We start from the raw sequence: 57,671 nt of genomic DNA, 5'->3' as shown, positions 1-57,671 counted from the left end.
TATAACCTCTTTGTCGTCAAACCAATACCGCCATTGTCCTTCTGGCAAATGGATTTCATTTTCTAATTCATCTTTGTAAATCGGTGCAACAAACAGATTGTCGCCGAATAGGTAGTGATATTTTCCCTCAATTGGTCGCTGAAGTCGAGTGCCGCCCCGATGCGCCGAGACTACGTAGCTGTACATGTAGGGTATCAATTCAGTATGCAGCCATGAAAAACGACGAATGATTTCGAGTTCTTGGGGGCTTCTTTTCCAAAGCGCTCGTTCACCATGCCCACCATTGAGAAACAACCCACAAAAGGTGGAAAATTGCGCCCATCGAATGTACAAACGGGGGGGGATAGAATCTCCCGAAAAGCCCGCCACGTCGGACCCAATAACACTGTAGCCTAATTTGGCACTTTTTAAAATACTTTCAATTGCCGATTCAAAACCTTGTACTCCTTCCAACGCAATGTCTTTTTGAGCTTCGCCCTGGGCGGGTGTTTGACTTTTACTTTGCCAATAATGTTTTTGGTCGCCTACCCAATTGACGGGCGAAGCATCAATGGGGGCAAATCCTTCGGGATGAAAACCCCGATCCATGGCACGGGCCAAGGTCACAAATTCAGGGTTGGTTCGTAGGCCGTTGGCGTATTCTTCGCGGTAGTACAAATCCATGTACTGGCGCGTAGTCAGCCAACCAGAATGGGCTTTTTGGTATAGAAAAGGAATGGGGCCGAGTTGTTTCCGAAAGAGGGTAGCGGTGCCGTCCAATTTCCAACCGTCGATACCGTATTTTAGGACTTTTTGTTGCATGTTTTGCCACCATAGTTTAGCCTCAGGGTGGGTGTAATCAATAAACCCGCCTTTGCCTTTCCACCATTTGATTTCATTGCCATTTTCCACCAAGTAGCCCTTCTCTTTAGCCAGTCGGTAAAATTCGCCTGATTCTTGATTTTTAGTGTCTTTGCTGTAACTGTCGACCATTGAGGTCATCCATAACACCACTCGATAGCCTTGGTCTTGCAAGCCCATGAACCATTTTTCATGATTTGGATAACGGCTTGTGTCGGTTTCAAAATCATTGTATCGGAGGCTCCAAGGGCTATCAATCAACAAGGTACGGACTGGAATATCGTATTTGCGGTAGCCCGCAAGTAGCGAATCAGCGTAGGCGGCCGTGTTTTGGTCATCCTCCCACAACCAACATTCCAACGCCCATGCGGGTGTCAGAGGTGAATTGCTGTGCCTTTGTGCATTGAAAGGTATTCCCCAAAAAGGGAGAATAAAATAGAAATATCCAAATACCGCTAAAAAGACCAACGTATAGACCGAAATTTTGGCAACTTTTTTTAGTGTTCGTCTCATTATTTATTAGTTGTCATGCAAAGGCGCAAATAGACTAGCAACACCGCGTCTTCGCCCCTTTGCTTCCTGCATGAATTATAATATTTAAATATGAAAAAGGAATTCTGAAGAATTGACCAGAGCATGTACCAACGCCGCATAAAAGACGCTGTTGGTTTTCATGTAGGTATACCCGTAAGCCCAACCGGCGATGCTGGCCAAGCCCACGAAAAGCAGAGATCCCGAATGAAAATGAACTAAGCCAAAAAAGATACTCGTAATGGCCAATGCAGTATAAAAGCCTTGAATACCAGTTTGTTGCTTCTCAATAAAATACGCTGGTATAAAAACTAACACCGTTATAAGTACGGGAAACCAAGCCATTTTGAGTTGAACAAAATAGCCCGTTACCAACGACAATACAATAAAAATGGCAAATCCCCACATCCAGTAAACGGGCCATTTTCCACTTTGAGTTATCTTTTTCGAAAGGATATTTTGAAGTAAACCACGCAGAAACAATTCTTCAAACAACGCCGTACCCACAAAAATACGCACGAAATCTTTGACCCATTCGTAAGCAAATTCTGTGGAGAGAATGTTGTGCCCATCGAGATTTAGGAAATTTCCAAAATATCCCAAGAGCGCGACCAACCCCACAAAAGCCAACCATACCCAAAGTGCCGTAAAGAGAGATTGCCAACGGAAGCTCGGATAAAAGCCCACATCGGGGAGGTTTCGGATGTAATTGAAACTATACACGGTCGAAATCATAATCACTAAACGCATGGCATTGCTGAACCCCGAGCCATTGAAAGGCAACGATGTCCCCACCCCAAAGGACATACTTGTGGCGGGGATAACAATCAACAATACAAATACAATGTCGGACCATGTAACGGGCAGGGCTGTTTTTTGGAAAGCTAAAAACCCCAGCGCTGGAAACAATAAATAGAAAATGAACAAACCCGCCGAACCTTTAAAAGGAGTATGCCCATGAACCATTAAATAAGTGTAGAGCACCCCGATTAAAATTAGCGGAAAAATAACCGCCTTTTCTGGATTGCCTTTGAGCGATTCTTTCCAGTGCGCTACAACATTCGGCTCGCCTACGGTAAAAAGGAGAAAATAAATGACCAAAAAATAGGGACTCGACAGCATTAGTTCCCTCACAGGAAGTTGCCAATTGGTCAATAAATAAAGTCCGAAAAGCAGCAAAGTTAAGGCAGCACTGCGCAAGAGGGCTTTGGAGTAGGAAGTAGAGGTTTCTTTCATGAATTGATTTTCAGATAGTACTAGTACTACTGGAAAATCAATTGGGCTATTGGTTGAGTAAAATTTCTCACCTTTAGCTGATTGCTATTTTGAAGATACCCGTTTCGAGCGTTAGCCCTGGCCCAAAAGCACAGCTGAAAATGTGTTTGTCTTTATCTTTTGGGGTGCGTTCTTGAAGCAATTTTTGCAAAACGAATAAAACCGTACACGACGACATATTGCCGTAATCGCTCAACACCTCGTATGCATAGCGATTGTCTTCTGGGGTGAGGCCGAGCTGGTTTTCGGCGGCTTCCAGGATGGCCCGCCCCCCTGGATGAATAGCGTAAAAATCAAAGGCGGGTAATGTGGTATTTTGTTGCAGGTGACTCATAAGTTCCCCAAGTCCTCCTTTGACCAAACGCGGTATGTACGAACTCAGCACCATTTCAAACCCAAAATCACCAACGTGCCAAGCCATGTCGTTGCGGCCTTCAAATAGTAAATCACAATGGAAAGACTGCATCTCAAGCGACAGCCGTTTAGGCTGCCCTTCAATGATAACCGCGGCGGCCCCGTCGGCAAATAGGGCATTGGAAAGCAGGTAGTTATCGTCGGTTTTTTTCTGAAAATGCAGCGTACACAATTCAATACAGACCAATAAAACTTTGGCTTGCGGGTCGGCCTGTACAATGGTGTTGGCCATTTTGAGCCCGTTAAATGCACCGTAGCAACCCATGAAATTGATGGATGTTCGTTGGACTTGCCGAGATAATCCCAACGCTTCAACCAATTCGATGTCTAATCCCGGAGCGTATAACCCTGTGCAACTGACGGTAATGAGATGTGTAAAATTAGGGATTTTTGAAACGTCGTTGTTGTGAGTTAAAGCGGCTTTTACGGCATTTAGCGCCAGAGGAAGGGCGTGTTGTCGATAGGCCAACATTCGTTGAGATACACTCGGAAATGGCTCTAAATCAACGGTATTGGCGTAAAAGTCAAAGTTCTCTGTTTTGCCATAGTCGTTCAATACGGAATAGCGTTTCCTGATTTTAGTGCTTCGATACAGTACCCGGAGTTTACGTGCCTCATTTGCATTTAACTGCGAAGCCCGAACCATAAAGTCGGCAATAGAAGATTGTTCGATGCAGTTTTCAGGGACAGCTGTTCCGATTGATGTGATGTATGATGGCATTCGTAAAAGTGATAATTGTACAAATAAAAAGCAATAATTCCGTTCCAAAAGTCAGCTGACCGACCGTTAGATAACTTTTCAGTAGAACACGTAGTTTTACGCTAAAGAATGTAAAAAAAAGGTAGCTCCTTTGCAGTGCAAAACCCCAAAAAAACCATTCCACAGGTTATGAAAACTCAGAAAATCTACCGCATGCCCTCTAATGAGAGGAGAACTCCATTATTTCGGGACCAGAGTCTTTGGTTAGCCGCTTTAACGCTACTTGTCATGGTGTACATCGTATTTTACTTTATTTATCCAATGTTCAGCAAAGGACTTTTGTTCTAACTTACTAACAGCCGTGAAACTATTCTTAAGAGAGCAGGTGTAAGCCTGCTCTTTTTTATGATTGAATTTTTATTTGTAAATAAAAGAAGGTGTTAGAATCGTTTCGAAAACATAATAAACGACTCAAACACCCCAAAAGATTTTTGTAACCTATCAATAAAACCACCGAACGGCTTTATTGTTCTAATTTCGTTCCTTCATCAACCGTAATAATGTACGGGATTCCTCCTTCCCGTCGTATGGCATCGGCTACTTCTTCGGCACAATTGGGAGCGTACATAAACATGCAGCCACCACCACCAGAGCCGTTTATTTTTCCTCCCAAGGCACCAGCTTTTATGGAGGCTTCTACCATGCGATTTATTTTTTCGGTAGAGGTGCGTTTGTGGTCACGGAGGTTTTGGAAATGACGGTAAAGTAATTGACCAAAAACTACATCAATATCGTTGGTTTCTTGGGTAGAAGTGGCCGATTTTTGGAGTAATTTTTTTCCTTCAACCAACAGGTCACGGTCTTCCAAGTTGGCTTTCAACAGCCCAAGTTCATCCATTGACAGCAAAGAAGCGTAGTCGGTAGCCTGAGCGAAAGGCGTATGGAAAATCGAAAAAGACGGGTCGTATTCCGTTACTTTTTTGATGATTGCTTCCATCCCAAATCGACAGCGGGCCAAAATGCCGAGGGTATCTTTGGGTTGCTGTGAGTCTCCCAAAACGAAGGTGCCCAACGTAGGGTTCAATGCTTCTACGTAAATTTTTGGCGTAGATTCGAGGTAAATCACATGACCTATGGCCGTTGAATAATGGTCCATCATGCCGCCGGGTTCCCCAAATTCCAAGACTTCGGCTTCGTTGGCGATTTCTCCAAGTTCTTTGGAGGAAATAACGGCGGGATTGTCGGCGTTTCGACTTAAGAAATTGGCCCATGAAACGATGAGCGCCGACGAACTCGATGTACCCGAATTGATGGGGATATTGCCGTGAACTTCACATTCTAGCCCTCGACTGAACACAAATCCGCGTCGACGCAATACATTGAATGTACTTCGAAAATAATCCCGGTCTTTGACGTATGTGGATGCGTTGGAGAGCGTAAAAATTTCTTGCCCATTGATGTCTGGCAAGTGAATAATGATTTGCTCATCTGCACGATGACTCCCTTCGATGCTGATTCGGCGCGAAATAGCGGCGGCTACCGTTGGCAATCCTAAATAATCTTGATGTTCGCCAAACAAACATATTCGGCCGGGTGTACTGATTTTCATATCTAAAAAAATTCCCTCTCCTTTTGGGAAAGAGAGGGCGGCAAAAGGCCTGTTTAAATGAAATTACCAACTGCGTTTTTTGTAGCCAATAAAAGCATAATAGAGGATAAATAAATAAAGAGGCATCATTATCCAATAGGCTTGTTGGGTGCTGTGGATGGAATCGGCTATGTTACCATAAATCAATGGTAAAACGGCGCCTCCTGAAATCCCCATAATAAGCAAAGCCGAGCCAATTTTGGTGAATTTGCCTAGCCCGTCCAAAGCCAAAGGCCACATCGCAGGCCACACAAGGGCGTTGGCGAAGCCTAAAAAAGCAATAAACAAAACGGAGGTAAAACCACCAGTGGTAACGGCAATGACCGTGCCCACAATACCAAGAATGGCAGAAACACGCAAACATGTAACTTGAGAAACATATTTAGGAATAAGGACGATACCTAAGCCGTAGGCGGCGAGCATTGACCATAGAGTGTAGGTGCCAAAGGTACTGGCTTCACTTTCGGGAAAACCTAAAGAGACGCCATAACTGATAATTGTATCTCCTGCAATCACCTCAACTCCTACGTAACAAAACAACGCAATGACGCCCAATACTAAGTTTGGAAAAGAAAAAACGCTGTTACGGGTCACTTTGACCGCGTTTCCAGGCACTTCTTCTTGTTCTTCGCTTACCTCAGGTAGCCCTTTTGAGAACCAAATTACGCCCGCTAATACGACCAAGATTGCCGTTAAAATCAAATAAGGTGTTTCTACTTTTTGAAGTTCTTCTTGGGGCGTAGTGGCGGCACCACCTGCCAATAAAAGCCCACCGAAGAGGCGTTGGCTGAATATCCCCGCTAATTTGTTGGCAATTCCTAAAAAGCTAATCCGTTGGGCGGCGCTTTCGCGGGGGCCAAGGATGGTTGCGTAGGGATTGGAAGCCGTTTGCAGCAGGGTTAAACCAATACCAATGGTAAAAAGACCGACCAAAAACAAAGGATACGAAGCGATTTGTGCGGCAGGGATAAAAATCAGCGTTCCAACGGCCATAATTCCCAGTCCAAGTGACATTCCTCGCTTAAAACCTGTACGTTTTAGCACTTCTGAGGAAGGAATGGCCATGACCGTATATGAGATAAAAAAGGCAAACGTAACGAGGTATGAGCTGGTGTTGTCTAGGTTAAAGGCTTTCTTGAAAAAAGTAATGAGCGTGCCGTTTACCCACGTGACAAATCCGAATACGAAAAATAATAAACCAATGATAATCAATGGTCCAACGTAGCTTTGTTTAGGTTTTGACATGGTTAGTGTTAGGAGTTAGTAGGTCATTTAGAAGCCGAAAAAATGAATTTTTTTTCGCACTTGAAAGTTTTGGGGCGTATTTTTTAAATTTTTTTAAAATTAGCTTAAAATCCATAAACGGCAAAACCGCCATCGACGGTTACAATGTTACCTGTAATGTAGCTGGCAGCGGGCAAACAAAGAAAGGCGATGGCCGACGCGACCTCTTCTGGCTGCCCGACGCGTTTCATGGGCGTACGCGATAGGATGTAATCGAGGCTTTCTTTGTTGGAAAGAACTGACTCGGTCAAAGGAGTCTCGATGTACCACGGCGCTACGGCGTTGACACGAATACCGTCGGCGGCCCATTCACAGGCCAAATTGCGGGTCAATTGATTGAGAGCGGCCTTGGTCATGCCGTAAATAGAGCCGCTTTTAAGGGATGTTAATCCCGCTACCGAGGTAACGTTGACAATGCATCCCTGGGCATTTTTTAACAACGGATACAATGCCTGCGACAATGAAAATGCCGAGGTTAAGTTGGTGGATATGATTAAATTAAATTCTTCAGCTGTGTAACTTGTGGTAGGTTTTCGGATGTTAGTCCCTACATTATTGACCAAAATGTCTAATTTCCCCCAACGTAGGCTAATGTGTTTGACGAGTTCAGGAATGGTCTCATGGTTGCTCAAATCGGCCACAAAACCCGTTGCTTTCAAACCCTGAGCTTCATAATTGGCAAGTTGACGCTCAATCTCACCTTCATTGCGGGCAACGATGATTACTTCGGCACCCAGTTGAAGTAATGTTTGGGTTGTGGCCTGTCCAATTCCTTTGGTTCCCCCCGTCACCAGCGCAACTTTACCCGCTAAATCCCACTTTGGAAGCATATTTTTGATAATTAAAACTATACAATAAAAGAATACGTTAATATAAGCACAAAACAAGCATAACCTAACAAAGATGAATCGCCGTATTTTCATTCGCTCACTTGGAGGAGTAGTATTGGCCGGACTGCCGGCGCTGGCCCAACAGCAAAGCCAGGAATTGAAACGGGTTGTAAAAACGGACGCCGAGTGGAAAAAACTACTGACTCCGATGCAATACTACGTGACCCGTCAGAAGGGAACAGAACGCGCTTTTACGGGACCTTACTGGAACAACAAAGAGAAGGGAACGTATAAATGTGTATGTTGCAACACTCCGCTTTTTAGTTCCGATACAAAATTTGAATCGGGTACTGGCTGGCCGAGTTTTTACGCTCCGCTCAATAAAAAAGTCTTGAAAGACGAAAAAGACAAAAGCTTTGGCATGGAACGCGATGAGGTTATTTGCGCCGTTTGCGACGCCCATTTGGGCCACGTATTTGACGATGGCCCGCGCCCTACGGGCTTAAGGTACTGCATGAACGGTGCGGCTTTGGCTTTTGAAAAAAAATAAAGTAAGAAAGGACAACCAACCTAAATCAATTGGTTGCCCTTTCTTGAAAAGAATTCTATCCAATATCCATCGGGGTCTTGGAGAAATATCTGCCGTACACCATCGGGCCGAAATTTGGGAGGGCGGTAAGTTGTATTTGTTGCTTTAAAATGCGCCTCCCATGCATCCAAATCACTTACTTCCAGCGCAAAATGATTGCTTCGAGAGCCTGATACAACAGGCTCGGTGCGTATGCCTATGATGTGCAACTCTTGTGCGTCTCCGATTTTAAACCAGGCGCCCGGAAAGTCAAATGCTGGCCGGGCCAAGGGAGTTAATCTTACAATTTTTTCGTAAAATTCAACACTTTGGGCTACATCTGCTACATAGATGGCTACGTGGTTAATTCCAATGATTGATAACATTTTTTTACAAAAGATTACAACTAATAAAAATAAGACTGCGTCTTGTCATTGTTGACAGACACGGTGTTTGTCGGATAAAAGTATTATTTATTCTTGCCATGAAAAAAGTAATCTTATTTGCATTTCTAACAGCCATGGGTTGCCAGTCTGAAAAAATTGACGCTGAGCAACAAAAAAACAACGAAAAAGCGGGAGTAAAGGAAGAAATCAGCCTAAGAATCAAACAAAATACGCAAGTGGAGGGCATTAAACTTTCATTTGACGCAGTCGCTGATAGTCGTTGTCCTGCCAACGCGATTTGTATCCGTGCCGGGGAGGTAGTCGTTGATTTGTCCGTAAACGATACCCAAAAAATTCAAATGTGTTTGGGAGATTGTCAACAAGTACAACCTACCAAATACAAAAGCCCTGTGAGCCAGGACTCTCTGGAAGTGACGGTGAAAAACGAGAAATATCTGTTTGTTTTGAAGCAGGTATCGCCTTACCCAGGTACTGTGGCAGATGCAGATGCCCAAAAGAACTACGAAGTAAAAATGGAAGTAGTAAAGAAGTAAACAAATGGTGTTGTTGAAACCTGACAGGAATTCCTGTCAGGTTTTTTTGTTGTTAAAACGGTAAATCATCGTCGCCACTACCGCCAAGATCTGACGAAATGGGCTCGGCGGGTTTGGGAGCAGGTGCGGGGCGGCTTGCTTGGGTTGCGGTAGCAGGTTGTGCGTGTTGTTCGTTGCTATCGCCTCCACTGTTTCTGCCTCCTACCAACTGCATCGTATTGGCCCGTACGGTTTTTCCTTCACGCTGTTTTCCTTCTTTATCCGTCCAAGTTTCGGTGCGCAGTTTTCCTTCAATATAGACGGTATTGCCTTTGCGAAGGTATTGCTCGGCGATTTTGGCCAAATTGTCCCAAAGTTCAATTCGGTGCCACTCCGTTTGCTCTACACGTTCTCCACTGCGGTTGGTGTAGGCTTCTGAAGTTGCAATGTTGAAGCGTGCCACCGCCGAACCATTTTCGAGATGGCGTACTTCTGGGTCGCTGCCCAAATTGCCCAATAGAATTACTTTGTTTACTCCTGCCATTGTATTATTTAGATGTTTAAAGTTACGAAGTTTGAATAAGCACCTGGCTAAAATCGGGTAATGACGCTAACGAAAAATGAGCATTTTAATTCCCGATTTTTGGCGTTTTTTGCAGTATTTTCAATTACAAAAATACTTAAAAAAAATGCTCTTTCCAATAAGACGTAACCAGCACGGGTTTGGGTACATTTTCTATTTCTTCTTCCGTTAAAAAAGTCAGTTCAGGGGGTAAATTCAACGTAATTTGGCGGGGAGCTTCAAGTACCCAAAACTGCGCCTGAATACGTTGATGGGTGAGGATATGCGTAAAAATTCGGCTTGGGGGGCTAATTGTTGTTTGAGAGAAAATGGTATTAATTGTTTGATTATCAGCGAATTCGTCTATACTTTGGACGATTGCCTCAGTTTCAATCAGGTAAAAGTCAAACAACTTTTGCCAGACATCTTTGTCGGTTCGTTGTCGCATGGCGATCCGTCCATTTTGAACAATGACAAAATAGTTGAAAAATCGCTCTCGCACCTTGGTTTTCTTGACTTTGACGGGCAATAAATCAATCCTGCCAGTGGCAAAAGCAACACAATGGGGCTGTACAGGACACAACAGGCAGTCGGGGGATGATGGAGTGCATTGAACGGCCCCAAACTCCATGATGGCCTGATTGTAGGTGGCGGGTTGCTCGCGAGAAATCAGTTCATTGGCCAAATTGGCAAATTGCCGTTGTCCTTCGCCGCTGGTAATATCAGTATCAATCCCAAATACCCTCGACAGTACCCGGTATACGTTGCCATCTACTACCGCTACGGGTTCATCGTAAGCAAAAGACGCAATGGCGGCAGCAGTGTAAGGGCCGATTCCTTTTAGTTTAAGCAATCCTGCATAGGTGGTCGGAAATGCACCGTTGAGCTCTTCTACAATGTATTTGGCCGTTTGGTGCAGGTTTCGTGCGCGAGAATAGTAACCTAAGCCCTGCCAGAGTCGAATGACCTCTTGCTCAGGAGCATTGGCTAAATCAAGGACGGTGGGATAGGCTTCTATAAAACGTTCATAATAAGGTAATCCCTGCGCTATACGGGTTTGTTGAAGAATAATTTCTGAGAGCCATATATAGTAGGCGTTGCGGGTGCGTCGCCAGGGTAAATCACGGTGATGATACTCATACCATTTAATGAGCTCGTTGGCAAAAAACTTGTTATTCAATGGTTTTCGAATGTTTGTTTTGAAATTAAGGCGTAAAAGATTTTCGCATTTTGTCGAAATTATACTACTTTTGTGCGCTCAAAATAAGCCGATTGTAAAATAGATTGGCTCCGCAGGATTTTGAAACTAATATTACAAAGAATAACAGTTTTATAACCTTAAAGTTTAAAAAAGTGACGAAAGCAGACTTAATTGCAGCAGTTGCCGATCAAACCGGCATCGAAAAAGCACACGTTTCTGAAACAGTTGAAGCGTTTTTCACAGTAGTAAAAGACTCATTGGCCAAAGGTGAGAACATTTATGTTCGTGGTTTTGGTAGTTTTGTTAACAAAAAACGCGCTAAAAAAGTAGCTCGTAACATTTCTAAGAACACTGCTATCGTCATTGACGAGCATTATGTTCCAAGTTTTAAGCCTGCTAAAGTGTTTGTTGAGCAAGTAAAAGGCTCAGAAAAGTAATTTCAACGGCACGAAGGAGCTGCCTGAAAATGTTATGAACCGTTCAATCCTGATTGTTATTTTATTGGCTACTGTACTCATTGGTGGGCTTTATAGTTTGCCAAAAGTTGTTGTTAAAAGTCAAGATCGAGAACTTTCGAAGGGTAAAGACAGCACTCAGGCACCTGTATCGGGCCAAACCGAAACAACTTCGACCGCTGCGGAAACGCATATTGAGCCATTAACTGCTGAACAGCAAAATTCGGTCGCGGCGCTATCTCAGCAGTTGGTTTCTGCCCGGGATTCAAAGCAAAAAGGAGGAGCGGCTCTGAAGCTTTCTGATTTTTATCTGAATATCAGAAAATTTGACAGCGCCGCAAAGTATGCAGAAACGCTTGCTTTGTTGGAGCCTGCCGAGCCTAACTTGCTTCGTGCTGGCGACCGTTATTATGATGCATTTAGTTTTGCTGTTGACACCAAAAAGTCTTCAGCATTAGGTGCTAAGGCGAGAGAATGGTACCAGAAAGCGCTTGATAAGAACCCTGCTCTTCTCAACGCCAAAGCCAACATGGCGATGACCTATGTTTCTACGGAAACACCCATGCAGGGAATCTTGTTGTTGAGAGAAGTTTTGGCAAATGACCCAACCAATGAAGTAGCTTTGTTTAATTTGGGACTTCTATCGATGCGTTCAAACCAGTACGAAAAAGCGGTGGAACGTTTTCGTCAATTGTTGAAAGGAAACCCCATGAATTCAAAAGCTCGTTTTTATTTGGGCGTTTCATTGGCTCAAACGGGTAAGAATAAAGAGGCGCTGGAAGAACTATCGGTCGTGAAAGGTCAGGAGAAAGACCCTACCATTCAAGCGGCGATTGCGGAGTTGGAAAAAGACTTAAAATAAAACCGTTATTCGCGGTACTCACAAACGAATAACAAGCGGTACATGGCCGCTGTAACATACTAATTAACTTAAAAATTGTAAAGCTATGCCTTGCGGAAAGAAAAGAAAAAGACACAAAATCGCTACTCACAAACGGAAAAAGCGCCTCAGAAAAAATCGTCATAAGAAGAAGTAATTTATCCCAAAACCAAGGTGCTTTTCAACCTTGGTTTTGGGTTTTATATACTTCGTCAAATGCCTTTTTGACTATGTAGTTGTTTTGAGCCATTCGTGAGGTTTACGGAATGGTTTTCACCTTAGATCCTTACAAAACATTGAGTAGCGAATTAATCATCAGTGCCTCACAAAAAGGGACACGCATAGCGCTTTTGCAACAAAAGCGCCTTGTGGAGTACCATGTGGAGGAGTCGGAAAACAGTTTTACGGTCGGTGATATTTATTTAGGAACTGTTCGGAAACTTGTTACTGGTTTGAACGCTGCTTTTGTTGACATCGGATACGAAAAAGATGCTTTTCTACATTACCATGATTTAGGTCCAAATGTCCAGTCGCTTAACAAACTAACCAAAGAGGTCATTGCGAAGCGAATGAATTCCGGCAAATTGAATAACTTCAAAATGGAGCCGGAAATTGATAAACTTGGAAAAATTGACAAAGTGTTGGGCAAAAATCAGCCCATACTGGTCCAGGTTGTCAAAGAACCTATTTCTACCAAAGGCCCCCGTCTATCCTGCGACATTTCTATTGCAGGTCGCTACGCGGTGTTAGTTCCCTTTTCTAATTCAGTCAATATCTCTAAAAAAATTACGGATAAGGCTGAACGTACCCGTTTACACCGATTAATGACATCGGTGAAACCCGCAAATTTCGGAATTATTGTCCGCACCGTAGCGGCCAATAAGGAAGTGGAAGAGTTGGATAGAGATATTCAAAACTCCATTCAAAAGTGGGAAAACGGAATGAAAATGCTCACCGAAGCAAAACCCCGTGACCGAATCATCGGGGAGATGAATCGGGCGTCGTCCATTATGCGAGATTTACTGAACGATACTTTTGATAGTATCACGGTGGATACCAAAGATATGTACGACGACATTAAAGGGTTTATTCACACGATTGCGCCTGACAAAGAGAAAATTCTCAAACTATACAGCGGCAAAAATAAGCTGTTTGAGCAGGTAGGCCTTGAAAAGCAAATTAAATCATTGTTTGGACGCTCGGTAAGCCTTCCGGGAGGTGGGTATCTCATCGTAGAACACACCGAAGCACTCCACGTGATTGATGTCAACAGTGGCAACAAGTCCAATAACGAGGAAAATCAGGAAGACACGGCACTGCACACCAACATCGAAGCGGCGAAAGAAATTGCCCGCCAATTGCGCTTGCGCGATATGGGCGGAATCATTGTGGTAGACTTCATTGATATGAAGAAAGCCGAGCACAAAAAGCAGCTTTACGACGAAATGAAAGCCGAAATGAAGGCCGACCGTTCGAAGTTTACGTTGCTCCCGCTGACAAAGTTTGGGTTGATGCAGATTACGCGCCAACGGGTTCGTCCAGAAATTAACATTGTGACCCGCGAAGTGTGTCCAACGTGTAATGGAACTGGTACGATTCAGCCCAGTATCCTGATTTCGGATATTATTGAAAATAACCTTGAATATCTCCTTACCCGTCAAAATGAACAAAAGGTGTCGGTAGCCCTTCACCCGTACTTGCACGCGTACTTTACGGCGGGATTCCCGTCGCCCCGACTCAAGTGGTTGTTTAGATATAAATCGTGGGTTAAACTTTTGAAAGACAGCTCATTGGCTGTAACTGAGTTTAAATTCTATGATAAATACGGTGAAGAAATAGAAATCGCAGCAACTTGATTTCTTTAAAACATTGATAAAGGGTTAAGAGTTAAAAGTTAGGGGTTAATGCCAACCTTTAATTTCTGACTTTTAACCCTTAACTTTTTAACTATGAAATTTACAACTTTAGCCATCCGCACGTGGCGTTTTTTTTCAATGATTGCGGTGTTTGGTACATCTATTTACAGTTATAGTCTTTTTAGTGCCGATGTCGGTGTACACTTTGACGCTTTCGGCAAAGCCGACGAATTCATTGGGAAATCAGATGTTTTCTATATTCTGGTCGCTTTGATTGTGGCCAACAATGTTCTTTTTCCCGCTTTGGGTCGTCAACTTATTAAATTACCTAGTCATCTTCTGCCCATTCCGAACCAAACCGAATGGACCGCCCAACGCGATGACCTCAACGAGCATATTCAAAACTGGATTTTTAGCTTGGTGGCCATGATTAATACCATTATTGCCATGACAGTATTTGTTCTTGCTACGGTAAACAACGAATTTACCTTTAAAATCGGCGATTTTGAAGGGTTATTCTATCTGATCGTGATTTTGTTGTTAATCATCGTTTTGGCATTGCCCATTCGGTTGATGATAAAACCAAAAGTAGAGGAGCTTTAGTGAGTTGAGTCCTTGTTATGAAAAATCTTCCTGAAATACCACTCGCTGATTATCATTACGACTTACCCGATGAGCGTATTGCCCGCTTTCCTGTTGAACCTCGCGATACTTCAAAACTGCTTATTTTTGACAACGGTCAAATCCAGCACGAGCATTTTTATGATTTATCACAGTTTTTGCCGCAAAATGCTTTTCTGGTTTTTAACAATACGAAAGTAATTCCTGCGCGGGTATTTTTTCAGAAAGCAACGGGCGCAACCATCGAAATCTTTTTACTGCACCCAGAAGCTCCTTCCCGCATTATTAATGACATCATGCAACAGACCCAGTTTTGCGTTTGGAGTTGTATGATTGGAAACAAGAAACGTTGGAAAACGGGAGAAAAACTCAGTATTGAGTGTGAGGTGCAAGGAACAAAGTGCAGCGTAGAGGCCGAGCTGATTGATAACGAACGAAATTGGGTTCAATTCAGTTGGTCGGGGGGCTTGTATTTTGTCGACGTGATTCGGGCATTAGGCGAAATTCCGTTGCCGCCTTATTTGGGGCGTCATGCCGATGCGCATGACTCGGATACGTATCAAACCGTGTATTCAAAAGTAGAGGGGGCGGTGGCGGCCCCCACGGCTGGGCTTCATTTTACGGAAAATGTATTTCAGCAACTTTCCGATAAAGGCATCCACCACGATTTTGTAACCCTGCACGTGGGGGCGGGTACTTTCCAACCCGTAAAGGTTCAGAATGCGGTGGAGCATACCATGCACTCCGAGCAGGTGGTTTTTAAGAAATCCTTTATTGAAAATCTTCTTCTGAACATTGAGCAAGTGGTTGCCGTTGGCACCACATCCATGCGCTCTTTAGAAAGTTTATACTGGATTGGGGTAAAACTACTGACTTCTTCTTTAGACCAAAGAAATGACGGTGAGCATTTTTTTATTGAAAAGCTGACTCCTTATTTGGATTATTCCTTCGAACCCACACCTCAAGCGTCTTTAAAGGCTATTTTGGCTTATATGGCGGATGCTCAGCTAGAAGAATTGGTGGGGGAGACAGAGATAATGATTTTTCCAGGCTATCGTTTCAAAATATGTAAAGGACTGATTACGAATTATCACCAGCCTGGCTCAACGTTGATGTTGTTAGTGGCGGCTTTTTTGGGTCCACAGTGGCGTAGCGTTTATCAAGCAGCTTTGGCCAACGATTATCGCTTTTTGAGCTATGGAGATTCTTCGCTGTTGTGGAGAGTCGATTAGAAAATTCAAATTTGTTTATACACACAAAAGGGTTGAAAGTCTGACTTTCAACCCTTTTGTGTGTGAGTGAGTTATACAAGAGTTTATTTGCCGCAAGCTTTCAACACGTTGGTATGGTTTAGAATGTAGGCCCCATCATTGGCTTTTTTTGCCAGTTCTAAGCCTTTTTGGGCATCGGCAATGGCTACGTCGCATTTTCCGATTTTAGCGGCAATTTTCCCCCGCAGGTAGTAGGTCCAGTATTCTTTTTCTTTCTCGACCACTTTATTGGCCCATTCGTAGGCTTTGTTCAAATCGCGGTTGGTGTCGTAGTAATAATTTGCGGCATCTGAGTACGTACCTTCAGTGACCGTAGGCGCGTTTATTTTTTGTTGAATCTCCGCCATGATTTGCGCATCTGGGTCGTGCGAAATGCTGAATTTGGCCTGTAAATTCTCCCAACGAATGGCGATTTTGGCCGAATTGGGCGTAAAGTCGGTAAATTCAATCGTGAAATACTCTTCCGTTTTCGCCGTTTTTTCGGCTTTTACCTTAAACCTGAGGAGGTCGTCGGTTTGTTTATAATCGTACGCCCCCCATTGATTAGGGTTTTTGCTCAGAATAATCGTCCATTCGGTCTCGGTCGGGATGGTAAATAGCCCATACGTTCCCGCAGGTACTTTTTGCCCTTCGAGGATCATTTCTTGGGATAAAATCAGGTTGGGCACTTTGTTGGCGCCCGTTCTCCAAACTTGACCGTAAGGGGCCAAAGGGGTGCCGAATAATTTACGGCCTTTCAACGCTGGGCGGCTGTATTCTACGGTTACTTTGGCCAAACCGATGCTTTGTACCGCCGTGGCGGCGGGGCTGGCGGCGGGGGTTTTGATTTGGGCGTGCGCTATTCCTAGGCTTAGACAAAGGAGGAGCGTGCTTGCGGAGGAGAAAAGTTTCATTGCAAATCGTGTTTTTGAGTTGTTAAAGAGACTGTAAAACAACAAAAACCTTTTCCGTAGAACAACTCCTTCCGACTGAATCGTCAAAAAAACGGCCTGAAAGGTTAATTCCAGCGCGGTTTGGTAATAATTATCATGAGCATAAATAAGGCATACAATAGTCCGGGTACGGCCAAAATACCCAGAACGATCTTGGCTATACGGAGATAGTCATTTGATTTTAGCCACAGACTTCCCAGCATAATGGCGCCGATACCCAGTAAAATCATGACCCATAAGCCCATATTGAAGGAAGAAACGGAGCCGTCTACTAAGCCAATGAAGAAAAAATACAGCACCACCAGCGATATCACAGCGTCGATGCCCCAAAGAACCCAAAAAAGTGTCATTGTGTATATTGTCTAGCGGTTTAATATCAATGTGCTGTTTGCGTCGTTATTATATTTTATAGCTAACGGTTTGGTGCATTCGGCTTTTTACATTTATACAATTTTAATAACTTCCATTAGCGTCTCATTTAAGTGGTCGAAATCACTGTCAGTAGTTATCAATGGAATATCAAGTGAGTAGGCAGTTGCGGCAATCCAAAGGTCATTTTTGCCCATTTTTTTTGCAGAACCTTTAAGAAGGTTGCCATTCTTATCTTTGGTTTTCCGCTTTGAAAAAGAGTCAATTTCGATATACGAGTCAAGCAATAATTGGTCAGCATTTGAAATGTCTATATAGGTTATTGCTTCAAGTATTTTGTTGAGCTTCTCGATTTTAGGCTTACCCCAATTGTTTTGGGCAATAAATGATTCCAATTCAGCCTTGGTAACAACGGAAATTATAACATTGGCTGTTGTATCATATTTTTCAATCTGATCAAGGCACTTTTTTCCTGTGATTGTATCTCTTATTATGTGAATGAATACACAGGTGTCAATAACAATGTTTTTCATCTGTGTATGTCTTTAAGCATTTCTTGAAATTGTTCTTCGCCAATTTCATCTCTCAGCAAGCCCGAAATACTTTTTAGGGCTGAAAGTGAACTTGACTTTTTAGATTGTTTGGCCTGAAATAGTAATTGTTGGTGGGCTGTCATAGCTGTTGGCTTTTTTGAGAAAAATTTATCTCTTGCACCGGGTTTGCTATATTCTTCAATCTCTACAAAACTCAATTGTCCATTAGGTTTGTAATGTGCCATTCCCGAAATGGTTACTTCCTTACCCATAAAGCCAACAATGTTTTCTAAGATGGTTTTGTCATTGGCAAACACATTCACAAAACCTTGTTCTGTTTTCAAGCCAAGCTTTCCTTTGGAAACTTTCATTTCATCCAACTGACCGTGTACAATTACCTTTTTAGGCTCAGGTATGCTGTCTTCTAATCGCCCAATTTTTTGGAAATCATCTTTGGTCAACCGAACTTCTGCAATCGTTCCCCGATTTGCCATATAGAAAATTTCATTATCGCTTATAAAATTCTTTTTGAAACTCATCAATGATTTCAAAAGCGGTTTGTCCAAATCGGCATCTTCACTATCATCATTCAAGGCGGATTGAAAAGATTTTATCACTAAAGCCATTGGGGTCAATTGCAAAACTTCTTCTTGAGGCTTGAACATATCCATTTGAACCCCTTTGATGGTTTCCGAAAAGTGTATGCAGTCAATGGTTAGTGAAGTGCCGTCATGTCCGCTACCAGAAATACTTTGCAATCGCATCGCTAAAGCCTTTTTTAGGTGTTTATCGGGAGTAATATCACTAAATCCTCTTAACCTAAACATTAAAGCTTTGGTAGCAATGTCTTTGGTAGATTTTGTCAATAAGTTCAGTCGGTCAAATTCCAACAGCCCATTGTCTTCGTCCTCACCCAATATTTTTATATCGTAATTCATTGTTTAGTGCTGTTTTGAATTGAAAAATTCTTCCTAGCAAAGTTACTAATTCTGCCTGTTTGTTGTAGATTGTTTTGTTTTTTAGGGTCAGGCATAGCATCTGTATACGCGACACTTAATCCTTTATTCCATTTCGTCAGGCATTTGAAGCTTTTTGAGTCAAGCCACTCCGTTATGGTTAACGAATTAGCTTGACTCAAAAGTAATGAATAGAAATCGCTACTTAACTTTGCCAAAATCAGCGGCAATCTGATTGATTTTGTCCTCCGATAATGTCTCAGATGCAATCACGGTGCGGTAACGGAAAGTGGTTGACTCGCCATTTTTGAGTTGGAGGTTCATTTCTTCTTTTCCTTGGCTGAATACCTTCATTCCGAGGGGGTTGGCTGCAAAAAGCCCGTAACCCCGGGCGTGCCAGTAGGTAGGATAACCCGCGTTCTTGGGGTGGTCGAGGATTACAAGGTTAACGGTTTCGTTCCCCATTGTTCCGCGCAAATTACACCAACGGGCGCGTTTGCTCCATACATCTTCACCTTCAATGCCTTCGCTGTTTCGATAGCTGCCCGATACGCCAGTATTGTCCATCACGGGTATTTTTGTAGCCACTCCCGACGCATCCGTAAATACCTCGGGGCTTTTGGAGGGATGTTCCAATTGGCGGGCCACCCGAATCGCAAACATCCCATCTTTCACGTCTTTGAAAGTGACAAGATCAGTTTTGGCCGTGAGGGTGGTGATGCGATCCACGGTGCGGGTGGTGGCGTCGCCGCTGAATACGTAGGTGGTGACTTCGGTCAGCATTAGGCCACCGTTTTTGTCGAGCCAGTCGGCCGTTACGGTCAATTCGCCCTGTTTTTTGCCGCTTTTTAGGCTTTTGATGCCCGTGTGAACAATCGTGCCGTAGGTGCCTTTTGAGCTGGGCGGGGTCAGAGAGTTGTTCCAGAAATCGTGCCCGTTGACGGCCTCATAGTTGAGCCACATTCCTACGTGGTGAGGGTGGTCAACGCGCTCACCCGGACGCGGGTCAAGGGGCCATCCGCGGGTAATGTTGGTGCCTTTGGCCGTAAGAAGAGGATACAACACGGCTTTTTTGAGGACGGAAGGGCCGGGGTAAAAATAATTGGTGAACGGTTTGCCATCAATGGTGACTTCCACTTTTTTATCCGCAGATTTGTCCGTCAGTACGACTCCCTTTTGGGCATAAGCGCCAAGGGATAAAAAAGCTAATGCAGTACAGAAAATAGATTTCATGTAGGTTGTGCAGTGGTTAATTTTCTTTCGTTTGGTAGTATGGTGTACGAACGAACACTAAGAATAGACTACGATTAAAAGCCCGTATTCGCTTTTTTTACCCGCACTTTTGTAAGTTTGTGGCATGGCAAAAAAACAAAAATATTATGTCGTGTGGGAAGGGCGTAAACGAGGTGTGTTTACGGACTGGACCGATTGTGAGGCCCAAATCAAGGGTTTTCCTGAAGCAAAATTTAAGTCATTTGACACCATTAAGGAGGCAGAAGAAGCCCTGAAAGAAAATTATTGGGCTTTTATTTCTCCCAAAACGGCCAAAGCGCCCCTCAAAGAAGCACCCGCTAAGATTGGCAATCCCAACCTAGAAAGTATTGCGGTTGATGCCGCTTGGAACACCGCAACGGGCGATGTAGAATACCAAGGAGTGTACCTCCGTACGGGACAAAAAATATTTCATCAAGGCCCGTTTCGGGATGGGACGAACAACATCGGGGAGTTTTTGGCGATTGTCCACGGGTTGGCGTATCTACAAAAACACCAAAGTAATTTACCGATTTATTCGGATTCTCGCACCGCCATCAGTTGGATAAAACGTAAACATGCCAACACTAAACTTGAAGTAACCCCCGCCAACAAGCAAATCTTTGAACTGCTCCAACGCGCCGAAGAATGGCTCTCCAAAAATAAATTTACCAATCAAATTTTGAAATGGGAAACGGAATATTGGGGAGAGAATCCGGCAGATTTTGGGCGCAAGTAACCGCCTAATCACCCATGCCAAGAACTCCTGCCCCTTATTTTCGATTTAAACAGTTCACCGTGATGCACGACCGCAGTGCGTTGAAGGTCTGCACCGAAGCCTGTATTTTGGGCGCATACGTAAAGGTAACGGGTGCGACACGCGCTTTGGACATCGGAACTGGAACTGGGCTGCTGGCGTTGATGGCGGCGCAGCGAAATCCCTTGATGCGTATTGACGCAGTAGAAATCGAAGAACAAAACTTCCTGCAAGCCGTTGATAATGTGGCGAAAAGCCCTTTTGCGGATGGAATTGCAGTGCATCATACGGCGATTCAGGATTGGCCGAGGAATAATGAAAATCTGGCTTCAAACTTTCACGACTACGACCTGATTATCAGCAATCCTCCTTTTTTTGCCAATCATCTACGGTCGCCGTCGGCAGCGCGAAATCGGGCGTTGCATACCGATACGCTTTCTTTAGAGGAGTTAGTGGATTCGGTGGCGCGGTTATTGGCAGTAGAGGGACGCTTTGTGGTACTTTTACCCGCGTATGAAACCCAATTGTTGACGGAGATTGCCGCGGGTGCAGGGCTATTGCCGACCCATCAACTGCAGGTTTTTCAACGGCCCGATAAGCCGCTTTTTCGAATGATTACTACTTTTGAGCGTCATCATACCGAATCTATTCTCGAATCTCTCTATATTCACCACCTTGATGGGAGCTATTCTGACGAGTTTCGAACTTTATTGAAAGAATACTACTTGATTTTTTAGGAGTTAATCTAAACCACCCCAATACTACAATTCATGCGCGATACGATTGCCACTTACTTTCAACAGTTACAAGATACGATTTGTCAAGCCCTCGAAACCGCCGATGGCCTGGGGAAATTCAAAGAAGATAAATGGGAACACCACAGCGGCGGTGGCGGCCGCTCTCGGGTGCTCGAAAATGGAAACATCATCGAAAAAGGAGGGGTTAACTTTTCGGCCGTGCAGGGCCAAACTTCCGAGGCACTCATGCGCCAGATGAATCTGACCGAGCAGGCCGATTACTTTGCCACGGGCGTTTCGATTGTGATGCACCCAAACAGTCCGAAAGTGCCGATTATTCACATGAACGTGCGCTATTTTGAAATGTCAAACGGGGTGAGTTGGTTTGGCGGAGGCATTGACCTGACGCCGCATTACGTGGTGGAAGAAGATGCCCGTTGGTTTCACCAACAATTGAAAGCCACTTGCGATAAACACGACCCTGATTACTATCCTCGATTTAAAAAATGGGCGGATGATTATTTCTACATCCCCCACCGTCAGGAAACGCGTGGCGTGGGAGGTATCTTTTTTGATTATCAGAAGTCAGAAGACAAAGAGAGCCTTTTTCGTTTTGTGCAGGCGGTGGGAGAGACCTTTGCCCCGACGTATACGCACTTGATGTTAAAAAATAAAGATATCCCTTTTACCGAAGCCGAAAAAGAATGGCAGTTGGTGCGTCGGGGAAGATATGCCGAATTTAATCTGGCATGGGACCGAGGTACAAAATTTGGACTCGAAACAGGCGGTCGTACGGAATCTATTTTGATGAGTTTGCCGCCCTTGGCGCGTTGGATTTACGATTATCACCCACTGCCAGATACACCCGAGGGGCAAACAATTTTATTGCTTAAAAAGGGGATTGAGTGGGCCTAAATTCAAATTTTAACGCCTTTTTTTTGTATATTTACGTTTTAAATTTTTGTGATTTGCGGGCAATTCCGTGGGGAGAGCGGAAACTAAGAAGCCATTTTTTGCAAAACCGAAAACCCCGAATCACGCAGTAAAAGACAATGAGCGAAATCAACGAAACCTTACCTGAAGACAAACGCCCTAAGAAAGATGCCCTCCATACTCAGTCGGATGTGGGGGATATGTACCAAAACTGGTTTTTGGATTATGCCTCCTACGTAATTCTGGAGCGGGCAGTGCCTGCAATTGAAGATGGCCTTAAACCAGTTCAGCGGAGAATTTTGCACGCTTTGCGTGAAATGGACGACGGGCGCTTTAATAAAGTGGCCAACGTCATCGGAGCCACCATGCAATACCACCCGCACGGCGATGCCTCCATCAACGAGGCCATCGTGAACATGGGTCAAAAAGAATTGATTTTTGACACGCAGGGAAACTGGGGGGATATTCGTACGGGCGACAGTGCCGCCGCCCCTCGTTACATTGAAGTAAGGCTTTCGAAGTTTGGTAATGATGTTATATTTAACGATGACACGACCGAATGGCAGTTGAGCTACGACGGTCGTAAGCGCGAACCCGTCACGTTGCCCGTTAAGTTTCCGTTGCTTTTGGCAACGGGGGTGGAAGGAATCGCGGTAGGACTTTCGACCAAGATTTTACCCCACAACTTTATTGAATTGGTAGAAGCGTCGATTGCGTTGCTTAAGGGCCAACCGATTCAGTTATACCCCGATTTTCCAACGGGTGGGCAAATTGACATTACGAATTACAACGACGGTTTGCGCGGCGGTAAAGTGCGGGTGCGGGCCAAGATTGAAGAGCTGGATAAGAAAACGCTAATTATTCGCGAAATTCCGTTTAGTACGACCACGACATCCATCAAGGACTCCATCATTAAAGCCAATGATGAAGGGAAGATAAAGATACGGAAAGTAGAAGATTTGACATCGAAAGACGTTGAAGTATTGGTGCATTTGGCCCCCAACGTCTCGCCCGATATTACCATTGATGCCCTGTACGCATTTACGGAGTGTGAAGTAAGTATTTCACCCAACGCCTGTATCATTATCGCAGATCGGCCGCATTTTGTGACGGTATCCGAAATATTAAGCGTATGTAATGATCAGACCGTAAATCTGCTCAAAAGGGAGCTGGAAATCAGGCGATTTGAGTTGAAAGAAAAGCTGCTTTACAGCTCGCTGGAGAAAATATTCATTGAAAACCGAATTTATCGTGACATTGAAGAATGTGAGACTTTTGAGGCCGTTATTCAAACCATCGACGCTGGCCTGACGCCGTTTAAAGCTGATTTTTACCGTGAAATAACCGAAGAAGATATTTTACGCCTGACCGAACTGCGCATCAAGCGGATTTCGAAATATGATGGCTTCAAAGCAGAAGAAGCCATGCGGAAGCTGGAAGATGAACTGAATGAAGTAGAGGATAATCTGGCTAATTTGACGCGTTTTGCCATTGCCTATTACAAAGACTTACTGAAGAAACACAGCAAAAATCGCCAACGCCGTACCGAAATCCGTTCGTTCAATACCATTGCCGCTACCGTTGTGGCGGCGGCCAACCAGAAGTTATACGTAAATCGCGAAGAAGGGTTTGTGGGCTATGGCTTGAAGAAAGATGAATATGTGATGGATTGCTCCGACATCGACGATGTGATTATCTTCCGTCGCGATGGAAAATACAAGGTCGTACGTATTACGGAGAAAGTGTTTGTTGGAAAAGACATTATTTACGTGGCGGTGTTCAAGAAAAATGATGAGCGCAAAGTATACAATGTCACTTATTTGGACGGCAAATCGGGGGCCAGCTACGCCAAACGTTTTGTGGTGACGGGAATCACCCGTGACAAAGAATACGACGTGACCCTCGGAACGCCCAAATCTAAGATTACCTATTTTACGGCCAATGACAACGGCGAAGCAGAGGTGATTACGGTTAGCCTGACGGCGCAAAGTACGGCGCGTATCAAACTTTTTGATTTTAATTTTTCCCAATTGGCGATTAAAAACCGCTCGGCCATGGGAAATGTGTTGACAAAGTACCCCGTGCGTAAAATAGTCTTTAAATCGGCGGGAGCTTCAACCCTCGGTGGCGTTGATTTATGGTACGACAGTGTGTTGGGACGCCTGAACCGCGACGACCGAGGGCGGTATTTGGGCAATTTTGACAACGGAGATTTGATTTTGGTTTTATACAAGGAAGGGACGTACGAATTGACGACCTACGACCTGACCAACCGATACGAACCCAAAGACATTCTCCAAATTGAGAAGTTTTTACCAGACCGTCCCATCACGGCGGTTTATTTTGAAGCAACCCAAAAAAGCTATTTTGCCAAAAGGTTTAAAATTGAAACGAGTACCGTTGACAAGAAGTTTTCTTTTATTGGAGATACCAAGGGCTCGAAGCTTATTTTTGTTTCGCTCGATGCCCATCCACGGATGGAACTGCTGATTGAAAAAAGCAAAACCGAAACCCAAAAGGAGATTGTGGTACTTGATGCCTTTGTGGACGTGAGGGGTTGGAAAGCACTGGGCAACAAAGTGTCGGGCTTAAAAGTAAAAGAAATAAAACAGATCGACTCGTTGCCCGAAGTTGAAAAAGCAACCAATAATACGATTTTAGAACCTAAGAATGAGCTTGAAGAAGAAACTGATGCCCCTGACGAGGCATCTTCGACCGCCGAAAATGGACAGTTAGGTTTATTTTAACCAATCAAATGAAAGAAGGATTGCTGCATATTAACGCGATACGACGCTCCAAAAAGCTGCAAGTCTCCCTGGTGAAACAACTCATCAAGGGGGGCTTCTGGAGCGTGTTTTCTGTCGTTGTGTTAGTATTGTTATGCAATTGGATTGTGGTAGATACGACGCGTTCGAAAGTCTTTTTTGATATAAATACACTTCCATCCAATGATGTAGGTTTGGTACTCGGAACAAGCAAGTACGTAGCCCGGGGCAAAGAAAATCTGTTTTTTCGGTATCGTATGGAGGCTTCGGCGCGGTTATTTAAAGAGGGGAAAGTAAAATACCTGATTTTGAGCGGCAACAAAGAGGCCGAAACCTACGACGAGCCCAAAGCCATGAAACAGGCCTTGACTAAACTTGGGGTGCCCGAAGATGCCATGCTGTTGGATACGGCTGGGTATCGTACCTATGATTCGGTGATTCGTTGTCGGGAAGTGTATGGACAAGAACGCGTAACGGTTATCTCGCAAAACTTCCACAATGCCCGTGCTCTTTACCTCGCCGATCATGAAGGATTGAATGCCGTCGGATTTGCCGCGCAGGATGTGCCCAATGGCTATTCGATTAAGACGTTAATCCGTGAATACCTGGCGCGTCCAAAAGCTATGTTGGACGTATACATTTTGAAACCAGAAGCAGGGGTCAGAGAAGGGGCTTCCCAAAAAGAATGAATGGCAATTCGTTTTTGAAGTTGAATGGATAAATACCCAAAAGCGCGAAAAGGACAATCCTCTTCGCGCTTTTCTCTTTTAGCAATAAGTCCTTAGATGGAAAGTTTCTTCATCCATTCGGCATCTACTTTCATGCTTTCGATGGAGGAAACGGGATATTCTTCCTGCTCTACGATATAATACTTGATACCTGCCTTTTTAGCGGCTTTCAGGATGGTTGGATAATCAACGGAGCCTTTACCGAAATCTTTTTGAACTACTTTGCCACCTTCTTTGACCATGTCTTTGATGTGAACGAGTTCATAGCGATTTGCATACTTATTGAGGTGAGCAACGGCATCTTGGCCCGAAGCGATAACCCAGCACAAATCCAACTCAAACATCACTTTTTTAGGATCGGTGTTGGCGAGTAAAACTTCGTGAGGAATTTGTCCTTCGAGGGGTTTAAATGAATAATCGTGGTTGTGGTAGCCAAATTTCATGCCTGATTTGGTGACTTTTTCGCCTACTTCGTTGAACAAGTCGGCTTTTTTCTTCCAAGCATCGATGGTTTTTTGCGCACCGATATACGGGCAAAGCATGTATTTGAGTCCCGCCTCGGCACCCCGCTCAATATTTTTGTCCAAATCTTTGTTGATGTCAAAGTGAGTACTGATCATTTTGACCCCCAAGTCGCCCAAATAGGTTTTGCACTCCGAAGGACTCATACCCCACAAGAAATCAGGCCCTCCGTAGCTTTCAAATTGCGTGTAGCCCAGTTCTGCGAGTTTTTTCATTGTCCCTTTCGGGTCTTTTGGCATCAGGTCACGGACGCTGTATAGTTGAACCCCAAAGTTTTTAAGTTTTTTAGCTTCGGCAAAAAAGCTTGGTGCCAGCACCAAACCAGTACCTAAAACGGCAGATTGTTTAATAAAATCCCGACGATTCATGAAATTAATATGGTTAGTTGTTTCCAAGATAAAAACGAAAAGCCTTCTTTCTACTTATTTTGGGGGATGTATATTTATGTAAAATGATGCAGAAAGATGCTTTAATTATTCTTATATCCCCCATCTTTGCGTAAAATTTCCCCTAATGATAAGTGAATGATGCTTTAATCCGTGGGTGTACATTAAATTAAATCAATGATTTTTCCGCAAATTGTTCTCAAATCAAACCGTGACGAAGCTGTTCGTCGTTTTCATCCGTGGGTATTTTCTGGGGCTATTGGCTCAATGAAAGGCCAACCAGCCGACGGCGACATCGTAGAAGTAGTAGATAATCGCAATAAATATTTAGCCACGGGCCATTATCATAATGGCAATATTGCGGTAAAGATTTTCAGTTACGAAAAAATAGTACCAGACGTGGCTTTCTGGAAGCAAAAACTCCAAAATGCTTTAACCGTTCGGAAAGTAATTTTTGCGAATCAATCCGACAATCTAACCAATTGCTACCGGTTAATCCATGGAGAAGGGGATGGGCTTCCGGGTTTAATTATTGATTATTACGATGGTGTTTTGGTGATACAAGCGCATTCCATTGGAATGTATCGCGTGCTGGAAGATATTTCGTTGGCGTTACAGGAGGTTTATGGAGGCGACTTAAAAGCCATTTACCACAAAAGTGCGGATACTTTGCCCGAAAATTTTGCCAAAAACGTGCTAAATGGTTATTTGTACGGCAACTGTGTTGTGCCTCATCCCGTCAAAGAAAATGGGCATACTTTTTTGATTGATTGGGAAACGGGTCAAAAAACGGGCTTCTTCTTAGATCAGCGCAACAACCGTGATTTGTTGGCGTATTATGCCAAAGGCAAAAAAGTCCTCAATGCGTTCTGTTATTCGGGAGGTTTTTCGATTTACGCACTGGCGGCTGGTGCTGAAAGGGTAGATTCTGTGGATGTTTCTAAAAAAGCCATTGACCTAACCAATCAAAACGTACAAGCCAATTTTGGCGATATTGCTACTCACCAGTCGTATGCCGAAGATGTCATGGCATTTTTAAAACAAACTTCCGATACCTACGATGTAATGGTGCTCGACCCTCCTGCCTTTGCCAAAAGTATGGCCGCCCGTCACAGGGCTGTTCAGGGATATAAACGACTGAACGCCGACGGCATCCGACATTTAAAATCGAATGGGATTTTGTTTACTTTTTCGTGCTCTCAGGTCGTTGACCGTGAGTTGTTTTATAATACCATTGTCGCCGCCGCGATTGAAGCCGGACGCCAAGTAAGGGTATTGCATCAAATCACGCAACCACCCGATCACCCAGTCAATTTGTTTCATCCTGAAGGCAGTTATCTGAAAGGGTTGGTACTTTGGGTAGAATAACATAAAAAAACAGGGGCAAGTAATTTTGCCCCTGTTAACCTTCAACTATCCAACCTCTATGGTAAGCTATCTCAATAGTTTACCACCCTCTTACTGGATAGCTGAGTACTATTTACCTACAATTTGTCCCTTCAATCCACCTAATACCCCTAAAAGTTCTCCTTTTTCGGTGGCGGGTACTTTAAATTTGTCTAGTGCAAGTACCAAGTCATTGACCAATGAATTGAATTCAGTTTCGGTAATGTTCATGCCTGCATGAGCAGTCACCATGTCCTTGCCTTTGTACATTTGAGGCCCACCGCTAGCTTGGCCAATTTGGTCGATCAAGTTGTTACGAAGCGCAGTTACCCGGGCTGTATTTCCTTTGGCAACATCATCCAACAGTGGTTTGAAGGTGCGCACCATGTTAGGGTCAGCGGCTACGTTTGCAATAAATTGGTCAACCACGGCTGAGATAGCGGTTACTCCACCCAAACGGTCATACAACGAAGGTGCTGGTGTTTCTTCCTCTTTTTTACAACCGCTCAAAACTGAAATCAGGGCGAAAGATAGGACAAGAATTCTCTTTTTCATGTGTGTTTAATTGATTTAATTGGTATATAAAATAGATTAAAATTGCTCTTTAATGTTCAAAGTAGGAGTGTGCTGCAGATTAGGGAGTTATTTTAGCGGAAACAAAGCGCGTATTTTACTTTTTCAAACGCCATTATGTATTCTTGTGGAACAGGGCATTGCGGACTTGGCGGCCCATCGGTTTTAAACACGGCCGCCTGTACTGGCCGACCTGTGATATTGCCCACCAATTTGCGAAGTGAACCTTCCGAAGTTTGGTCGGGGTCAAAGGTGATGCTGACCAATTCACTCACTGGATTTGCTCCGCAGGCGGTTACCCCTTCGTGTAGCGACACTTTTTCTTTCACTGAATTTACCTGCTCAGGGCTCTTCAGCCCGTCCACCTTGAAAATGGTCATGCTGATGGGCTTAACGTACGAGTGCATAGGGGCAGGTTCAAGATTTGCATATACCACAAAGGCCAAAAAGAGCCCCAAGAGAGTATATCCAATGCGTTTGGATGCTTTAATGAATGTGTTTTCCATAATTGAAGTTGGTTTTGCTTCTACTTACGGGAAAAGGATTTACAATAGATTTAGATAGTTCTTATTTTTTTTTGATATTGCAATCATTAAAAAAAGTAAAACCTAAGTCCATTTTCGCAAGTTGAGTGTGTATACTCGAAATATTAATAAGGTCTTAACCGTACTATATGGGATTAAAATTGCCTAAATACGATGAAGGCGAACTCGTTGAAATGCTTCGACAACAAGATCGAAAAGCATTCAGCTACCTCTATGATAACTATTCCGACGCTTTGTACGGGGTAGTACTCAAAGTAGTTCGCTCAGAAGAAACGGCGCAGGATTTGCTTCAGGAAATCTTCGTTAAAATCTGGAAGAATATTGCTCAATACGATGTAGGTAAGGGGAGGTTGTTTACGTGGATGCTCAACATTGCACGCAATACGTCCATTGATTATCTACGGGTAAATCGGCCGGAAATCCAAGACATTGAATCCGCCGTATATTGGGTTGAAGAGCATCAGGAGATTTATAACGAACTGGATGCCAAAGAACTGAGAGAGGTGGTCTCTCAGCTCAAACCGGAGCAGCAAACGCTGATTGAAATGGTATATTGGGGAGGTTATACCCACGAAGAAACGGCTCAGCGGCTAGAGATGCCGCTTGGTACCGTCAAAACCCGTGTGAGAAGCGCCCTTAGGGATTTAAGAAAATATTTTGGTACATGATTGACATAAAAGCATATATCGAATCGGGGATTTTGGAAGACTACCTTTCTGGGAATGTAACAGACCAAGAACGGCGGGAAGTAGACTGTCTTTCAAAAATATATCCTGAAATTAAAACTGAGTTGAATCAACTCAGCGAAGCCGTCGAACGTTACGCATTTGCTCACCGGGTGGCGCCGCCTGCTGGGCTTAAAGATAAAATAATGGCGCAATTGGTATTTGCCGACGATGTAAAGGAGGTTTCAGTGAATGACTTGCCTGCAAATAAAGCCACTGAAGAAGAGGCTGATGAAACACCTGTTTATAAACTTGATTCGCGCCAACCCTCGTTTCAGTGGGGGTGGGTAGCGGCAGCATCTATTGCGGCACTAATTGGCTCGGCGGTTTATTTCAACGCTCGTTTGGATACGCTCAATACTTCTTTGGCGCAGCAAAACGTGGAACTGAGTCAAAAAAATGAGCTGATTGCGAATCTAAATAACGCCGATAATCAGTTTGTTACCTTAAAAGGAGTTGACAAGTCGCCCAATAGTGCGGTACGGGTAGTTTGGAATCCCAAAACGCAAGAGGTCCAGCTGAATGTTCTTTCACTGCCCGTTCCAGCGGCAGGAAAGCAATACCAGCTTTGGGGACTAGTAGGCGGAAAACCCGTTGATTTGGGTGTTTTTGATGTCAATGGCGTGATGCAAAAAATGAAAAATGCACCGCAGGCCGAAGCATTTGCTGTGACGCTCGAAAAGAGCGGTGGAAGTCCAACCCCTACTTTGTCTGAAATGTATGTGATGGGTAAAGTATCAAGTTGATTACTTGCCATCATTAAGCCATAAAAAAAAGGCTGCTTGAAAAAGCAGCCTTTTTTTTATGGCTTAATGTTACTTCTGGATGTTGGCATCAATTACCAGTTCCTTTTCCCAAATAGCCTGATTTTCTTTTACAAATGCTTGGTACTTAGGGTGGTTCTGAAAAGTCGTGATGTCATCCTCTGTCCTAAATGTCAAATAATGCATGGCGTCATATTCTGACTTGCCAACTACACTAAGTGTTTTTCCGCCGCTGTAAGCAACCATCTGGGGAATTTCACGTCTCAACTGAGCAAACTCATTCATGTGGCGTTCGACGTCAGTAGCGGGAGTGCCCGGTTTGAATTTGATGCAAACGATTTTTTGGATTTCTGCCTTTTGGCTTGGAGTGTAGGCTCCGTAAATGATGAGCATAAAAACGCAAAGTCCAACGATCGGTTTAAAGTATCCTATTATTTTCTTCTTGTCCATGGTAAGTGACTAATTAAAAGAGTGCTATTGACTTAAATATCTGATTTTTGAATACGATGCAAAATTAACGAATGTTGTTTTAAAATTGTATATTTTTTATAAAAAATTGTAATAATTCTGTTAAAATGTAATTTTGCCAAATCAAATTATGAGACTATTTCCAACCGCAAAACAAGCTTAGGAGGCCCCTTTAGCATAGTATTGTACTTTCTGATTGTGTTTTAGCCATTTTTGCTGAGGGTTAGGGATTTAGAAGAACTAATTTTTTCACTTTTAACAATTTCAAACACTTTTAACCGCAATTTTAAATGTTACCAAAGCCTATTTTGCAAAATTTCAGATTTACGACATACAGAATAATATTTTGTGTAAGTGAGGTGTTTAAACATAAAAAATGGGCCGTTAAATCAATTTTTATCTTTTTGTTGCTGATAAGTACCCCCTTCCTAGCCTATAATTCGTCGAATACTTGGGGTTTTTGGGCGCATCAGCGCATCAATCGCTTGGCTGTGTTTTCGCTTCCGCCCGAAATGCTGGTGTTTTTCAAGAAACACCTTGATTATCTGACCGAAAACGCCGTCAACCCCGATAAGAGGCGTTATGCCGTTGTAGGGGAAGCACCAAGACACTACATAGATGCCGAAGCCTATGGCGATAGTGCTTTATACAAGTTGCCGCTGTACTGGAATGAGGCTGTTAAAAAGTTCGGCGAAGATACATTGGCGTTAAATGGCACCGTTCCCTGGGCGATTCAACAATACAAATCGCAATTGACGGAAGCCTTTCGACAACGAAACCCTCGACGTATTTTACGAGTTTCCGCAGATTTAGGTCATTATATTGCCGATGCCAACGTTCCATTGCACACCACCCGAAACTACAACGGACAACTAACGGGTCAGGAAGGAATCCATGCGTTTTGGGAAACCCGGTTACCTGAGTTGTACGCCGAAGAATACGACATGTTTTTGGGCTCGGCGGAATATGAACAAAAAACGGCCTTGCGCGCTTGGCAAGCGGTTAGACAGGCCAATGCCGCCTTGGACAGTGTTTTACGGTTTGAAAAAAATGCATCATTGCAGATGAAACCCGAACTGAAATATGCGTTAGAAGATCGCAATGGCGTGGTCATTAAAACCTATTCGCGTGAGTTCGCCAAGAAATACCATCAAATGCTAGACCGACAGGTAGAGCGACAGATGCGTGCTTCAGTAAAAATGGTAAGTGATTTCTGGTTTACGTGCTGGGTAGACGCAGGTCAACCTGATTTGGGGTCTTTAGCATCTTTTGAATGGGATAAGGCCGAAAAAGAGCAGGAGGAAAAAGAAAAGCAAAATTGGTTTCAAAGACTTTTTAAGGTAAGGTCTGAAAATGATAATTAAACAACCTGATTATATTCACGATAGCTCGGACTTTTACCACAAAAATTATCATCACCTTAAGCCTGTCATATGGAGCAATTTGCCCGCGAAAACTTAGCCGAGTGGAAACGTATTTTGGCCTATTGGGAAAAATATTCGCCTGATTATCAGCGTGGAGGGTTTCATGGTCAGGTAAATTATGACAATCAGCCAGTTTTAGATGCTCCGCGCTCGATTATTCTGGTCAGTCGTATCCTGTGGACCTTTTCGTTGGCGTATCGGCATTTTCACCGTAAGCGCTATTTGGTCCTTGCCGACCGAGCATACCATTATTTATACAACCATTTTAGAGATGCCAAAAATGGTGGTGTGTATTGGTCGGTCACTGCGGCGGGGGCTCCGCTCGAAACCCGAAAGCAACTCTACGGCCACGCCTTTGCGATTTATGGATTAAGTGAATACTATGCCGCTTCAAAATTTACCCCTGCGTTGGATTTTGCGCAAGAGCTTTTTAAAACCGTAGATAAGCACGGATATGATCCAGATAAGGGCGGTTATTTCGAAGCGTTTGGGCCAAGTTGGGAACTTGTTGATGATTTAATTTTAAGCAAAATGCCCTGGAATAAGTCTCAAAATACCCATTTACACATCATCGAGGCTTTTACAAATTTATACCGCGTTTGGCCCGATACTACCCTTCGTCAGCGCGTTGTGCATTTGACAGACACTTTTATGGAGAAATTGGTCAGTCAGAAAACGTATCGTTTACGTTTGTTTTTTAACCAAAATTGGAACCCCAAGGACGAAACAATTTCATACGGACACGACATTGAAGCTTCTTGGCTGTTGTGGGAAACGGCCGAAGTGTTGAATGACCACGAACGGAGCGGAAAAGTGAAGCAATTGTGCATTAAAATGGCCGAAGCTGCCTGTACTGGGTTAGGCCAAGATGGTGCGTTGGATTATGAATTTGACCCTGCCACCAATCACCGAAATCATGAGCGTAGTTGGTGGGTATTGGCCGAACAAATGGTAGGATTTTACAATGCTTATCAGCTGACAGGGGAGGAGCATTATAAAGATAAGTCGCTCAAAAGCTGGGAATTTATCAAAAAATACGTGCTAGATACCCAAAAAGGAGATTGGTTTGGAACCGTTAAACCCGACTTGACACCCGTTCGAAACGCTAAGATAAGTTTTTGGAAATGTCCCTATCACAACAGCAGGGCGTGTTATGAAATTGTCAGACGATTGGAAAAATAGGCAAACAGGAGAAAATCATCCTCCTGCCTGCCCATAATCAATTATTTATTTTCTTGCAACACAAGTACATCATGTCCAACGGCGCGTTTACCGTCTTTTTCATCAAGCGTAAACTGCACCCGGTCACCGATCACGAGGTCATTAAAATCATAATCTCGGAGGCTGGTATAATGAAAAAAGACATTGTTGGGGGGATACTTTATAAATCCAAAGCCTTCTTTGAGGGATAAAATAAAACTTTCCTTGCGTTCTTCATCGTTGAGCAGCGCAGTGTTTGACTCTTCAATGGTATTTTCTGAGGGTTCTTCCCCTTGTTTTGTAAATACTTTGCCTTTATTACGCGGAACAAACAGGTTGCTGTTGAAGGCTTCACCACGACTGTTAATAATGTCTTGCATGGCTACTGGATAGGTCACTTCTGCCAACAAATCCTGAGAAGTACGCGTATAAAAACGACTACCCTCTTCATCGGTATATTCAAAATCCCAGCCCAAGACCATTACCCGCGTACCAAGGGTGTTTAATTTTCTCACCAAGGGGACATAATCGCCATCTGCCGCAATAAGTACTAATACATCGAACCTTTTGTAGAAAGCCATTTCAAATGCTTCTAGCGCCAGCCAAACGTCAATACCCTTTTCGTGTTTTTTGCCCAGAGTACTCCTTACCGGTAAATAATGGGTTGTAACCCCCTCCGACATTAGGATGTCGTCAAAGACCCGTTCGTAGTAGAGCAAATCGCCGCGTTGACTAGCTTCCCCTGCCGTGAGTCGCCCTCTGAAATAATGAGCGTCCACTATTTGGCAGAGGCGTGGATCATTTTTCTCCACTTCTGCTACCTTCTGTCGTATAAAATCATGCAAGCCATTGATGCTGATTCGACTGCGGCGTTCGTGCGTGTAGTTATAGTAATTGCTGACGTGCAAGAAATAATTACCATCATAAAATACACCGATACGAGTTAAACTGTTCGGATTTCTGTGATTCATAGGTTCAAATAAAATTTAGGTAGGGTAGGGATGCTATATAAATATTTTTGGTGCTATATGTTATTTTTTTATGCATTTATTTAATTCAGAATGGGTTATCTGTACAATAAAATTTATACTATGGAGAAAGGCGTTCAATTTTCCATACATTATCGACGTCGATTCGGTAACGAATGCGGTCGTGTAAGCGACTGGGGCGGCCTTGCCAGAATTCAATTTCTTTGGGGATAACCCGGTAGCCTCCCCAATGGAGTGGTCTAGGTACAACTTGATCTAAAAATGTTTGTTCCAACAGGGATAATTTTTTTGTTAAAACGTCTCGATTCTCAATGACTTCGCTTTGTTCAGAAACCCAGGCCCCCAATTGGCTGTTTCGGGGACGAATGCTGAAATAAGCGTCGGATTCAGCGTCAGAGACTTTTTGTACATCCCCAAAAATGCGAACCTGACGTTCCAATTCTGCCCACCAGAAGGTAAGTGCCGCCACGGGATGGATGGTCAAATCTATCCCTTTGTGACTGTTATAATTAGTATAAAACACAAATCCCGTCGAATCTACCTCTTTGAGTAGTACTACGCGGCTATGCGGGTAGCCATCACCGCCGAGTGTGCTGAGAATCATTGCATTTGGTTCGATTACCTCGGCTGATTGGGCCTCTTCAAACCATTTTTCAAATTGAAGGAAGGGATTTGCTAAAACATCCTCTTCGGTTAATCCGTTTAGACTATAATCTTTTCGTAGATCAGCCAGTTTTTTACCTGCCATTTTGGGTTAATTTAGATTTAAAATTGAAAAACCGGTTTTGAAACATCGAAAAACGGTCATTATTATTATTTTTGCAAATCTAAGCGATGACTACCACATTTACGATGATTAACGACGGAGCAGAATTAAGCGAAAGCGAACAACTCACTCAGCAGAGTGTTGCAGCCATGGAAGAACTTGACGTGGTTGAAGAACAGTCAGTTGATTATACTCAACTTGATAAGAAGGGGTTTGTGAATTTATTAGAAAATCAACTGGTAATTGCCAAAAGTGAGGGGGCCAAACCCGCTGATTTTAAGCGAACAGACGAAATTCTCAAAGAAGTAAAAGTTTTCTTCGACCAAATCAAAAAGACAGAACGTGATGAGGCCGAACAACGCTATATTGCTGAAACAGGCTCAGATGAGGGTTTTGAGTTCAAACCAGATGATCTAAGTCAGCGTTTTGATTCCCTATACCGCCAAATTAAGGATGTTAAGAATCATTACTTTCAGGATTTAGAGAAATCGAAAGATAAAAACTTTACGGTTAAGACTCAACTCCTCCAACGCCTGCGTGAATTGGTTGATGCCGATGAGGCAAACTCCATGAATCCCGCAACAAGTTGGCAAGAATTTAAGAAAATCCAAGACGAGTGGAAATCGGCAGGAAACATTGCGTCTCCCCACAACAGCACGCTTTGGGCCACATTCCACGCGTTGATTGATCGATATTACAGCAACCGCAATATTTATTTTGAACTTAAAGAACTTGATCGCAAGAAAAACTTGCAGCTCAAGGGTGAATTAGTTGAAAAGGTAGAAGCGCTTGCCAAAAGTTTGGAAGGTAAAGCCCTCAGTCGGGGTGTGTTGGAGGAAGCAAATGCACATTTTGAGGAATACAAACACATCGGGCCAGGACCAAAAGCGGAGCAAGAGTTGCTTTGGCAACGTATGAAGTCAGCTTTGGATGTACTATACGATGCGCGTCGTGCCCAAACGGAGGATCAAAAACAGTTGCTTTCCCAAAATTACGAAATCAAATCCAAGATATACGAGGCATTGGTTCCGTTTACGGCATTTACTTCCAGCAGCATTAATGAGTGGAACGAAAAGACCAAAGAAGTGGTAGCACTTCAAGAGCAATGGGTAAATGCCAAAGGACAGATGTTGCGTGACGAAGGTCGTGAGTTGAGCAAAAAGTTTTGGGCAACCCTCAAAACGTTTTTTCACAACAAAGGAGAGTTCTTCCGTCAACTGGAAGCCAAGCGCGAACAAAACCTGAAACTTAAAACAGAACTTTGCGAAGCAGTTGAAGGAATTTTGGCAGCAGGTGAAGACTCCTCTTCCAATACCGATAAAGTGATTGCGCTTCAAAAACAATGGAAGCAGATAGGGCAAGTTCCTGAGAAATTTAAAGATTCTATTTTTGACCGATTCAAGAAAGCCTGTGATGCCTATTTTGACCGTAAACGGGCTAAGAATTCTGAAGTAGAGAAAGAGTTTGTTGAAAACCTCACCAAAAAACAAGCACTTTGTGAAAAAATAGAATCAGGGGCAAAAGCTGGCGAAGCAAGCTTAAGTGATTTGAATGCATTCAAATCAGAATGGGCAGGCATTGGATTTGTACCAAAGAAAGATATGCAGGCCATCAACAAGCGTTATATTGATGCGGTCAATGCGTACGTGAGTGCTATCGGGAAACTCTCTTCTAAAGAGCGTGAGCAGGTTATCCTTGAAAATGAAGTGTCGATGGTGGCCGATGGCGAATCATCACGCAGTCTCCAACGCAAAGAAATGGATATCCGCCGCCGGATGACGCAAATTGAAAACGATTTGACGATTTGGCAAAATAACATCGAATTCTTTGGCCGATCTAAAAATGGCGAGAAAGTTCGTGCAGAGTTCGTGAAAAAAATCGAAGTAGCCCAAAAGCAACTGGCTGATTTTAAGCATCAATTGAAAATTATTCGCGAAGCTTTGTAAAAAAAAGTAAACTAAATTTGTGTAAAGTAGTAGAAAATACTACTTTTGCACCACGAAATAAGAATGTCTTTAACGCTCCACCATCTGAATCATTAAAGATAAATTATTCGTGAATATTGCCTCCATAGCTCAGCTGATAGAGCAACTGACTTGTAATCAGTAGGTCGCTGGTTTGATCCCGGCTGGGGGCTCCAAAGTGTTACTATTTACACTCTAAACAAATAGAAAAAGCCTCCATAGCTCAGCTGATAGAGCAACTGACTTGTAATCAGTAGGTCGCTGGTTTGATCCCGGCTGGGGGCTCTAAGCCGATACGAAAGTATCGGCTTTTTTTATTGCTCATTTCAGGCGGCAAATGGGATCAAGTACAAAATTTGTGGAGCAACTTAGATTAAGCATATATCTGAGTTAGCCGATACAGGAAGAATTCTATGTTTCTTACCCCTCTGAATTGACTTCTGAACGCTTTGATTTTAGCGTTGAAGGATTCGGCAGAAGCATTAGTACTTCTATTATCAAAGTAATTAAGAATCGTCTCATAGTGGTTTTGGATGGAGCGCGCCACCGTATTAAAGGCTTTAAATCCGGACTGACGTACTTTCTCGTGCCATTTGGCGAGTCGTGCCAATCCATACAGTTTATCGTGGGTATTCTCAAAGATATGACTCAAAGACATGGTTAATTCATAAGCTTTTTTCAAGTCAGCATAGCGCTCAAAGAGCAGTTCGGCCCTTTGCTTCTGGCTTTCTGTCCAATCTGAGTCTTTTTTGTAGAGTACATACCTGCTGCGGGCCAATAACTGTTTCACTGTATCGCCATTGGAAAGCACTTCCGGCCGGTATTGTGTTTGAGTGGCTTTTGCTTGCTCAATAGCCTCATTTTCTGCCTCAATGGCTTGCCAACGATACTTGATTCTGATTTCCTGTAAGGCTTCCGAAGCTAATTTCTGTACATGGAATCGGTCAGTTACCTGTGTGGCAGAAGGAAAACAGCGTTTAGCGATTAAAGCCATATTGCCCGCCATATCCAACGTAATTTCGGCTACCTTTTTGCGCGTTTTCAGGGGAATTTTCCGAAGAATCTCAATGACTGTTTCCGCTTTCGTTCCTGCCACAACAGCTATAATGCCGCTTCTACCCTTGGCAGCTTTGTTGGTAAGAATGGTATACAATTCACCATCCGACAGGGACGTCTCATCAATCGAAAGATGCGTACCCATATTTTGAGCATACAGCAGCCATTGTTTGGCATGATGCTTTTGATCCCATTGCCTAAATCCGCTTTGATAATCTTTGTACTGACGCAGTAGATTTTTACCGTTGACTCCGTAAAAACGCCCAATGGTATGGGTATCATTTGGAGTCGTATCGATGTATCTCTTTTAAAAAAGACGCAAATTCCTGTGTCATTCGCGTGCCTTGGCCTACCTGATTCCAATTCCGTTGTTCTACTTTTCCAGTAGTGGTATTAAGCCAGCGACGGCGCTTGATATGAAGAAATACCCGTTTATCTCGAATGGGAAAGTCTTGAATCGTAATCTCAGGCAGAAAACCTTTCGATAATAAGTTCTTCCCGGAAAGCTCTGATTCTTCATAATTCTTCTCTTGGAGGTAGATATGAAGCACATTCGATACAGGTTCAACTTTGAGTAATTCGTAGTAAGATACGATAAAATCAGGTAAGAGGTACTCTACTAAAGGTAGGAAACTTTCCAAAACAGATAGGGTTGATTAAAACACAAACCTAAAAAAATCCAACGCTCTCCACAAATTTTGGGTTTGATCCGGCAAATGTCAATCAGCAACTTCGGCTCTAAGCCGATACGAAAGTATCGGCTTGTTGTTTTTAACTACTTTGAACCTACATGCGCTGTCTCTCTTTTGGGATCTGCCCATATTAAGAAGGCATCATTCTAATAACTTTTTTGTACTTTCACTTTTAAAAAGAAGGTGACCCATTTTAAAACATTGCTTTAAAATGAATAAAAGGCTGTCCATTTTGTTGGTATTGATGTGTGGTTTTGGGGTTGGGGGATGTTGGTATCGTCAATGTCCAATCAAAGGCTGCAAAGTGCGTCATGAGCATAGTCATGGAAGGAGTATTGTGCGTGGGAGAGGCACTTTTCCCAAGCCCCATTTCTTTGGAAAGCCGAGAACTTCGGCCGAAAAAAGAGAGCAGGCAAACGAAAGACGGCGTAAGAGGAGCTAGTTTTGCCATTATAAAGTATTTGGTGTATTTTTGTACAAAAGCATTTAATTTTTGTTTATGTCAGAAAACACCGGTAATATTATTCCTATTAACATTGAGGATGAGATGCGTACGGCTTACATTGATTATTCAATGTCGGTCATTATTTCTCGTGCACTCCCTGATGCCCGCGATGGATTAAAGCCTGTTCACCGTCGGGTGCTTTATACAATGTTTGAATCGGGCTTTTTGCACAATCGCCCCTATAAAAAATCGGCCCGTACCGTAGGTGACGTTATGGCCAAGTATCACCCTCACGGCGACGCTTCAATCTACGATACCATGGTGCGTATGGCGCAACCTTGGTCACTTCGTTACATGCTGGTTGATGGTCAGGGAAACTTTGGTTCCTTGGACGGCGATTCCCCCGCTGCCATGCGCTATACAGAATCAAGGCTGAAACGAATTGCCGAAGAGATGTTGCAAGACATCAATAAAGAGACCGTTAACTTTCAGCCTAACTACGATGATTCTGATGAAGAGCCGACCGTATTACCCGCCAAATTGCCCAACCTACTTTTAAACGGTTCTTCGGGTATTGCCGTAGGTATGGCCACCAATATGGCCCCTCACAACCTTACGGAGGTCATTGATGGGACCATCGCTTACATTGATAACAATTCTATCACTGTTCAAGAATTGATACAATACGTCAAAGCCCCTGACTTTCCTACGGGAGCTATTATCTATGGATATCAGGGAGTTAGGTCTGCTTATGAGACAGGAAGAGGACGGGTCGTGATGCGTGCAGTGGCTACTTTTGAGCAAACAAAGACAGGGCGTGAGCAAATTGTGATTACCGAGATTCCGTACATGGTCAATAAGGCAGACATGATCAAACGGATTGCTGATATGGTCAATGACAAACGTTTGGATGGGATTTCTGCCATCCGTGATGAGTCAGACCGTGACGGGATTCGCATTGTGTTTGAGTTGAAAAAAGATAGTATTCCCAATATTGTTTTAAATCACCTTTATAAGTTTACTCCCCTTCAATCATCATTTAGCATCAATAACGTTGCCTTGGTAAAAGGCCGCCCTGCGTTGTTGAACCTGAAAGATTTGATAAAGTATTACGTGGAGCACCGGGTGGAAGTGATCACCCGACGTACTCAGTACGACCTTCGGGAAGCAGAAAAACGGGCCCATATTTTACAAGGATTATTGATTGCCCTCGATAACCTAGACGCGGTCATTAAATTGATTCGTAGCGCCCGTGACCCCGAAACCGCCCGGAATGGTCTGATTGAACAGTTCAGTTTGAGTGAGCCTCAAGCCCGGGCTATTCTGGAGATGCGTTTACAACGCCTTACGGGAATGGAGCGCGACAAAATCATCGCCGAATTCGAGGAATTGATGAAGCTCATTGCTGATTTACAGGATATTTTAGCCAACGAAGTTCGTAAGTTCCAGATCATCAAAGACGAGCTTACTGATTTGAGAGCTCGCTACGGTGATGCCCGTCGCTCAAAAATTGAATACGCCGCCGAAGAGTTTGCGGATGAAGACATGATTGCGGATGAAGAAATGTTGATTACCATTTCGCATCAAGGATACGTAAAACGTACCCCAATCGGCGAGTACCGTACGCAGGGCAGGGGAGGAGTTGGCTCAAGAGGGGTTACTACCAAAGATGATGACTTTACGGAGCATTTGTTCTCGGCAACTATGCTCAACTATCTGCTGATTTTTACGGAATTTGGCAAGTTGTTTTGGCTCAAAGTATACGAAATCCCTGAAGGTTCAAAAACGGCGAAAGGTCGCCCCATTCAAAACCTCATAAACATTGAGTCGGGTGATAAAGTAAGAGCTGTCATCAATGTTCGTACTTTAAGTGATGCTGATTATATCAACAATAATTACATCATCATGTGTACTGAAGACGGCACCATCAAAAAGACATTGTTGGAAGCCTATTCGCGGCCACGTGCCAACGGTATTGCGGCCATTACAATCAATGAAGGTGACCGTTTATTGGATGTGGCACTGACCAATGGAGACAACCACATTATTATTGCTTCAAAGGAAGGGAAGGCTGTTCGATTCCATGAGAGCCGAGTTCGTCCAATGGGCCGTACTGCTGCTGGGGTGAAGGGAATCGAATTGGGTGGTGAAGGAACCACAAATAAAGCGATTGGAATGCTGTGTGTTAGTAATTTGGAAAAACAACTTATGGTTGTATCGGAAAATGGATACGGTAAACGATCACAGATTGAAGATTACCGTGAGACCAACCGAGGCGCTAAAGGTGTAACAACGCTGAATATTACGGAAAAAGTCGGAAGTCTGGTGGCAATCAAAGAAGTCTCGGATAGTGATGACTTGATGATTATCAATAAATCAGGAATCGCGATTCGTATGTCAGTCACTGAAATACGCGTTGCGGGCCGAAACACCCAGGGAGTGCGGTTGATTAAATTAAACGAGGGCGACGAGATTTCATCCGTTACCCGTATAGAATCAGAAGAAGCGGTTATTGATGGAAGTGAAGAGGGAGGCGCAGCTGCCCCCGAACCACCAATCGAAGCCTAGATTGGATGATATATTTGTGATAAGAAAGTAGATTTTAGGGTATAATTTTGTTATTTATCCAACAATCTGCTCTCTTATCCTTTTTTTTAAATTTATTCAATCAACAATAAGTCAATTTTTATCCCGTTTTTTGCTCAAATTTTAAACTTAATAACTTACCTCAAAATGAAAAAGTTGATCGTAACATCTGCTTTTAGTTTTTTTGCTATTTCTGCCTTTTCTCAGGTAGACAAATTAGTACTTGAACAGAAAAAGAAAGAAAAAGAAAAAAGCGACAAAGCTATCACAGACCCCAAAGCAGGTGCAAAATCGAGCACTTGGCTAGATCGGGGCAAATTGTATGATGAAATCGCCCGTCTCTATACTGAAATGGATTCAAGTGCTGCTTTAGTGGCTTATGAGTCATTTAAAAAAGCAGTAGAAGTAGATGCCGCAAAACCAGGTAAGGTGACAAAAGAAGCTCAGAAGTTTCTGACAGGAGGAACAGATGATAGTGGTGTGAACTTGGGAACGTCACTTGTAAAACAAGGTGCTGAGAAATTCCAAACCAAAAAGTACGATGAGGCAATTAAATTTTTTAACATAGCACAGGAAGTGAATCCGAAGGATACGCTGGCACCTTTATACGGAGCTTACAGTGCCATGCAGAGTCAGAAAAATGACATTGCTGCGACCATGATGGAGCAATACATCGAAAAAGGAGGGAAGGACGCTGGGAACTTCGCTTTGTTAGCCCAATTGTACCGTATCGAAAAGAAGAACGACAAAGCACTCGCAATCTTGGATAAAGGAATGGAAATATTGCCTGCAAGCAAAACATCCTTTAAAGCCGAGCGCGTCAATGTGCTTTTAGACACACAACGTTTAGAAGAAGCCAAAGTTGGTCTGAATGAATTGATTGACCTAGATCCCAAAAACGCGCAATATGCACTTAACCTGGGTATTTTGAACGACAATGAAGTACAACAGATTACGGCAGAAATCAGAAAATTAGCCGAAACATCTAAAAAAACAAGTGGGGTTGATCGGAAAATAAAAGAAGCTGAAGAGACCGATAAAGTTTTTGCGGACGAAGTAAAAAGAATTGCTGGATTAATTGCAAAACAACCAAAAAATGCTGATTTGAAACGTCAGAAAGCAGAGGTTGAAGCAAAGCAGAAGGAAAATAAAGTTGCCTTAGAAGAAGCAAAAGCAGAGTTGGTTAAGACAAAAGAAGAAATTGCCAAACTAGGAGATCCTTCAGCAAAAATTGCAGAACTTAATGCAAAACTCACAAAGGCCCGTGAAGGTGCAAAATCCGCTTATGACAGAGCACTCAAGGCGGATCCTAACAATTACGATGCACTTTTTAACATGGGTGTATTTTATTTCAATGAAGCAGTTGAAATGAAAAGAGAAGTAGATGCCATGGACATGAAGGAGTATAATGCAAAAGGCAAAGACCTAGAACCTAAGGTTTGCGGTAAATTCAAGCAATCACATCCTTATTTTACAAAGGCCAAGGCGATTAAAGAAGAAGAAGCCGTTGTCGAAACACTGAAACAATTGGATGTCATTTTGAAAGAATTTGAAGGAAAGAAAATTGTTTGTGAAGAAACAAAATAATAAAATAAGGAGTGGGTTCAACTCACTCCTTATTTTTGAATGTTTTATTTAACATAATGTAAATTATAATACATATTTTTACTTTAAATGAACATACTTTTGGTACAATTTTTGATCGGATTGTGTTAAATTATCATACCTATGAAAAATGAATTTTTTACTTCTATAAAAGTGCCAAAGATTAAAAACCGTCTTCAACAACTACCTATGCCTAATGACATTCATGAATATTTAATGAATGCAGATGAAACGGAAACGGCGATTGAGAATTCGCAAGAAGAATTGATTCTAGGCCAAAACAGCAATGTGCGTCATCTATGTGGCAAATATGAAAGATATTCGCTCTGCGAGGACCAAAAACGCCTTGTAAAGGATATTGTGACCATTTATGCAGATGGAAAAGTGATTGTACGATCAATGGAAGGAATTCAGAAAGGTGTTGCGTCGTATTTTATGAATTCAATCTTAGCCATCAATTTAAGTACACTAAATGATAAAGACGCAATTAGTACTCATTTATTGATGTATGTCGGACGATTTGAATATAGAGATATTGAGTGCCTACATGCTGTTTGTTCAACGATCAATAGCCACAACATACCCCTTTCTCGTCAAGAAGTCTTAATTCCGACGAAAACACTCGGCATTCTATCCGAAATTTTTCCGATAGAATCTCAAGCATTTTACAAATTGAATTATAAATACCCTCAATTGCTAAAATCTCTTCAGGCGCGTCCGTTGCTTACCTCCAATCGTATTTCATGGTAATTTTACCCTTTTACTACGTATTTTTTTAAAAAGCTGATTACCAGATGTTTAGATATTCACGTGAAACGTTGTGAAAATTTCGTGAAACAAAATGTGTTATTGTATTAATAGCCAGCCATTTGTGCTGTTAAAAACGTTTCACGCTCAGTATTTTTATGTTTAGTACTCCTGTTTTCGGGAATATTTCTTCAGTTATTCGAGGCGCAATCATGAAAGTTTGGGCGAGGCCAAAAAATTAGTTGTTTTGCGGTCAATAAATTTTAAAATTCACCGCCAGAATCTTACCAAGCTAGCAATTGTCAATGGAACATCTCTGTTAACATGGGATTGATTATGACGGCAGCCATCTAAGATTATCACCAATTTCACGTTATATTTAAGGCCTCCCCTCTTCGCTCACTGACCCAACCTACACTGAATGAGGTTCATTAAGTGTGGCACTTTGCTTATTTATTGTCCTAGAAATTGATTGAACTTAGAATTTGGATCTACGGGTATAACCTGAGAACTGCCATCGTCATAAACAATGGTTATAAGTACCGCACGACGAGGTTTTATCAATTCAAGAGAAGAATGATTTGAGGTCACTTCGGGTTTGCTTTGAGCGTTTCGAGAATCAGCTGAAGTCGATATCTTGGCCACGTGGTTTCTTTCACGCAAATCTGGCGTCGTTACATTACTAACTTTTGCGCCTCCATATCCTTGATTCTCAATTAGTTGTGTGATAATATGGGCTTCTTCTGGGGATTGAGTTCGAAACCATTCTAAGTTGTATTTTTCATTCCAAGCCACAATTTTCTCCAAAATGTCATGACTTGGCCGATTACGATAAGCCAAAATGTGTGAAATGGTTGAACGTTGTACTTTTATTGCATCTGCAAATTGAGAAGCATTCATATTGTTCTGATGTAGAATGACCCTAATCTTATTGTTTTTCAGGTAACGGATATCTGTAAAATCTGAAAATGTTGCCATATTGTAAACATTGAAAGTGATTTTACAAAGGTATTATTGTTTACATTAATAACAAATGTTTACAATTAAAAATTTATATGATTACAAATGTTTACAATTAAAAATTTATATGATTACAAATGTGTCAAATGTTTATGTATGTAAATTGTCGATTGTTTGCATTTTTATACTTTGTGTAAATTTATGTAAACGGATTATATTATTGATAATTAACTAGTTAACTCATTTCATATGAAATTTTTTGAATAATAGCCACCTCTACCTAAGAAGTAAATTGAACAATGTAATTTCTGTAAATAATCGCATTATTATTTGGAGTTTACAATATCTTTTTGTTACATTTGTATAAGTCAAACAGAGAAGCACAATATTTGGTCAGATAGTGCGGATGATAGTGAAGAAGGAAGCCGATTTGCTCGAAGATTTGTGGTTTGCTTATGTCGGGTTTTTCCGATAAGACAGTAATTTTATGGGGTAAATGAAGCACGTAAAAAAGCCACTCGATTGAAGTGGCTTTTTCGTTTTAAATATTTATCCTATCTTAAACGGCTACATTATTCTCTCGTAGGGCATCATTTAGTGATGTTTTTAGATCAGTACTAGGTTTTCTTTTCCCGATAATGAGCGCACATGGTACTTGAAATGTCCCTGCTGGGAATGTTTTTGGATAACTTCCTGGAATAACAACGCAATCATTGGGTACGTATCCTTTATATTCAATGACCTCCTCTCCTGTCACGTCCAGGATTTTCGAGCTACCAGTAATCGTGACTCCGGCTCCTAGTACGGCCCGCTTACCTATGTGTGCTCCTTCTACTACGATACAGCGCGAACCAATAAATGCACCATCTTCAATGATAACTGGTGCTGCTTGTGGGGGTTCAAGGACTCCCCCTATTCCAACTCCACCGCTGAGGTGTACATGTTTGCCTATTTGGGCACAACTTCCTACTGTAGCCCAAGTATCAACCATGGTACCTTCGTCCACGTAGGCACCAATATTAACATATGAAGGCATTAGTATAACTCCTTTTGCTAAGTACGCTCCATGTCTTGCTACAGCTGGGGGAACAACCCTCACTCCAGATGCTTTGTAGCCAGTCTTTAGTTTCATTTTATCATGGTACTCAAAAATCCCTATTTCTTTTAGTTCCATTTGTCGGATAGGGAAATAAAGTAGGATAGCTTTTTTTATCCAGTCATTGACAATCCATCCGTCGTTGGTTGGTTCTGCCACTCTGATTAGGCCCTCGTTCAATGCGTCTATTACATTCTCAATGGCTTGAATGACTTCTGGTTCTTTGGTGAGTTCTCTATTGTCCCAAGCGGCCTCTATTTGTACTTTTTCGTTCATTTGTAGTTAAAGTAAAACTTGATTTATTTTGATTTAATAATGTGATTATAGGGATTTTAAACTTATTTATTTGCTTAATTTATTTAAGTCTATAAAATGTATTATTATTAGTGTATATAATGTTCGGTATTGTAATAGAATGGTTTTCCTTGTTTGTTTTTGATTCTATGTTTCATTTTGGGTTGTTATACCCCTACTCTATTTTCTATATACTAGGGTGAAATTTGTTTTGTATGTAATATTACTAATTTATTGTCAAATGATGTAGTGTTTGATGTATTTATTGCCTTGAGTGTTTATTTTGATCTATGATATTATTTAGTAATAGCATTTTAGCTTCAATTTAGTAAATAGAAAATACATTAGCTTGTATTTAGTATAAATTACTAAACTTTACCTTATATTTTAGCATTATAACTGTATATTTACTAAATATACTAACATTAATTAGTAATAAATACTAATAACACTAACCAAGTGATCGAATTTTGCTAAAAAAACAATGGAAATGTATGCCTGCTATAAATAAAAAATATATAGTATCTTTGCCAATGAATTAATGATGTTCCATTAAACCACCAAAAAATACCCATGACAAAAGTAAAAGTAGCCATCAATGGTTTCGGACGAATTGGTAGACTTGCTTATCGCCAAATTTATAACATGCCAGACATTGATGTAGTAGCCATAAACGATTTGACGAGTCCATCTGTATTGGCTCATCTTCTAAAATACGACACTGCACAGGGAAGATTCAACGAAGAGGTAACCTCAACCGATAATAGTATTGTTGTAAATGGCGACGAAGTACGCATCTATGCACAAAAAAACCCTGCAGAAATTCCTTGGGGTGCTCATGAAGTAGATGTTGTATTAGAATGTACAGGTTTTTTTACCGATAAAGATAAAGCAGCAGCTCACATTACCGCAGGTGCCAAAAGAGTCGTTATCAGCGCCCCTGCAACTGGCGATTTAAAAACGGTTGTTTTTAACGTAAACCACAGCATTCTTGATGGCAGCGAAACCATCATCAGCTGCGCAAGTTGTACCACAAACTGTCTTGCACCAATGGCCAAAGCCCTTAACGACGCTTTTGGTATCGAAATAGGAAGCATGACTACCGTACACGCCTATACAAACGATCAAAATACACTTGATGCTCCTCACGCTAAAGGTGACTTAAGACGTGCAAGAGCTGCAGCCTCAAACATCGTTCCTAATAGCACTGGTGCAGCTAAAGCAATCGGATTAGTATTGCCCGAACTAAAAGGCAAATTAGACGGCGGCGCTCAGCGTATACCTGTTATCACTGGAAGTTTAACCGAATTAACCGTTATTTTAAATAAAAAAGTAACGACCGAAGAAGTTAATGCCACCATGAAAGCAGCAAGTAACGAAAGCTTTGGATATAATGAAGACGAAATCGTAAGCAGCGACATCATCGGAACTTCATTCGGAAGCCTATTCGATGCTACACAAACGAAAGTAATCAATGTTGGCGATAAGCAATTGGTAAAAACTGTAAGCTGGTACGATAACGAAATGAGCTATGTAAGCCAACTCGTTCGTACCGTTAAATACTTTGCACAGTTAATCTCGAAATAAGTAAAACTGAGTGATAATTTAAGCTATTGATACCGAAAAAGGCACTATCTCTAGTGCCTTTTTCTATTACTCCCCTCTCATTATAATTATTGTTAAATTTCTGACAATTAGACACTTAAGTTTTAAGATGAAAAATAATTCATTTTTGAATATTTATTCATTTTAAAACTTGTGTTATAAAAAACGCCCCCTTAGATAGTGAACAGGAAACCCTTTTTCGGTAAAAATTTGCTCAAAACGTGTCTTAATTCCATGGTGATCATCATGCATTTCAGATTGGTAGAGGTCAAAAGTAGCTTCTAAATCCTTCACCCCAAACTGCGTAAGTTCTTCTAATGTGAAATCAAACAACTCACGATTGTCGGTTTTTAAATGCAACAAACCTTCTTTCTGCATCACAGCACGGTATTTTTCCAGAAAATGCGGATGGGTTAATCGCCGCCGAACCCGTTTTTTGAGATTGAATGGGTCGGGGAAAGTAATCCAGATTTCAGAGACTTCCCCTTCTTCAAAAAAGTTTTGAAGAAACTCAATGTTCGCCCGGAGAAACGCCACGTTGGTCAAACCAAGCAGTGTGGCCTGCTGACTACCCGCCGCCAGTCGGTCACCTTTGACATCAATGCCAATAAAATTCAAATTGGGATATACTTGCGCTAATCCAACCGAATACTCCCCTTTTCCGCAGGCAAGTTCAAGAACGATGGGATTTGTGTTCAAAAAGTAACTTTCGTTCCACTTTCCTTTGATGGTTTCGTAGAGAGGTTTACCAACCTCTAATACATTGTCTGCCAGCGCATTACTCGCAAATTTAATCAGTTTCTTACGGCTCAAGGTTTTAATAATTTTGATAAGACAGTAATTAGGTACAGAATATTCAAATCTCAGACAGTTCAGAAACCACAAAAGTACTACCCCCAACGTAAATAAAATCATTAGAGGTGGCTTTTTGTCGGGCTGCGCTCAATGCCTCGTTTACATCTCTATATATACCACCTTTTAAACCAACTTTATCTGCTATATAGACTAATTCACTTGAAGGCAACGCCCTTGGTGAATCAAAGCTGCAAAAATAGAAATGGGCATTTGTCGGAAAAAGCCCCAAAACCCCTTTTACGTCTTTGTCTTTGACAAATCCCAGAATAAAGTGGAGTTGGTCGAAATCGTATCTTTTGATTTGGTTAATGGTTTCGCTCAATCCGCCATAATTGTGGGCAACATCGGCAACGGTCATCGGCGATTCACTCAACACTTGCCAACGCCCTTTAAACGAGGTAAGGGTTGTACAATGCGCCATTCCTGATTTTACCGCATCCAATGGAATATAAAAGCCTTGTTGATTTAATAATTCAACACTTTGCCAAACCCCCGCCACATTTTTAAGCTGATAGTTCCCGACCAAATCCAGCGTTATTGTATTTGCTGGCAAGGAGGCCTCTTTTTTACTTTCTATCGTTACGATACGTTTACCTTTTTCTACCGAAAGGGTGTTGACATGGTACTGTTGATCAGCGAAAAAAATCGGAGCGTTCAATTCCTCGGCTTTTTGAATAAAAACGGGGGCCGTTTCGGGCTGGGTTTCCGAAATGACGACGGGGGTATCAGCCTTAATAATTCCCGCTTTTTCAAAGGCAATTTTTTCAAGGGTATCTCCTAACAAGTCAGTATGATCAAAACTGATGTTGGTAATGACAGACAAAAGCGGGGAAATAATGTTTGTGGAGTCCAAACGCCCCCCCAAACCGACTTCAATGATGGCAATATCAACGTTTTGCTGGGCAAAATAATCAAACGCCAAAGCTACACTAATTTCAAAAAAAGACGGCTCAACCCTTTCGATGAGGCTCTTATGCTTTTCGACAAAGTCGACCACTACCCTTTCTTGGCACGGCTGGCCATTTATCTTAAAACGTTCAGTATAGGATTTTAAATGCGGTGACGTATGCAGGCCTACGTTATACCCCGCGGATTGGAGAATGGCCGCCAACAGATGAGAGGTACTCCCTTTCCCGTTGGTACCGCCAACGTGAATGCTTTTAAACCGCGTTTGGGGGCTTCCTAACGCCTCGCAAAGAGCCATAATGTTACCTAACCCTGGTTTCATCGCAGCGGCTCCTACGCGGTGAAAAACGGGCAATTTCTCGTACAAATACGCAATGGTTTCAGAATAGTTCATGACCGATTTTAAATGAAATAAAGGCAAAAATAAAGCGTCAAGAATTAACTTCCTGACGCTTTGCGCAATGTTTTAAATTATTTTACGAAATCTAATCCTTATCGAGATTTGATGTTGAACGTAATCGTGCCTTTGGAGGTCGGTGGTACATTTTCCGATTTTGGTACGAGTTTCATTCTACTTACCGCCCGTTTGTATAGGTCGACAATGGATTGGCTCACCGTCGATTCTTTAACCCGTACGTTTACAATGTCACCCGTATCGTCAACGGTTATTTCAAAAACAATGCGGCCCGATTCGTCTGAATCATCTTTCACCTGCGGTCGCGCCCCCATCCCCCAGCCTGAAACGTTTAGCGCCAATCCCGTTGCTGAGCCGCCTGGCTTACCGTACAAACTTTTGGCGTCAATTTTCCCGTTGGGGTTTCCTTGATCTCCTACGGTTCCTGGTTTGTCGCCATTGTTATTCCCCCCCGTGCCCGAAGCGGTTCCCGTGGTTCCGTTGCTGCCTTTTCCACTCCCTGATGACTTTTTAAATAGCGCGTTCTCATCCACTTTTTTAGGTTCAGGAGCGGGCTTTTCGGGGGTAACTGGCGCGGGAGTTGTTGCTTTAGATTCGGATTTAACAGGTTTGGTTTCTTCCTTTACTTCAACTGGACTTTCTACCTTACTCGTTACAGGAGGTTTGACGGGGGCCGTCTTGACGGGCTTAGGCGTTTCTACTTTGGTTACGGGTGGAGGCGTCACTTTGGGCGTAGGCGTTGCCTTCACTTTGGGGGTATCGTCCGATTTTTTGACATCTTCTGCCCGGGGTGAATCACTGGCTTTGTTATACGTTTGAACTTTTCCGTAGCCTGCCGCGTCGGTTCCAAAGTTTACTTCTACGTATTCAATGGTTTCTACTTTAGGAATGGTTTGGTATAATTTTACAAAAAATAAAGTCACAAACAGCACCGACGTTACGATTGTTGAGCCGGCAAAGGCAACCATTTGGTGTTCGCGATCTTGGGGGCTGGTCACTAGCATTGGTAATTCTTTGATTGATTTTGTCTAATTAACGCAAAATAAAGGGAATTTGTATACTGACAAAAAAAAAGGGGCAATTAGCCCCCTTTACTATTTTCGATTAGTATGATTCTTTATTGACGAAATACGTAAGCATTGGCTCCAGAAAGGAAACTTACACGGGCTAACTGTGATTTTGCTTTTTTAGAATTCTCACACCCAATCGCGGCCACAATGATTAATTTCCCCTCGATGGGTTCAGGGTTGAGAATGTGCGCGTTCTCGTATCCGTTCCGTCGCAATTTTTTCTCAAGTTTACGGGCGTTTTCAATATTTGAAAATCCACCTGCAATCACCAAAAAGTCAGATTTCTCATCCGATTTGTAAGAAATTGGTGCGGGTTCTTCGGTGATTGGCTTTTCGACAACTTCTTTTTTTACGGCAACGATTTCTTTAACTGCTATGGGCTTAACTGCTACGGCAGGTGCCGACTCTTCAGCCGTTACAGCCTCATTTTCAACGGGTAAAGCCGATGTCTCTTTTGGGACTGAATACTGTTTTTTAACACTGTTAGATTTAATATCAGTCGCAAACCAAGCTTTCACGGCAGGTACAAGGTCAAAAGGATTGAGGCTTGACTTTAAACTTTCGGAAGGCAACTGGGTAATTCCCGCTACCATCGCGCAACCAGCAATCAAAAGACCTCCAATGTACATTCCGACGCGGGAGCGACGACGACGGGGTAACTCATACGTCAACTCCTTAGCCGCACGGTCCGTCTCGGTCCAGTTGTATGCATCCGCAGTTTCGGCAATTTTCAATGCGGGGTCTACCTGATTGACATGGACGGATTTCAAACCATAGCTCTCGGCGTAGAAATTAACCAAGGGCAACGGCTCAAATTGTAGTTTACCTTCCTCATTATTGGCCAGACTTCCAATGCCCTCCAACATAAAACTACCATTCTCCTGAATGGACTGTTTGATGTCTTCTACAAATTTCCGAATTCGTTTCTGTGCTTCTTCACGGGAGATTTGCTCATTGATGGTCAGGTAGTGCGCCAATAATCCATCGTCCAATTTGAGCGCTTCATTGAAGGCTACCCTTTTTTGGGGTGCGTGGTAAAGTGCATTTTGCTCGCTGTAAAAAGCGTGGCTGAAATACACTAAAAACCCGCCTAGGTCAGGCAGAACAACACAGTCGTGTTCGAAAAGTAATTTTCGGGTATAATCCAATACCGATATCATATCTTTCATCAAACCGTTTATGGGGAATTGGGTACTAAGGTACACATTCAAAAAAAAAAAAGCAACAGTCCGAAGACGATTGCTTTTTAAATTAAAAGAAAAAGATGGCTAATTGCTTCTTATAGAACGCTCTGACGCATCTGCTTCTGCAAAAGTTTTTTTATTTAGAACTGGAGCGATAATCCAGCTAAGAAATTAAGGCCCTGTTGCGGATAATACAAATACCGCTCGTAGCTTTTGCCCAGCAAATTGTTGACCGAGGCAAAGATAGAAAAGTTGCGCGTCAGCAGATAATCCACCTTCAAATTCAAATCTACAATGGGTTTCAAGGCTACGGTTTTTCCCGTCAGAAAGTTCCGATTTTTGATTCCGCCGATATAATAGGCGTCGATGGTCGCGAACATTTTTTTGCTGAAAACAAAGTGGTTATTCCACGTGACCGTGGTCGTTGGACGCCCCCAAGGCTGTTCGAGGCGTTTGACTCCGTAATCATAAAAATCACCGCGCAAGGTAGAACGAACAATGTTTTGGTATTGGTAGCCTACCTGGGCCGAAACCGTCAGCACGTTGATATAATCGGCATCATACACGACGGCAAACTTGGTCGAATCTAGCCAATCATTGTTAAATCCGTAAAAATTCTTAAACAATGCGTATGATACTTTCCCCTCAAATTGAAACGAGGGTCCCACTTCTCCTTTTAACCCGCCGTAGATGTCTCGGCTTCGTTCGGTATTGGCAATGGTCACATTGGGGGCTAACCAGCGGTTTTCGCCCAATAATGAGCGGAGCGTGTTACGGCTCATATCTCCCCCGTAACCCGCAAAAATATGAACTCCGTTAAAAGGAACAGCATCCACTTCCAACTGCGGGAATCCAACGGTACGGTTTATTTTAAGGCGATCGTCAGTTTCGTTGACGGCTTTGAATGCCGCCGTTACCGTGAACGCATTATAAGCAAATTTGAACGCAGGCTTGATGCTGAACAAGTTGCGCTTAAAAGTTTCGGCATCGACCCGCTGTGAAACAAAGGCATCGGCGTTCAGCAGCGCAAATATATTTTCGGTAATCGGAATCGAACCCGAGAAATTGGTTCCCCAGTCGGTTTCGCCCGCATTGTAGCGGTCGCTCAAACGATACAAAGAGGTTTTGAGCGCGTAGTCAATGAATTTGTTGTTGTCAATATTTTCAAATCCTACCTGAAGACCAAAGGTGTTGAGCGTTTGGCGAATGTTTGCCTTTTGAACTTCGGCGTTGGGCTGGTTGCGGTTGGCGTAGAAATAATAATTGTCGCGGTCATAAAAAAGCGTCCCCCCCAACTTAAATGTACTGCCCAAATACTGGCCGTTGATTTTCAAGCGGTTTTCACTATTGGCCGAATTTTTCCCGTCTACGGGCCCCGTTTGATTGGAAAGATGTTTAAAATGAACATCATACCCAAGGTCTTCGGTTTGCCCCCCCATGAATCCTTCGCCGTACACCTTACCATAATTGCCCCCGCCGAGTTTTACATAATTTTGCAGGTTACCGTCTTCTTCGGGTTTCTCATTTCCGTTGACGGGCAACACATTGGGGGTCATCTTTGGGGCACCAAGGGTAAGTTTGGGAGCTCGAAATTCATAATTTAACTTTCGGTCGTCGTCCTCGTTGGTAAACGGCTGCAATTTATTGTACAGGCGGTTGGCCGGTGGCAATTCAATTTTTTTCTTTTTTTCAATTTCAAACGTCTGACTGTCAATCTCGCCCGTTGGTTTTTGGGCCAAAACATCTTGGGAAAGAAAGGTATATAGTGACTGGCTGACTAAGAGTGATACGAGTATTTTTTTCATCGTTTGTCCGTTTCGATTGGGTTATCCGTTTCCTGTATATGCGGTGTGGGTTATTGTAATGCGGCCAATTTTGCCTTGGCCAGTTCGAGGGCTTGCGCATCATCGGTGTTTTCAATCACTGATTGGAGCGTGGCTTTTGCCTGATCGGGGTCTTTCAATCCCACATATACATCGGCCAATAAGATAAAGGCCCTTACCCGCCACTTTTCATAGTCGGCAAATTGCTTATTCAATTCCATCACCGACGCCTGAGCTTCTTTGTATTTTTGCTGGCGATATAGGGCGTCGGAGGCCCAATACTTCGCTTCTGCCCCAAACTCATCCTTGGAAACCGCCAAAATTTTCTTCAATTCGGCATCGGCAGTCTTGTAGTCTTCTTTTTCAATGTACACTTTCGCGGTTTGCATTTGGGCTTTTTTGGTTGAACCCGGAATGACGTCTCCCGCGTTAATCACTTCACGGGCAAAATACAGGGTCGAATCGTATTTCTTCATCACAAAGTAAGTATCCATCAATCGCATCAATCCCGTTACCCGGTCGGTTTTACTCTCTGACTGCGCAAACACTACGTAATAATTACGCACCGCATTGGGATAATTTCCCAGTTGGTTTTCAATATCTCCCGCCCGTAAGGCCGCTTTGGGAGTAAACCGCTCGTCTGACTCCCCAATGACCATGTTAAACAATTTGATGGCATTGGGGAAATCGTTGGAACGATAAAAACTTTCTCCCGCCAAATACCGTGCTTCCGTGGCCGATGCGCTGTTGGGGTAATCCCGGATAAAACTTTGCAGGGCTTTGAGGGCTTGGGGATACTTTCCATCGGCGTACAATCCTTTGGCCGTTTCAAATTCCAATTTTTCGGTTTCGGTACTTTGCGGATTTTTACGTTTGTAGTCAGAAAGCACATCCGACATTTCCTCGGTCCGTCCCGCATTTTCGAGCGTAGACTGCAGCCCCAACAAGGCTTCTTTGGCCGCTGGAGCGTCTGAATACTCACTCAAAATACGTTTGTAATCGCGCACGGCTTCTTCGTACACCTGAATGTTATTGTAAGCCAACGCCCGTTTTAAAAGAGAAGGCGGAATCAGGTAGCTACGCGGTTTGTCTTTGATCAGGCGGCTGTAAGCCCGAATGGCGGCTTGGTAGTTTGCCCGTTCCATGTCAATGTTGGCCGATTGAAAAAGGGCATCATCGGCGTACCGCGACGTCGGGAATTGAGCAATCACCTTATCGAATTGGGCCTTGGCTTCTACGTCTTTTTCCTGATACGTGAGAATCAACCCTTTTTGATACAAGGCATAATCGCGGTCTAAACGGCCTTCACTAAGCGCTTTGTCGTACATGGCCATTGCCTGTGCGTAGTTTTTATCCGTCAGGTAAGAATCCGCGATTCGAATCGTAGCATCTTCGAGGGTCTGTGGGTCGCCGACCGTTTTTCCTTTGGCAACGTATTGCTGGAAATTAGTCAGGGCAGATTTGTAGTCTTTGGTGTTATAATAGGCGTATCCTAACGAATAAAGACTACGAATGCCGTAAGGAGAACCTGAACTGCCACGAACCAGCTGCTGATAAATGGGAATGGCTTCGCCATAGCGATTCATGGCCGAAAAAGCTTCCCCTTTTTGAAAATTAGCGGCTTGTTCAATGTCACGGTCAATGGGATATTTAAGGGATTTATCGAAATTAACGATGGATTGGGCATAGCGCTCGGCATTAAAGTCGGCAATGCCCAAATTCATGGTTTGGCGCTGATATGCGGCTTTGGTGGCATCGTCCAATTTTTTCAGTTTTTCAATGTACGCCACCGCCGCCGCACTGTTGTTGGATTTGGTCAGCGACAAAATGGACAGCTTAGTGGCTTCTTCTTCAAAGCTGCTATTGGGGTATTTTTTCAGAAACTCCTGTAATTCTGTAAAAGCAGCCGAATGGTTATTCAGTTCAAGCTGCACTTTGGCGTGGTTGAAGGTTGATTCTTCCTGAATGTTTTTATTAAACGCCAATTTAGATGAATTATCCAGCGCCGTCAACGCCGCCTGCGGATTTTTGTTTTGTAAATGGCTAATTCCAATGACGTAAGATGCAAACTGACCCGTTGTATCTTTCCGGGTCGAAACGGTTTTTAATTGATCAATGGCACCCGTATAGTTACCCGTACGAAAAAGGGAATGACCATACCTAAACTGAACTGGCGCGGGGGCGGCGGTTTCCCGTCCTTTCAATTGCGAATACAAGGCGTAATTTTTGGCAGCCTCGGCATAATTGCCTTTCCCATAATATACCTCAGCGGTGTAAAGTGCCACGTCATTGAGTTTCACACCACCCCCTTGCTGACGACGCAACAACGGCTCCGAATAAGCAATAAGTTCATCATAACGCTCCGCTTGATACAGCGAAGCCACAATCCAGTTGGGAATATCAGCTTTGAACTGCGGATTTGTCTCGATGCTTTTGAAACTACGATACGCATCCATGTACTTCCCGTTTTGGTATTGAATTACCCCCGCATAATACGAAGACGGGGCAAAATAATCGCTTGTAGGGTCGCGTTGTACTTCGGCAAAGTACTGCAAGGCCGCATTGTATTGTTTTAAACTATAATACGACAGGCCCAACTTATAGCGGGTTTCGGCGGCGGCGTAGTAATTAGCACTGCGTTCGAGTGCTTTGGTCAGGTAGGTAACGGCGTTTGAATAATCTCCCCGGTCAAAGTAGTATTTCCCTAAATCGCTGTAAATCACCGCCGCTTTGGGATGCTCTGGGTGGTTTCGCACAAAACGATCCACGGCCAACTCCGCTTCGGGGGCATCGGCATACAGTGC

General features: G+C 43.0%; 53 protein-coding genes and 2 tRNA genes (2 of these 55 running past the window's edge). 24 read left to right on the top strand and 31 right to left on the bottom strand.

The window, feature by feature from the left end; genetic code table 11:
- The 6 genes from GVN20_RS06140 to GVN20_RS06115 form a co-directional block, all read right to left on the bottom strand.
- Positions 1-1,353: the 5' portion of a TIM-barrel domain-containing protein gene (locus tag GVN20_RS06140; protein ID WP_166557489.1), read on the bottom strand. Its footprint begins 414 nt before the window's first position; the window shows 1,353 of its 1,767 coding nt (coding positions 1-1,353); it begins with the start codon at positions 1,351-1,353; the stop codon falls past the left edge of the window.
- A gap of 84 nt (positions 1,354-1,437) precedes the next feature.
- On the bottom strand, positions 1,438-2,607 hold the full coding sequence (locus GVN20_RS06135; protein ID WP_166557488.1) for a CPBP family intramembrane glutamic endopeptidase: 1,170 nt from the start codon (positions 2,605-2,607) through the stop codon (positions 1,438-1,440).
- A gap of 73 nt (positions 2,608-2,680) precedes the next feature.
- Positions 2,681-3,781: a type III polyketide synthase gene (locus tag GVN20_RS06130; RefSeq protein WP_166557487.1), complete on the bottom strand. Its 1,101-nt coding sequence runs from the start codon at positions 3,779-3,781 to the stop codon at positions 2,681-2,683.
- Positions 3,782-4,283: 502 nt separating this feature from the next.
- Entirely contained in the window at positions 4,284-5,369 is a 1,086-nt protein-coding gene (locus GVN20_RS06125; protein WP_166557486.1) for a mevalonate kinase, read from the bottom strand.
- A gap of 63 nt (positions 5,370-5,432) precedes the next feature.
- Positions 5,433-6,653 (bottom strand): sugar MFS transporter, encoded by a 1,221-nt coding sequence (locus GVN20_RS06120; RefSeq protein ID WP_166557485.1) that lies wholly within the window; start codon positions 6,651-6,653, stop codon positions 5,433-5,435.
- Positions 6,654-6,757: 104 nt separating this feature from the next.
- Complete coding sequence (locus tag GVN20_RS06115) at positions 6,758-7,522, bottom strand: SDR family oxidoreductase (protein ID WP_166557484.1); 765 nt, start codon at positions 7,520-7,522, stop codon at positions 6,758-6,760.
- Positions 7,523-7,595: 73 nt separating this feature from the next.
- Here GVN20_RS06115 and msrB point away from each other — a divergent pair, with 73 nt between their 5' ends.
- The gene (gene msrB / locus GVN20_RS06110) at positions 7,596-8,072 is read left to right on the top strand and encodes a peptide-methionine (R)-S-oxide reductase MsrB (protein WP_162793536.1); all 477 of its coding nucleotides are present in this window, start codon (positions 7,596-7,598) and stop codon (positions 8,070-8,072) included.
- Positions 8,073-8,092: 20 nt separating this feature from the next.
- Here msrB and GVN20_RS06105 read toward each other — a convergent pair whose 3' ends face one another.
- Positions 8,093-8,476 carry a VOC family protein gene (locus tag GVN20_RS06105; protein WP_166557483.1) on the bottom strand — a complete coding sequence of 128 codons (384 nt, stop codon included), beginning with the start codon at positions 8,474-8,476 and terminating at the stop codon, positions 8,093-8,095.
- A gap of 98 nt (positions 8,477-8,574) precedes the next feature.
- Between GVN20_RS06105 and GVN20_RS06100 the strand changes: the two genes are divergently transcribed.
- A complete protein-coding gene (locus GVN20_RS06100) occupies positions 8,575-9,030 on the top strand; it encodes a hypothetical protein (protein ID WP_166557482.1) in 456 nt (151 codons plus the stop codon).
- A gap of 52 nt (positions 9,031-9,082) precedes the next feature.
- On the opposite strand, the gene GVN20_RS06095 is transcribed toward GVN20_RS06100, so the two are convergent.
- Both GVN20_RS06095 and mutY read right to left on the bottom strand, forming a co-directional pair.
- Complete coding sequence (locus GVN20_RS06095; protein WP_166557481.1) at positions 9,083-9,553, bottom strand: single-stranded DNA-binding protein; 471 nt, start codon at positions 9,551-9,553, stop codon at positions 9,083-9,085.
- Between the two features lie 136 nt (positions 9,554-9,689).
- On the bottom strand, positions 9,690-10,751 hold the full coding sequence (mutY, locus tag GVN20_RS06090; RefSeq protein WP_166557480.1) for an A/G-specific adenine glycosylase: 1,062 nt from the start codon (positions 10,749-10,751) through the stop codon (positions 9,690-9,692).
- Between the two features lie 173 nt (positions 10,752-10,924).
- Here mutY and GVN20_RS06085 point away from each other — a divergent pair, with 173 nt between their 5' ends.
- The 5 genes from GVN20_RS06085 to GVN20_RS06065 all read left to right on the top strand — a co-directional run bounded on the left by GVN20_RS06085 (position 10,925) and on the right by GVN20_RS06065 (position 15,816).
- Complete coding sequence (locus GVN20_RS06085) at positions 10,925-11,209, top strand: HU family DNA-binding protein (protein ID WP_114070131.1); 285 nt, start codon at positions 10,925-10,927, stop codon at positions 11,207-11,209.
- Positions 11,210-11,243: 34 nt separating this feature from the next.
- The gene (locus GVN20_RS06080; protein WP_166557479.1) at positions 11,244-12,089 is read left to right on the top strand and encodes a tetratricopeptide repeat protein; all 846 of its coding nucleotides are present in this window, start codon (positions 11,244-11,246) and stop codon (positions 12,087-12,089) included.
- Between the two features lie 314 nt (positions 12,090-12,403).
- Positions 12,404-13,963 (top strand): Rne/Rng family ribonuclease, encoded by a 1,560-nt coding sequence (locus GVN20_RS06075; protein ID WP_206023212.1) that lies wholly within the window; start codon positions 12,404-12,406, stop codon positions 13,961-13,963.
- Between the two features lie 93 nt (positions 13,964-14,056).
- Complete coding sequence (locus GVN20_RS06070) at positions 14,057-14,566, top strand: hypothetical protein (RefSeq protein ID WP_114463625.1); 510 nt, start codon at positions 14,057-14,059, stop codon at positions 14,564-14,566.
- A gap of 17 nt (positions 14,567-14,583) precedes the next feature.
- A complete protein-coding gene (locus tag GVN20_RS06065) occupies positions 14,584-15,816 on the top strand; it encodes an S-adenosylmethionine:tRNA ribosyltransferase-isomerase (RefSeq protein WP_166557478.1) in 1,233 nt (410 codons plus the stop codon).
- An 83-nt stretch (positions 15,817-15,899) separates the two neighbouring features.
- Here the strand turns inward: GVN20_RS06065 and GVN20_RS06060 are convergent, their stop codons facing one another.
- The 5 genes from GVN20_RS06060 to GVN20_RS06040 all read right to left on the bottom strand — a co-directional run bounded on the left by GVN20_RS06060 (position 15,900) and on the right by GVN20_RS06040 (position 19,878).
- Positions 15,900-16,748 (bottom strand): DUF2911 domain-containing protein, encoded by an 849-nt coding sequence (locus GVN20_RS06060; RefSeq protein ID WP_166557477.1) that lies wholly within the window; start codon positions 16,746-16,748, stop codon positions 15,900-15,902.
- Positions 16,749-16,852: 104 nt separating this feature from the next.
- Entirely contained in the window at positions 16,853-17,137 is a 285-nt protein-coding gene (locus GVN20_RS06055) for an osmoprotectant transporter permease (protein WP_166557476.1), read from the bottom strand.
- 93 nt (positions 17,138-17,230) lie between these two features.
- Complete coding sequence (locus GVN20_RS06050; RefSeq protein ID WP_166557475.1) at positions 17,231-17,689, bottom strand: type II toxin-antitoxin system VapC family toxin; 459 nt, start codon at positions 17,687-17,689, stop codon at positions 17,231-17,233.
- Positions 17,686-18,627: a hypothetical protein gene (locus tag GVN20_RS06045; RefSeq protein WP_166557474.1), complete on the bottom strand. Its 942-nt coding sequence runs from the start codon at positions 18,625-18,627 to the stop codon at positions 17,686-17,688. The genes GVN20_RS06050 and GVN20_RS06045 overlap by 4 nt, the downstream gene beginning before the upstream one ends.
- Before the next feature lie 219 nt (positions 18,628-18,846).
- Positions 18,847-19,878, bottom strand: a complete 1,032-nt coding sequence (locus tag GVN20_RS06040) for a PmoA family protein (RefSeq protein ID WP_166557473.1) — start codon at positions 19,876-19,878, stop codon at positions 18,847-18,849.
- Positions 19,879-20,002: 124 nt separating this feature from the next.
- Here GVN20_RS06040 and GVN20_RS06035 point away from each other — a divergent pair, with 124 nt between their 5' ends.
- The 5 genes from GVN20_RS06035 to GVN20_RS06015 all read left to right on the top strand — a co-directional run bounded on the left by GVN20_RS06035 (position 20,003) and on the right by GVN20_RS06015 (position 25,777).
- Positions 20,003-20,635: a viroplasmin family protein gene (locus tag GVN20_RS06035; protein ID WP_114065649.1), complete on the top strand. Its 633-nt coding sequence runs from the start codon at positions 20,003-20,005 to the stop codon at positions 20,633-20,635.
- Between the two features lie 14 nt (positions 20,636-20,649).
- Positions 20,650-21,390, top strand: coding sequence for a tRNA1(Val) (adenine(37)-N6)-methyltransferase (locus tag GVN20_RS06030; RefSeq protein WP_166557472.1), 741 nt, complete (start codon positions 20,650-20,652; stop codon positions 21,388-21,390).
- Between the two features lie 33 nt (positions 21,391-21,423).
- Complete coding sequence (gene hemF / locus GVN20_RS06025; protein ID WP_166557471.1) at positions 21,424-22,305, top strand: oxygen-dependent coproporphyrinogen oxidase; 882 nt, start codon at positions 21,424-21,426, stop codon at positions 22,303-22,305.
- Positions 22,306-22,442: 137 nt separating this feature from the next.
- Positions 22,443-25,070: a DNA gyrase/topoisomerase IV subunit A gene (locus GVN20_RS06020; protein WP_166557470.1), complete on the top strand. Its 2,628-nt coding sequence runs from the start codon at positions 22,443-22,445 to the stop codon at positions 25,068-25,070.
- An 8-nt stretch (positions 25,071-25,078) separates the two neighbouring features.
- Positions 25,079-25,777, top strand: a complete 699-nt coding sequence (locus GVN20_RS06015; RefSeq protein WP_206023211.1) for a vancomycin high temperature exclusion protein — start codon at positions 25,079-25,081, stop codon at positions 25,775-25,777.
- Positions 25,778-25,869: 92 nt separating this feature from the next.
- Here the strand turns inward: GVN20_RS06015 and GVN20_RS06010 are convergent, their stop codons facing one another.
- Positions 25,870-26,706 (bottom strand): sugar phosphate isomerase/epimerase, encoded by an 837-nt coding sequence (locus tag GVN20_RS06010; protein WP_166557469.1) that lies wholly within the window; start codon positions 26,704-26,706, stop codon positions 25,870-25,872.
- A gap of 195 nt (positions 26,707-26,901) precedes the next feature.
- Here GVN20_RS06010 and GVN20_RS06005 point away from each other — a divergent pair, with 195 nt between their 5' ends.
- Positions 26,902-28,092 carry a class I SAM-dependent rRNA methyltransferase gene (locus tag GVN20_RS06005; RefSeq protein ID WP_166557468.1) on the top strand — a complete coding sequence of 397 codons (1,191 nt, stop codon included), beginning with the start codon at positions 26,902-26,904 and terminating at the stop codon, positions 28,090-28,092.
- Between the two features lie 108 nt (positions 28,093-28,200).
- Here the strand turns inward: GVN20_RS06005 and GVN20_RS06000 are convergent, their stop codons facing one another.
- Together GVN20_RS06000 and GVN20_RS05995 are read right to left on the bottom strand one after the other, a co-directional pair.
- On the bottom strand, positions 28,201-28,665 hold the full coding sequence (locus GVN20_RS06000) for a group 1 truncated hemoglobin (protein ID WP_114065655.1): 465 nt from the start codon (positions 28,663-28,665) through the stop codon (positions 28,201-28,203).
- A gap of 92 nt (positions 28,666-28,757) precedes the next feature.
- Positions 28,758-29,189, bottom strand: a complete 432-nt coding sequence (locus tag GVN20_RS05995; RefSeq protein WP_166557467.1) for a heavy-metal-associated domain-containing protein — start codon at positions 29,187-29,189, stop codon at positions 28,758-28,760.
- A gap of 167 nt (positions 29,190-29,356) precedes the next feature.
- Here GVN20_RS05995 and GVN20_RS05990 point away from each other — a divergent pair, with 167 nt between their 5' ends.
- Positions 29,357-29,896: an RNA polymerase sigma factor gene (locus tag GVN20_RS05990; protein WP_114065657.1), complete on the top strand. Its 540-nt coding sequence runs from the start codon at positions 29,357-29,359 to the stop codon at positions 29,894-29,896.
- Complete coding sequence (locus GVN20_RS05985) at positions 29,893-30,699, top strand: anti-sigma factor domain-containing protein (protein ID WP_166557466.1); 807 nt, start codon at positions 29,893-29,895, stop codon at positions 30,697-30,699. Before GVN20_RS05990 ends, GVN20_RS05985 begins: the two co-directional genes overlap by 4 nt.
- 69 nt (positions 30,700-30,768) lie before the next feature.
- Here GVN20_RS05985 and GVN20_RS05980 read toward each other — a convergent pair whose 3' ends face one another.
- Positions 30,769-31,167 carry a Dabb family protein gene (locus GVN20_RS05980; protein ID WP_114065659.1) on the bottom strand — a complete coding sequence of 133 codons (399 nt, stop codon included), beginning with the start codon at positions 31,165-31,167 and terminating at the stop codon, positions 30,769-30,771.
- 425 nt (positions 31,168-31,592) lie between these two features.
- Between GVN20_RS05980 and GVN20_RS05975 the strand changes: the two genes are divergently transcribed.
- Both GVN20_RS05975 and GVN20_RS05970 read left to right on the top strand, forming a co-directional pair.
- Positions 31,593-32,549: a zinc dependent phospholipase C family protein gene (locus tag GVN20_RS05975; RefSeq protein WP_229598984.1), complete on the top strand. Its 957-nt coding sequence runs from the start codon at positions 31,593-31,595 to the stop codon at positions 32,547-32,549.
- Between the two features lie 69 nt (positions 32,550-32,618).
- A complete protein-coding gene (locus GVN20_RS05970) occupies positions 32,619-33,791 on the top strand; it encodes an AGE family epimerase/isomerase (RefSeq protein ID WP_166557465.1) in 1,173 nt (390 codons plus the stop codon).
- Positions 33,792-33,832: 41 nt separating this feature from the next.
- Here the strand turns inward: GVN20_RS05970 and GVN20_RS05965 are convergent, their stop codons facing one another.
- Complete coding sequence (locus GVN20_RS05965; RefSeq protein ID WP_166557464.1) at positions 33,833-34,780, bottom strand: NYN domain-containing protein; 948 nt, start codon at positions 34,778-34,780, stop codon at positions 33,833-33,835.
- 118 nt (positions 34,781-34,898) lie between these two features.
- Positions 34,899-35,546 carry a pyridoxamine 5'-phosphate oxidase gene (gene pdxH, locus GVN20_RS05960; protein ID WP_166557463.1) on the bottom strand — a complete coding sequence of 216 codons (648 nt, stop codon included), beginning with the start codon at positions 35,544-35,546 and terminating at the stop codon, positions 34,899-34,901.
- A gap of 86 nt (positions 35,547-35,632) precedes the next feature.
- On the opposite strand from pdxH, the gene GVN20_RS05955 reads away from it, so the two are divergent.
- From GVN20_RS05955 to GVN20_RS05945, 3 genes are all read left to right on the top strand, one after another.
- Positions 35,633-37,510, top strand: a complete 1,878-nt coding sequence (locus tag GVN20_RS05955; RefSeq protein ID WP_166557462.1) for a DUF349 domain-containing protein — start codon at positions 35,633-35,635, stop codon at positions 37,508-37,510.
- 118 nt (positions 37,511-37,628) lie between these two features.
- A tRNA-Thr gene (locus tag GVN20_RS05950) sits at positions 37,629-37,704 on the top strand.
- Between the two features lie 36 nt (positions 37,705-37,740).
- A tRNA-Thr gene (locus GVN20_RS05945) sits at positions 37,741-37,813 on the top strand.
- Between the two features lie 88 nt (positions 37,814-37,901).
- Here GVN20_RS05945 and GVN20_RS05940 read toward each other — a convergent pair.
- From GVN20_RS05940 to GVN20_RS05930, 3 genes are all read right to left on the bottom strand, one after another.
- Positions 37,902-38,882 (bottom strand): transposase, encoded by a 981-nt coding sequence (locus tag GVN20_RS05940; protein WP_166558156.1) that lies wholly within the window; start codon positions 38,880-38,882, stop codon positions 37,902-37,904.
- Positions 38,863-39,135 (bottom strand): transposase, encoded by a 273-nt coding sequence (locus GVN20_RS05935; RefSeq protein WP_229598982.1) that lies wholly within the window; start codon positions 39,133-39,135, stop codon positions 38,863-38,865. The genes GVN20_RS05940 and GVN20_RS05935 overlap by 20 nt, the downstream gene beginning before the upstream one ends.
- Positions 39,136-39,469: 334 nt before the next feature.
- Positions 39,470-39,727 carry a hypothetical protein gene (locus tag GVN20_RS05930; RefSeq protein WP_166557460.1) on the bottom strand — a complete coding sequence of 86 codons (258 nt, stop codon included), beginning with the start codon at positions 39,725-39,727 and terminating at the stop codon, positions 39,470-39,472.
- Positions 39,728-39,775: 48 nt separating this feature from the next.
- On the opposite strand from GVN20_RS05930, the gene gyrA reads away from it, so the two are divergent.
- The 3 genes from gyrA to GVN20_RS05915 all read left to right on the top strand — a co-directional run bounded on the left by gyrA (position 39,776) and on the right by GVN20_RS05915 (position 44,662).
- Complete coding sequence (gene gyrA, locus GVN20_RS05925) at positions 39,776-42,289, top strand: DNA gyrase subunit A (RefSeq protein WP_166557459.1); 2,514 nt, start codon at positions 39,776-39,778, stop codon at positions 42,287-42,289.
- A gap of 165 nt (positions 42,290-42,454) precedes the next feature.
- Positions 42,455-43,894, top strand: a complete 1,440-nt coding sequence (locus GVN20_RS05920) for a tetratricopeptide repeat protein (protein ID WP_166557458.1) — start codon at positions 42,455-42,457, stop codon at positions 43,892-43,894.
- Positions 43,895-44,035: 141 nt separating this feature from the next.
- Positions 44,036-44,662 (top strand): hypothetical protein, encoded by a 627-nt coding sequence (locus tag GVN20_RS05915; RefSeq protein ID WP_166557457.1) that lies wholly within the window; start codon positions 44,036-44,038, stop codon positions 44,660-44,662.
- A 450-nt stretch (positions 44,663-45,112) separates the two neighbouring features.
- Here the strand turns inward: GVN20_RS05915 and GVN20_RS05910 are convergent, their stop codons facing one another.
- Both GVN20_RS05910 and GVN20_RS05905 read right to left on the bottom strand, forming a co-directional pair.
- Positions 45,113-45,637, bottom strand: coding sequence for a helix-turn-helix transcriptional regulator (locus GVN20_RS05910; RefSeq protein ID WP_166557456.1), 525 nt, complete (start codon positions 45,635-45,637; stop codon positions 45,113-45,115).
- Between the two features lie 541 nt (positions 45,638-46,178).
- Positions 46,179-46,991, bottom strand: a complete 813-nt coding sequence (locus GVN20_RS05905; protein WP_166557455.1) for a 2,3,4,5-tetrahydropyridine-2,6-dicarboxylate N-succinyltransferase — start codon at positions 46,989-46,991, stop codon at positions 46,179-46,181.
- Between the two features lie 591 nt (positions 46,992-47,582).
- Here GVN20_RS05905 and gap point away from each other — a divergent pair.
- Positions 47,583-48,596, top strand: coding sequence for a type I glyceraldehyde-3-phosphate dehydrogenase (gene gap / locus GVN20_RS05900; RefSeq protein WP_166557454.1), 1,014 nt, complete (start codon positions 47,583-47,585; stop codon positions 48,594-48,596).
- Between the two features lie 174 nt (positions 48,597-48,770).
- Here the strand turns inward: gap and trmB are convergent, their stop codons facing one another.
- The 6 genes from trmB to GVN20_RS05870 all read right to left on the bottom strand — a co-directional run.
- On the bottom strand, positions 48,771-49,427 hold the full coding sequence (gene trmB / locus GVN20_RS05895; RefSeq protein WP_166557453.1) for a tRNA (guanosine(46)-N7)-methyltransferase TrmB: 657 nt from the start codon (positions 49,425-49,427) through the stop codon (positions 48,771-48,773).
- Positions 49,428-49,470: 43 nt separating this feature from the next.
- Positions 49,471-50,769 (bottom strand): folylpolyglutamate synthase/dihydrofolate synthase family protein, encoded by a 1,299-nt coding sequence (locus tag GVN20_RS05890; protein ID WP_166557452.1) that lies wholly within the window; start codon positions 50,767-50,769, stop codon positions 49,471-49,473.
- Positions 50,770-50,867: 98 nt separating this feature from the next.
- Entirely contained in the window at positions 50,868-51,794 is a 927-nt protein-coding gene (locus GVN20_RS05885) for a hypothetical protein (protein WP_166557451.1), read from the bottom strand.
- A 113-nt stretch (positions 51,795-51,907) separates the two neighbouring features.
- Positions 51,908-53,029, bottom strand: coding sequence for a hypothetical protein (locus GVN20_RS05880; protein WP_166557450.1), 1,122 nt, complete (start codon positions 53,027-53,029; stop codon positions 51,908-51,910).
- A 155-nt stretch (positions 53,030-53,184) separates the two neighbouring features.
- A complete protein-coding gene (locus GVN20_RS05875; RefSeq protein ID WP_166557449.1) occupies positions 53,185-54,849 on the bottom strand; it encodes a TonB-dependent receptor in 1,665 nt (554 codons plus the stop codon).
- Positions 54,850-54,899: 50 nt separating this feature from the next.
- Positions 54,900-57,671 carry the 3' portion of a tetratricopeptide repeat protein gene (locus GVN20_RS05870; RefSeq protein ID WP_166557448.1) on the bottom strand. 246 nt of this gene lie beyond the right edge of the window, so only the last 2,772 of its 3,018 coding nucleotides appear in the window; the start codon falls outside the window, past its right edge — the gene reads right to left on this strand; its stop codon occupies positions 54,900-54,902.

The sequence above is a fragment of the Runella sp. CRIBMP genome (assembly GCF_009905605.1).
Taxonomy (GTDB): Bacteria; Bacteroidota; Bacteroidia; order Cytophagales; family Spirosomataceae; genus Runella.
The sequence above is the reverse complement of the archived record's forward strand: the minus strand, read 5'-3'. Positions and strand labels throughout refer to the sequence as shown.

Excerpts from the sequence above, each read along its gene's own strand:
- GVN20_RS06015 (WP_206023211.1), top strand. The coding sequence starts at position 25,079 with ATGAAAGAAGGATTGCTGCATATTAACGCGATACGACGCTCCAAAAAG.
- GVN20_RS05885 (WP_166557451.1), bottom strand. The coding sequence starts at position 51,794 with ATGCTAGTGACCAGCCCCCAAGATCGCGAACACCAAATGGTTGCCTTT.
- GVN20_RS05875 (WP_166557449.1), bottom strand. The coding sequence starts at position 54,849 with ATGAAAAAAATACTCGTATCACTCTTAGTCAGCCAGTCACTATATACC.
- GVN20_RS06030 (WP_166557472.1), top strand. The coding sequence starts at position 20,650 with ATGCCAAGAACTCCTGCCCCTTATTTTCGATTTAAACAGTTCACCGTG.
- GVN20_RS06040 (WP_166557473.1), bottom strand. The coding sequence starts at position 19,878 with ATGAAATCTATTTTCTGTACTGCATTAGCTTTTTTATCCCTTGGCGCT.
- GVN20_RS05995 (WP_166557467.1), bottom strand. The coding sequence starts at position 29,189 with ATGGAAAACACATTCATTAAAGCATCCAAACGCATTGGATATACTCTC.
- GVN20_RS05955 (WP_166557462.1), top strand. The coding sequence starts at position 35,633 with ATGACTACCACATTTACGATGATTAACGACGGAGCAGAATTAAGCGAA.
- GVN20_RS06080 (WP_166557479.1), top strand. The coding sequence starts at position 11,244 with ATGAACCGTTCAATCCTGATTGTTATTTTATTGGCTACTGTACTCATT.
- GVN20_RS06050 (WP_166557475.1), bottom strand. The coding sequence starts at position 17,689 with ATGAAAAACATTGTTATTGACACCTGTGTATTCATTCACATAATAAGA.
- GVN20_RS05890 (WP_166557452.1), bottom strand. The coding sequence starts at position 50,769 with ATGAACTATTCTGAAACCATTGCGTATTTGTACGAGAAATTGCCCGTT.
- GVN20_RS06000 (WP_114065655.1), bottom strand. The coding sequence starts at position 28,665 with ATGAAAAAGAGAATTCTTGTCCTATCTTTCGCCCTGATTTCAGTTTTG.
- GVN20_RS05985 (WP_166557466.1), top strand. The coding sequence starts at position 29,893 with ATGATTGACATAAAAGCATATATCGAATCGGGGATTTTGGAAGACTAC.
- gyrA (WP_166557459.1), top strand. The coding sequence starts at position 39,776 with ATGTCAGAAAACACCGGTAATATTATTCCTATTAACATTGAGGATGAG.
- GVN20_RS05905 (WP_166557455.1), bottom strand. The coding sequence starts at position 46,991 with ATGAACGAAAAAGTACAAATAGAGGCCGCTTGGGACAATAGAGAACTC.
- GVN20_RS06120 (WP_166557485.1), bottom strand. The coding sequence starts at position 6,653 with ATGTCAAAACCTAAACAAAGCTACGTTGGACCATTGATTATCATTGGT.
- GVN20_RS06130 (WP_166557487.1), bottom strand. The coding sequence starts at position 3,781 with ATGCCATCATACATCACATCAATCGGAACAGCTGTCCCTGAAAACTGC.
- GVN20_RS06060 (WP_166557477.1), bottom strand. The coding sequence starts at position 16,748 with ATGAAACTTTTCTCCTCCGCAAGCACGCTCCTCCTTTGTCTAAGCCTA.
- hemF (WP_166557471.1), top strand. The coding sequence starts at position 21,424 with ATGCGCGATACGATTGCCACTTACTTTCAACAGTTACAAGATACGATT.
- GVN20_RS06045 (WP_166557474.1), bottom strand. The coding sequence starts at position 18,627 with ATGAATTACGATATAAAAATATTGGGTGAGGACGAAGACAATGGGCTG.
- GVN20_RS05920 (WP_166557458.1), top strand. The coding sequence starts at position 42,455 with ATGAAAAAGTTGATCGTAACATCTGCTTTTAGTTTTTTTGCTATTTCT.
- GVN20_RS05880 (WP_166557450.1), bottom strand. The coding sequence starts at position 53,029 with ATGAAAGATATGATATCGGTATTGGATTATACCCGAAAATTACTTTTC.
- GVN20_RS05930 (WP_166557460.1), bottom strand. The coding sequence starts at position 39,727 with ATGGCAAAACTAGCTCCTCTTACGCCGTCTTTCGTTTGCCTGCTCTCT.
- GVN20_RS06055 (WP_166557476.1), bottom strand. The coding sequence starts at position 17,137 with ATGACACTTTTTTGGGTTCTTTGGGGCATCGACGCTGTGATATCGCTG.
- gap (WP_166557454.1), top strand. The coding sequence starts at position 47,583 with ATGACAAAAGTAAAAGTAGCCATCAATGGTTTCGGACGAATTGGTAGA.
- GVN20_RS06065 (WP_166557478.1), top strand. The coding sequence starts at position 14,584 with ATGAAAAATCTTCCTGAAATACCACTCGCTGATTATCATTACGACTTA.
- GVN20_RS06115 (WP_166557484.1), bottom strand. The coding sequence starts at position 7,522 with ATGCTTCCAAAGTGGGATTTAGCGGGTAAAGTTGCGCTGGTGACGGGG.
- GVN20_RS05970 (WP_166557465.1), top strand. The coding sequence starts at position 32,619 with ATGGAGCAATTTGCCCGCGAAAACTTAGCCGAGTGGAAACGTATTTTG.
- GVN20_RS06070 (WP_114463625.1), top strand. The coding sequence starts at position 14,057 with ATGAAATTTACAACTTTAGCCATCCGCACGTGGCGTTTTTTTTCAATG.
- GVN20_RS05980 (WP_114065659.1), bottom strand. The coding sequence starts at position 31,167 with ATGGACAAGAAGAAAATAATAGGATACTTTAAACCGATCGTTGGACTT.
- pdxH (WP_166557463.1), bottom strand. The coding sequence starts at position 35,546 with ATGGCAGGTAAAAAACTGGCTGATCTACGAAAAGATTATAGTCTAAAC.
- GVN20_RS06005 (WP_166557468.1), top strand. The coding sequence starts at position 26,902 with ATGATTTTTCCGCAAATTGTTCTCAAATCAAACCGTGACGAAGCTGTT.
- GVN20_RS05915 (WP_166557457.1), top strand. The coding sequence starts at position 44,036 with ATGAAAAATGAATTTTTTACTTCTATAAAAGTGCCAAAGATTAAAAAC.
- GVN20_RS05965 (WP_166557464.1), bottom strand. The coding sequence starts at position 34,780 with ATGAATCACAGAAATCCGAACAGTTTAACTCGTATCGGTGTATTTTAT.
- GVN20_RS06020 (WP_166557470.1), top strand. The coding sequence starts at position 22,443 with ATGAGCGAAATCAACGAAACCTTACCTGAAGACAAACGCCCTAAGAAA.
- GVN20_RS06035 (WP_114065649.1), top strand. The coding sequence starts at position 20,003 with ATGGCAAAAAAACAAAAATATTATGTCGTGTGGGAAGGGCGTAAACGA.
- GVN20_RS06125 (WP_166557486.1), bottom strand. The coding sequence starts at position 5,369 with ATGAAAATCAGTACACCCGGCCGAATATGTTTGTTTGGCGAACATCAA.
- GVN20_RS05990 (WP_114065657.1), top strand. The coding sequence starts at position 29,357 with ATGGGATTAAAATTGCCTAAATACGATGAAGGCGAACTCGTTGAAATG.
- GVN20_RS06135 (WP_166557488.1), bottom strand. The coding sequence starts at position 2,607 with ATGAAAGAAACCTCTACTTCCTACTCCAAAGCCCTCTTGCGCAGTGCT.
- GVN20_RS06010 (WP_166557469.1), bottom strand. The coding sequence starts at position 26,706 with ATGAATCGTCGGGATTTTATTAAACAATCTGCCGTTTTAGGTACTGGT.
- GVN20_RS05910 (WP_166557456.1), bottom strand. The coding sequence starts at position 45,637 with ATGGCAACATTTTCAGATTTTACAGATATCCGTTACCTGAAAAACAAT.
- GVN20_RS06095 (WP_166557481.1), bottom strand. The coding sequence starts at position 9,553 with ATGGCAGGAGTAAACAAAGTAATTCTATTGGGCAATTTGGGCAGCGAC.
- GVN20_RS06100 (WP_166557482.1), top strand. The coding sequence starts at position 8,575 with ATGAAAAAAGTAATCTTATTTGCATTTCTAACAGCCATGGGTTGCCAG.
- GVN20_RS06105 (WP_166557483.1), bottom strand. The coding sequence starts at position 8,476 with ATGTTATCAATCATTGGAATTAACCACGTAGCCATCTATGTAGCAGAT.
- msrB (WP_162793536.1), top strand. The coding sequence starts at position 7,596 with ATGAATCGCCGTATTTTCATTCGCTCACTTGGAGGAGTAGTATTGGCC.